Annotated in this window: 50 protein-coding genes (2 of these 50 cut by a window edge); 26 read left to right on the top strand and 24 right to left on the bottom strand. The window is 69.0% G+C overall.

Annotated features, from left to right (window positions below):
- Positions 1 to 1,075 carry the 5' portion of a glycosyltransferase family 9 protein gene (locus tag H490_RS19740; RefSeq protein WP_017883144.1) on the bottom strand. 110 nt of this gene lie to the left of the window's left edge, so only the first 1,075 of its 1,185 coding nucleotides appear in the window; the start codon lies at positions 1,073 to 1,075; its stop codon lies beyond the left edge, outside the window.
- A 116-nt stretch (positions 1,076 to 1,191) separates the two neighbouring features.
- Between H490_RS19740 and H490_RS19745 the strand changes: the two genes are divergently transcribed.
- From H490_RS19745 to H490_RS19755, 3 genes are read left to right on the top strand one after another with little or no spacing between them, the layout of a single operon-like run.
- The gene (locus tag H490_RS19745) at positions 1,192 to 2,193 is read left to right on the top strand and encodes a bifunctional heptose 7-phosphate kinase/heptose 1-phosphate adenyltransferase (protein WP_017883145.1); all 1,002 of its coding nucleotides are present in this window, start codon (positions 1,192 to 1,194) and stop codon (positions 2,191 to 2,193) included.
- A complete protein-coding gene (locus H490_RS19750; protein WP_051066150.1) occupies positions 2,190 to 3,113 on the top strand; it encodes a glycosyltransferase family A protein in 924 nt (307 codons plus the stop codon). The genes H490_RS19745 and H490_RS19750 overlap by 4 nt, the downstream gene beginning before the upstream one ends.
- Complete coding sequence (locus H490_RS19755) at positions 3,110 to 3,304, top strand: DUF2795 domain-containing protein (protein WP_017883147.1); 195 nt, start codon at positions 3,110 to 3,112, stop codon at positions 3,302 to 3,304. Before H490_RS19750 ends, H490_RS19755 begins: the two co-directional genes overlap by 4 nt.
- Here H490_RS19755 and H490_RS19760 read toward each other — a convergent pair.
- The 3 genes from H490_RS19760 to H490_RS19770 all read right to left on the bottom strand — a co-directional run bounded on the left by H490_RS19760 (position 3,291) and on the right by H490_RS19770 (position 5,400).
- Positions 3,291 to 4,295 (bottom strand): DNA topoisomerase IB, encoded by a 1,005-nt coding sequence (locus H490_RS19760; protein WP_017883148.1) that lies wholly within the window; start codon positions 4,293 to 4,295, stop codon positions 3,291 to 3,293. The genes H490_RS19755 and H490_RS19760 overlap by 14 nt on opposite strands.
- A gap of 106 nt (positions 4,296 to 4,401) precedes the next feature.
- Positions 4,402 to 4,833, bottom strand: coding sequence for an acyl-CoA thioesterase (locus H490_RS19765; RefSeq protein ID WP_017883149.1), 432 nt, complete (start codon positions 4,831 to 4,833; stop codon positions 4,402 to 4,404).
- Between the two features lie 81 nt (positions 4,834 to 4,914).
- A complete protein-coding gene (locus tag H490_RS19770) occupies positions 4,915 to 5,400 on the bottom strand; it encodes a ferritin-like domain-containing protein (RefSeq protein ID WP_017883150.1) in 486 nt (161 codons plus the stop codon).
- Positions 5,401 to 5,635: 235 nt separating this feature from the next.
- Between H490_RS19770 and H490_RS19775 the strand changes: the two genes are divergently transcribed.
- The 4 genes from H490_RS19775 (at position 5,636) to H490_RS31020 (ending at position 9,495) form a co-directional block, all read left to right on the top strand.
- Complete coding sequence (locus tag H490_RS19775) at positions 5,636 to 6,817, top strand: type III polyketide synthase (RefSeq protein ID WP_017883151.1); 1,182 nt, start codon at positions 5,636 to 5,638, stop codon at positions 6,815 to 6,817.
- Positions 6,814 to 7,521 carry a methyltransferase domain-containing protein gene (locus H490_RS19780; protein WP_017883152.1) on the top strand — a complete coding sequence of 236 codons (708 nt, stop codon included), beginning with the start codon at positions 6,814 to 6,816 and terminating at the stop codon, positions 7,519 to 7,521. Before H490_RS19775 ends, H490_RS19780 begins: the two co-directional genes overlap by 4 nt.
- Positions 7,521 to 8,702, top strand: a complete 1,182-nt coding sequence (locus H490_RS19785) for an FAD-dependent oxidoreductase (protein WP_017883153.1) — start codon at positions 7,521 to 7,523, stop codon at positions 8,700 to 8,702. The genes H490_RS19780 and H490_RS19785 overlap by 1 nt, the downstream gene beginning before the upstream one ends.
- A 118-nt stretch (positions 8,703 to 8,820) precedes the next feature.
- On the top strand, positions 8,821 to 9,495 hold the full coding sequence (locus tag H490_RS31020) for a VanZ family protein (RefSeq protein ID WP_017883154.1): 675 nt from the start codon (positions 8,821 to 8,823) through the stop codon (positions 9,493 to 9,495).
- On the opposite strand, the gene H490_RS19795 is transcribed toward H490_RS31020, so the two are convergent.
- Positions 9,467 to 10,552, bottom strand: a complete 1,086-nt coding sequence (locus H490_RS19795; RefSeq protein WP_017883155.1) for a sensor histidine kinase — start codon at positions 10,550 to 10,552, stop codon at positions 9,467 to 9,469. The genes H490_RS31020 and H490_RS19795 overlap by 29 nt on opposite strands.
- Positions 10,539 to 11,204, bottom strand: a complete 666-nt coding sequence (locus H490_RS19800; RefSeq protein WP_031289718.1) for a response regulator transcription factor — start codon at positions 11,202 to 11,204, stop codon at positions 10,539 to 10,541. Before H490_RS19800 ends, H490_RS19795 begins: the two co-directional genes overlap by 14 nt.
- An 87-nt stretch (positions 11,205 to 11,291) precedes the next feature.
- On the opposite strand from H490_RS19800, the gene H490_RS31630 reads away from it, so the two are divergent.
- The 4 genes from H490_RS31630 (at position 11,292) to H490_RS32610 (ending at position 16,434) form a co-directional block, all read left to right on the top strand.
- Positions 11,292 to 11,987: a M15 family metallopeptidase gene (locus H490_RS31630; RefSeq protein ID WP_017883157.1), complete on the top strand. Its 696-nt coding sequence runs from the start codon at positions 11,292 to 11,294 to the stop codon at positions 11,985 to 11,987.
- A gap of 130 nt (positions 11,988 to 12,117) precedes the next feature.
- Entirely contained in the window at positions 12,118 to 13,296 is a 1,179-nt protein-coding gene (locus H490_RS19810) for a zinc-dependent alcohol dehydrogenase (RefSeq protein ID WP_017883158.1), read from the top strand.
- A gap of 54 nt (positions 13,297 to 13,350) precedes the next feature.
- Entirely contained in the window at positions 13,351 to 14,259 is a 909-nt protein-coding gene (locus tag H490_RS19815; protein WP_017883159.1) for an SDR family oxidoreductase, read from the top strand.
- 78 nt (positions 14,260 to 14,337) lie between these two features.
- The gene (locus H490_RS32610) at positions 14,338 to 16,434 is read left to right on the top strand and encodes an NAD-dependent epimerase/dehydratase family protein (RefSeq protein WP_017883160.1); all 2,097 of its coding nucleotides are present in this window, start codon (positions 14,338 to 14,340) and stop codon (positions 16,432 to 16,434) included.
- 64 nt (positions 16,435 to 16,498) lie between these two features.
- Here H490_RS32610 and H490_RS19825 read toward each other — a convergent pair whose 3' ends face one another.
- Both H490_RS19825 and H490_RS19830 read right to left on the bottom strand, forming a co-directional pair.
- Positions 16,499 to 17,113 (bottom strand): HEAT repeat domain-containing protein, encoded by a 615-nt coding sequence (locus H490_RS19825; RefSeq protein WP_017883161.1) that lies wholly within the window; start codon positions 17,111 to 17,113, stop codon positions 16,499 to 16,501.
- 56 nt (positions 17,114 to 17,169) lie between these two features.
- Positions 17,170 to 17,499 (bottom strand): hypothetical protein, encoded by a 330-nt coding sequence (locus tag H490_RS19830; protein ID WP_017883162.1) that lies wholly within the window; start codon positions 17,497 to 17,499, stop codon positions 17,170 to 17,172.
- A gap of 175 nt (positions 17,500 to 17,674) precedes the next feature.
- Between H490_RS19830 and H490_RS19835 the strand changes: the two genes are divergently transcribed.
- Complete coding sequence (locus tag H490_RS19835; RefSeq protein WP_017883163.1) at positions 17,675 to 18,511, top strand: alpha/beta fold hydrolase; 837 nt, start codon at positions 17,675 to 17,677, stop codon at positions 18,509 to 18,511.
- Positions 18,512 to 18,633: 122 nt separating this feature from the next.
- Here H490_RS19835 and H490_RS19840 read toward each other — a convergent pair whose 3' ends face one another.
- Positions 18,634 to 19,473: an SDR family NAD(P)-dependent oxidoreductase gene (locus H490_RS19840; RefSeq protein ID WP_017883164.1), complete on the bottom strand. Its 840-nt coding sequence runs from the start codon at positions 19,471 to 19,473 to the stop codon at positions 18,634 to 18,636.
- Positions 19,474 to 19,655: 182 nt separating this feature from the next.
- Between H490_RS19840 and H490_RS19845 the strand changes: the two genes are divergently transcribed.
- Genes H490_RS19845 through H490_RS19855 form a run of 3 tightly spaced genes read left to right on the top strand, consistent with a single transcriptional unit; the run spans position 19,656 to position 21,156 of the window.
- Complete coding sequence (locus H490_RS19845) at positions 19,656 to 19,946, top strand: hypothetical protein (RefSeq protein WP_017883165.1); 291 nt, start codon at positions 19,656 to 19,658, stop codon at positions 19,944 to 19,946.
- Positions 19,946 to 20,128: a hypothetical protein gene (locus tag H490_RS19850; RefSeq protein WP_017883166.1), complete on the top strand. Its 183-nt coding sequence runs from the start codon at positions 19,946 to 19,948 to the stop codon at positions 20,126 to 20,128. The genes H490_RS19845 and H490_RS19850 overlap by 1 nt, the downstream gene beginning before the upstream one ends.
- 50 nt (positions 20,129 to 20,178) lie before the next feature.
- Entirely contained in the window at positions 20,179 to 21,156 is a 978-nt protein-coding gene (locus H490_RS19855; protein ID WP_017883167.1) for a DUF4031 domain-containing protein, read from the top strand.
- Between the two features lie 6 nt (positions 21,157 to 21,162).
- Here the strand turns inward: H490_RS19855 and H490_RS19860 are convergent, their stop codons facing one another.
- Together H490_RS19860 and H490_RS19865 are read right to left on the bottom strand one after the other, a co-directional pair.
- Positions 21,163 to 23,001 carry an ABC transporter ATP-binding protein gene (locus tag H490_RS19860; protein WP_017883168.1) on the bottom strand — a complete coding sequence of 613 codons (1,839 nt, stop codon included), beginning with the start codon at positions 22,999 to 23,001 and terminating at the stop codon, positions 21,163 to 21,165.
- Complete coding sequence (locus H490_RS19865) at positions 22,998 to 25,877, bottom strand: ABC transporter ATP-binding protein/permease (RefSeq protein WP_051066141.1); 2,880 nt, start codon at positions 25,875 to 25,877, stop codon at positions 22,998 to 23,000. Before H490_RS19865 ends, H490_RS19860 begins: the two co-directional genes overlap by 4 nt.
- Positions 25,878 to 26,454: 577 nt before the next feature.
- Between H490_RS19865 and H490_RS32275 the strand changes: the two genes are divergently transcribed.
- Both H490_RS32275 and H490_RS19875 read left to right on the top strand, forming a co-directional pair.
- A complete protein-coding gene (locus tag H490_RS32275; RefSeq protein WP_193743381.1) occupies positions 26,455 to 27,039 on the top strand; it encodes a type IV toxin-antitoxin system AbiEi family antitoxin domain-containing protein in 585 nt (194 codons plus the stop codon).
- On the top strand, positions 27,036 to 27,935 hold the full coding sequence (locus tag H490_RS19875) for a nucleotidyl transferase AbiEii/AbiGii toxin family protein (RefSeq protein ID WP_031289722.1): 900 nt from the start codon (positions 27,036 to 27,038) through the stop codon (positions 27,933 to 27,935). Before H490_RS32275 ends, H490_RS19875 begins: the two co-directional genes overlap by 4 nt.
- Before the next feature lie 165 nt (positions 27,936 to 28,100).
- On the opposite strand, the gene H490_RS19880 is transcribed toward H490_RS19875, so the two are convergent.
- The 11 genes from H490_RS19880 to H490_RS19925 all read right to left on the bottom strand — a co-directional run bounded on the left by H490_RS19880 (position 28,101) and on the right by H490_RS19925 (position 45,940).
- A complete protein-coding gene (locus H490_RS19880) occupies positions 28,101 to 29,465 on the bottom strand; it encodes a hypothetical protein (RefSeq protein ID WP_017883172.1) in 1,365 nt (454 codons plus the stop codon).
- A complete protein-coding gene (locus tag H490_RS19885) occupies positions 29,462 to 30,697 on the bottom strand; it encodes an ATP-binding protein (RefSeq protein ID WP_017883173.1) in 1,236 nt (411 codons plus the stop codon). The genes H490_RS19880 and H490_RS19885 overlap by 4 nt, the downstream gene beginning before the upstream one ends.
- On the bottom strand, positions 30,694 to 32,112 hold the full coding sequence (locus H490_RS19890) for a hypothetical protein (protein ID WP_017883174.1): 1,419 nt from the start codon (positions 32,110 to 32,112) through the stop codon (positions 30,694 to 30,696). The genes H490_RS19885 and H490_RS19890 overlap by 4 nt, the downstream gene beginning before the upstream one ends.
- Complete coding sequence (locus H490_RS19895) at positions 32,113 to 32,838, bottom strand: M48 family metallopeptidase (protein ID WP_017883175.1); 726 nt, start codon at positions 32,836 to 32,838, stop codon at positions 32,113 to 32,115.
- Positions 32,825 to 35,920, bottom strand: a complete 3,096-nt coding sequence (locus tag H490_RS19900; RefSeq protein WP_031289725.1) for a type I restriction endonuclease subunit R — start codon at positions 35,918 to 35,920, stop codon at positions 32,825 to 32,827. The genes H490_RS19895 and H490_RS19900 overlap by 14 nt, the downstream gene beginning before the upstream one ends.
- On the bottom strand, positions 35,917 to 37,131 hold the full coding sequence (locus tag H490_RS31980; RefSeq protein ID WP_031289728.1) for a restriction endonuclease subunit S: 1,215 nt from the start codon (positions 37,129 to 37,131) through the stop codon (positions 35,917 to 35,919). Before H490_RS31980 ends, H490_RS19900 begins: the two co-directional genes overlap by 4 nt.
- The gene (locus H490_RS19905; protein WP_017883178.1) at positions 37,128 to 39,575 is read right to left on the bottom strand and encodes a type I restriction-modification system subunit M; all 2,448 of its coding nucleotides are present in this window, start codon (positions 39,573 to 39,575) and stop codon (positions 37,128 to 37,130) included. The genes H490_RS31980 and H490_RS19905 overlap by 4 nt, the downstream gene beginning before the upstream one ends.
- Before the next feature lie 238 nt (positions 39,576 to 39,813).
- Positions 39,814 to 43,251: a MobF family relaxase gene (gene mobF / locus H490_RS19910; RefSeq protein ID WP_017883179.1), complete on the bottom strand. Its 3,438-nt coding sequence runs from the start codon at positions 43,249 to 43,251 to the stop codon at positions 39,814 to 39,816.
- Positions 43,252 to 43,812: 561 nt separating this feature from the next.
- Entirely contained in the window at positions 43,813 to 45,057 is a 1,245-nt protein-coding gene (locus H490_RS19915) for a tyrosine-type recombinase/integrase (RefSeq protein ID WP_017883181.1), read from the bottom strand.
- Positions 45,050 to 45,241 carry a helix-turn-helix domain-containing protein gene (locus H490_RS19920; protein ID WP_031289729.1) on the bottom strand — a complete coding sequence of 64 codons (192 nt, stop codon included), beginning with the start codon at positions 45,239 to 45,241 and terminating at the stop codon, positions 45,050 to 45,052. Before H490_RS19920 ends, H490_RS19915 begins: the two co-directional genes overlap by 8 nt.
- A gap of 228 nt (positions 45,242 to 45,469) precedes the next feature.
- A complete protein-coding gene (locus H490_RS19925; RefSeq protein WP_238560307.1) occupies positions 45,470 to 45,940 on the bottom strand; it encodes a hypothetical protein in 471 nt (156 codons plus the stop codon).
- Between the two features lie 64 nt (positions 45,941 to 46,004).
- Between H490_RS19925 and H490_RS19930 the strand changes: the two genes are divergently transcribed.
- Positions 46,005 to 46,457 (top strand): hypothetical protein, encoded by a 453-nt coding sequence (locus H490_RS19930; protein ID WP_017883184.1) that lies wholly within the window; start codon positions 46,005 to 46,007, stop codon positions 46,455 to 46,457.
- Between the two features lie 9 nt (positions 46,458 to 46,466).
- Here H490_RS19930 and H490_RS19935 read toward each other — a convergent pair whose 3' ends face one another.
- A complete protein-coding gene (locus H490_RS19935; protein WP_017883185.1) occupies positions 46,467 to 47,399 on the bottom strand; it encodes a Ku protein in 933 nt (310 codons plus the stop codon).
- A gap of 69 nt (positions 47,400 to 47,468) precedes the next feature.
- Between H490_RS19935 and H490_RS19940 the strand changes: the two genes are divergently transcribed.
- The 8 genes from H490_RS19940 to H490_RS19975 all read left to right on the top strand — a co-directional run bounded on the left by H490_RS19940 (position 47,469) and on the right by H490_RS19975 (position 56,371).
- The gene (locus tag H490_RS19940) at positions 47,469 to 50,021 is read left to right on the top strand and encodes an ATP-dependent DNA ligase (RefSeq protein WP_017883186.1); all 2,553 of its coding nucleotides are present in this window, start codon (positions 47,469 to 47,471) and stop codon (positions 50,019 to 50,021) included.
- Positions 50,018 to 50,791, top strand: coding sequence for an esterase/lipase family protein (locus tag H490_RS19945; protein WP_017883187.1), 774 nt, complete (start codon positions 50,018 to 50,020; stop codon positions 50,789 to 50,791). The genes H490_RS19940 and H490_RS19945 overlap by 4 nt, the downstream gene beginning before the upstream one ends.
- A 482-nt stretch (positions 50,792 to 51,273) precedes the next feature.
- A complete protein-coding gene (locus tag H490_RS19950; RefSeq protein ID WP_017883188.1) occupies positions 51,274 to 52,197 on the top strand; it encodes a phosphate/phosphite/phosphonate ABC transporter substrate-binding protein in 924 nt (307 codons plus the stop codon).
- On the top strand, positions 52,194 to 53,126 hold the full coding sequence (locus H490_RS19955; protein WP_017883189.1) for a phosphonate ABC transporter ATP-binding protein: 933 nt from the start codon (positions 52,194 to 52,196) through the stop codon (positions 53,124 to 53,126). The genes H490_RS19950 and H490_RS19955 overlap by 4 nt, the downstream gene beginning before the upstream one ends.
- Positions 53,123 to 53,971 carry a phosphonate ABC transporter, permease protein PhnE gene (gene phnE / locus H490_RS19960; RefSeq protein WP_017883190.1) on the top strand — a complete coding sequence of 283 codons (849 nt, stop codon included), beginning with the start codon at positions 53,123 to 53,125 and terminating at the stop codon, positions 53,969 to 53,971. The genes H490_RS19955 and phnE overlap by 4 nt, the downstream gene beginning before the upstream one ends.
- Positions 53,968 to 54,780, top strand: a complete 813-nt coding sequence (locus tag H490_RS19965; protein ID WP_017883191.1) for a tyrosine-protein phosphatase — start codon at positions 53,968 to 53,970, stop codon at positions 54,778 to 54,780. The genes phnE and H490_RS19965 overlap by 4 nt, the downstream gene beginning before the upstream one ends.
- Complete coding sequence (locus H490_RS19970; RefSeq protein WP_017883192.1) at positions 54,777 to 55,505, top strand: TetR/AcrR family transcriptional regulator; 729 nt, start codon at positions 54,777 to 54,779, stop codon at positions 55,503 to 55,505. Before H490_RS19965 ends, H490_RS19970 begins: the two co-directional genes overlap by 4 nt.
- Entirely contained in the window at positions 55,502 to 56,371 is an 870-nt protein-coding gene (locus H490_RS19975; protein ID WP_017883193.1) for a hypothetical protein, read from the top strand. The genes H490_RS19970 and H490_RS19975 overlap by 4 nt, the downstream gene beginning before the upstream one ends.
- An 8-nt stretch (positions 56,372 to 56,379) precedes the next feature.
- On the opposite strand, the gene H490_RS19980 is transcribed toward H490_RS19975, so the two are convergent.
- On the bottom strand, positions 56,380 to 57,028 hold the 3' portion of the coding sequence (locus H490_RS19980) for a class II glutamine amidotransferase (protein WP_017883194.1). The gene runs 233 nt beyond the window's last position; the window shows 649 of its 882 coding nt (coding positions 234–882); its start codon lies off the right edge, out of view; its stop codon occupies positions 56,380 to 56,382.

Genomic DNA, 57,028 nt, shown 5'->3' on the forward strand with positions numbered 1-57,028 from the left:
CGCAGCGCCACTCCGCGACGCGCTCGGGGGTGCAGTCGGCCCCGCAGACCGGGCAGCGGGTGGTCCAGGAGATCTGCGCCCGGTGGTGCTGCCTGCCGAGCGGCCCCGCGCTCAGCATGTTGCCGCACCAGAAGACGGAGGCGGTGCGCGTGCCGACGGCCTGCGCCAGGTGCCGCGGACCGCTGTCGTTGCCGACCATCACGTCGGCCGCGCTCAGCAGACCCACGAGCTCGGGCATCGGCAGCCGCCCGGAGGCGTCCTCGACGAGCCCCGCGACCGAGGCCTCCAGGCCGAGCGCGTCGACGATGCGCCCGCACAGACGGCGTTCGTCGTCGGCGCTGCCGAGCAGCACGACGCGCACGCCGTCGCACGCGAGCGCCGCGGCCAGCTCCGCGAAGCTCTCGATCGGCCAGCGGCGACGCGGATCGGTCGCGCCCGGGTGCATCGCGACCAGCGGCCGGTCGGCCTGGCCCCGGAAGGCGAGGCCCAGCTCGCGCTCGATCTCGGAGACGCCCACCTCGGGCTCGAGCTCGACGGGCGGCGCGCCCACCAGTCCCGCCACCTCGAGCCAGCGCATCACCTCGTGCTGAGCGGCGACGTAGTCGATGCCGCGGTCGAGCGGCGCGGCATCGGGGGTACGGGCTCCGATGGTGCAGCGCGCACCCAGCTCGAGCAGGAACGGGTTCGAGAAGCGCCCGCCGCCGTGCATCTGCGCGGCGAGATCGTACCCCTCCGCCCGCTGCTGCGCCAGGAACGACGCGATCGCCCGGTCGTCGACGCGTTCATCGGGGTCGGCGCCGACGCCCGGGACACGGGGCAGCTGCACGACCCGGTGGGGCGCGCCCCCGCGTCGCTGCAGCAGCTCGGCCGCGAGCCGGGTGCCGAGCAGGGTCACCTCTGCGTCGGGGTACGCGACGGCGAGCGCCCTGATCGCGGGCAACGCGAACAGCAGATCGCCGAGCCCGCCGGCGCGCAGCACCGCGATGCGGCGCACTCCCTCCAGGCGGCTGCCGAGCGGTGCGACCGCCGCCGGCGCCGTGCGGGGCCGCGCCCCCTCGCCGAGCCTCCAACGCATTCCTCTGCCTTCCTCCCCCGGGCGGAGAGCCGCCCCTGCTCCCCCTCATGCCCGCGACAGCCGATGCACAAACAGCGGGTGAGGGCGTTCGCGCCGACCGAAGGGGGGCGAGCGCCGTGACCCCCGAGGAGTGCATCGCCCGGGTGCACGAGGCCGGGCCGCGGGTGACCGTGATCGGCGACTACCTGCTCGACGGGTGGTGGAGCGGCAGCGCCGACCGAGTGGCGCGCGAGGCCCCGGCGCCGGTGGTGCACCTGTCGGAGCGCTCCGAGTCGCCGGGCGGTGCCGCCAACACGGCGCTGAACCTCGCGGCACTCGGAGCCCGGGTGCGCGCGGTGGGCGTGGTCGGCGACGACGACGCGGCCGACGAGCTGCGCGCCCAGCTGGCCGCCGCCGGGGTCGACGTCTCGGGACTCCGCAGCGTGACCGGAGCGAGCACCACGACCAAGGTGCGCGTCACCGTCGCCGACCACGTGCTGCTGCGCCTCGACCAGGATCGAGAGGAGGCGTGGCCGATCCACGTGCGAGAGGCGTTCTGCGAGCGCACCGAGGCTGCGATGATCGAGAGCGACGCGCTGCTCGTCTGCGACTACGGCTCGACGCTGCTCGACGATCTCGTGGTCGAGCGCCTCGCCGCCATGCGCCGCCCGCCCCTCGTGGTGGTCGACGCGCACCGCCCCGGGCGCTGGAGCGGGCTGAGACCGGACATCGTGACGCCCAACGCCTCCGAGGCCGAGACCCTGCCAGGCGTCTCCCTCGGGTCGGGCGAAGAGCGGGTGGAACGGGCGATCGCCGCGACCGACCGGCTGCTCGAGGCGACCGGCGCGGCCGCGATCGTGGTGACGCTCGATCGCACCGGCACCGTGCTGCTGCGCAGCGACCGGGAGCCCGCACGCACGCACGCCGTACCCGCTCCCGAGCGGCACGCATCGGGCGCCGGCGACGTCTTCGCCGCGGCGATCACCACGTCTCGAGCCGCCGGAGCGCCCATCGAGGACGCCGCGAGATTCGCTCAGGGCGCCGCGAACGTCGCGGTGCGCCGGGCCGGCACCTGCGTGTGCTCGCTCGAGCAGCTCGGAGAGTGGTTCTCGAGCGAGCGGGAGGCGGCCGGGCCATGAACAGCGGCACCCGCCGGGACTCGGCACGGTGGGCCGATCCGGAATCCGCCCCGGCCCCGGCCGTCGACGTGCTCATCCCCACCGCCGGGCGCGCGGCGGAGCTCGCCGTGACCCTCGCGGGGCTCGCCGCGCAGCAGGATCCGCCGTTCTCGGTGATCCTCAGCGATCAATCCGATGAGGGGATCGAGCGGGTGCCCGCCGTGCGCGCGATGATGCGGGTGCTCGAGGCTCAGGGAAGACGGGTCGTGCTGCGCCGTCACCTGCCCCGGCGGGGGATGGCGGAGCAGCGGCAATTCCTGCTCGACTGCGCCTCGGCCGAGCGCGTGCTCTTCCTCGACGACGACGTGTGGCTCGAGCCCGGCGCGCTCGGCCGACTCGACACCGCGATGACCGAGGCGGGCTGCGGTCTCGTGGGCTACGCCGTGCAGGGCCTCTCCCATCTCGGCGACGTGCGCCCCGGCGAGACCGCGCGCTTCGAGCCGTGGCCGCACGGACGCGTCGCCCCCGAGCGTGTGCGCCCCTGGTTGGAGTCGTTCGAGCGGTGGCCGCTGCACAACGCCGCCAACCCCGCGCACCTCGCCAGAGAGCAGCACCTCGGCGAGAACGAGCGCCTGCTCTACCGTGTCGCCTGGATCGGTGCGTGCGCGCTCTTCGACCGTCGCACCCTGAACGAGGCCGGTGGCTTCGACTTCTGGCGCCGACTGCCGCCCCAGCACGCCGGCGAGGATCGCGTGGCTCAGTGGCGCGTCATGGAGCGTGCAGGCGGCGCAGGCGTGCTGCCGAGCGGCGCCGTGCACCTCGAGGCCCCCACCACCGTGACCGACCGCCGCGTCGAGGCGAGCGACGTGGTCTACCCGCACGACGGCCCCAGCGCCGCACCAGACCCGAACCGCATCGGGAACGAAAGGAGAGGCTCATGACCGAGCAACCGAACCCCATCCAGATCCAGAAGCACCTCGGAGGCGTCGACTATCCGGCTACGAAGCAGGATCTGCTGCGGGCCGCGCGCGACGCGGGCGCCGACGACGACGTCTGCGACTCGCTCGACGGTCTGCCGGATCGCGAGTACGACTCGCCCACCGACGTGAGCGGCGAGATCAGCGGCTCGTAGCGCGGGATCCGTCGACGGCGGCGAGCAGGGCCAGAGCGCCCTGCTCGTCATCGTCGAGGAACGGGCGCTGCCGCATCCGCGCGCGTGATCGGCGCGCCCGCTCGATCGTCTCGGGGCGCTCTGCGGCGTCCATCACCCGGGGGTCCACGTACGAGGAGCGGGTGACGGCGGGCGTGTTGCCGAGCCGTTCCGCCGCCTCCCGCACTCCGGCGCGCAGTGCCGCGGTGCGCGCCTTCTCGGATGCCAGCTGCTCCTCCGAGAGTTCGAGCAGCGCCGTCGCGACGATCACCGTGCCGCCCCACGTGCGGAAATCCTTTGCGGTGAACTCCTCGCCCATGTGCCGTTTCACGTAGGCGTTCACGTGGCGGCTGCGCAGCCGGCGCACCACCCCGTCCTCGTCGAAGAAGCGGAACACCTCGGGCCCGGGCAGCTCCTCCAGCCGCGCGACGAGGCGCGCCACGCGCGCGTCGCGCACGCGGCCGCGCTGCCGCTGGCCGCTCTTGCCGACGAAGTCGTACTCGACCGACGTCGACGAGGCGTTCAGGTGCCTTGCCCGCAGGGTCGTGACGCCGTAGCTGCGGTGCTGCGCGGCATACCTCGAGCTGCCTACCCGGAAGAGCTGCTGGTCGATGAGGCGCACGGCGCAGGCCGTGACCCGATCGCGGCTCAGCCGGCGCCGGCGCAGATCGCGATCCACCGCGGCGCGCAGGCGCGGCAGCGCGGCGCCGAAGCGCTCGAGCCGCGCAAACTTGCGCCGATCCTGCCTGCGCCTGAACGCCGGATGGTAGATGGTCTGCGTGCGTCCGGCGGCGTCGAGGCCCCGCGCCTGCACCTTCGCGCGCGGCGAACGGGCGATCTCGACCCCCGTCCAGGCGGGAGGCACGACGAGCGCGTCGAGACGCTCGATCTCGGCGCGCTTCGTGATCCGGCGCCCGTTCAGCCGATAGACGAAGCCGCCGTCGACGACCTCCCGCGAGATCGGAAGGCGCAACCGCCCCGCACTCCCCCGACGTGCTCCCGCACCGCGAGCGGCCATGCGTCCCCCAGTCCTCGTCTCCCGACAGTGATGCCCTCATTGTGCCCGATCGGGTCCGGTCTCAATCCTCGCCGGGGCGCGACGTCGGCATGCGATCGCGGTCGTAGGTGATCGACGTGTACCCGTGCGGAGAGGCCTGACCGTACTCGTCGAGGTTCACGAACACGATGCGCTCGATGCTGAGGATCGTCTTGCGCGTGATCATGTTGCGCACCTGCGCCCGCATCGTGAGCGAGGTGCGGCCGAAATCGGTGGCGACGAGCCCCATCTCGATCAGGTCGCCCTGCCGCGCCGACGACTCGAAGTTGATCTCCGAGATGAACTTCGTCACCACGCGATGGTTTCCGAGCTGAATGATCGCGTAGATCGCGGCTTCCTCGTCGATCCACCTGAGCAGGCTGCCGCCGAAGAGGGTGCCGTTGGCGTTGAGATCCTCCGGGCGCACCCACTTGCGCGTGTAGAAGTTGATGCCCTGTGCTGCGTTTCCGTCCATGCGCGCGAGTATAGGGCGGCCGCGTTACGGCTCTGCGGCGGGCTCGTCACGTCTCGCGGGTGCCAGGCCCCGGCGAGCTCGTCACGCCCCGGCGAGCTCGCGCAACCGGGTGAGCAGCTCCTCGCTCGTGTGCGTCTCCTGGTCGAGGTTCTCCGACAGCAGCTTCGCCGCGTCGGCGGCGCCCTCGGCGTGAGTGGCGGTGATGAGCGACTGGTAGACCGAGATCTCGTAGTGCTCGTTGCCGAGCGCGCACGAGAGGGCGACCTGGTCGAGCAGCGAGCGATCGGACCGCGCGATGAGGCTCTGCGCCTGACGCGAGATCCCCTTCGTCGCGGGCGAGCCCGCGGTCGACTCGGGAAACCCGAGCAGGCCGAAGACCTTGCGCAGGTTCTCGATCTGTTCACGCGTCTCGTCGGAGTGGTGACGGAAGAGCTTCTGGATGTCCTTCGAGGGGGCCGCTTCGGCCAACTCCCCGAGCGCGGCCAGAGAGTCCTCCTCCATCGTCATCGCGGTGCGCAGCTGGAAGCGCAGCAGGTCGGTCGGGGTTTCGAGGTGCTGCTGAGACATGTGATGCTCCTTCGAAGGTCGGTGGCGGCCCGTCACGGCGTCGGGCTGCCTCTCGGCGATTGTAGGAACGCCCGCAGGAGCCACCACAGGGGCTTGCGCCGCCGCGGTCGGCGCGGTATCGCGCTCGCGATCCGTCCGGCGGACGATTCGCCCGCGGCTGCGCGACTCCCGCCACGCGGCTCCGGCGCCGTGTCAACCCCTCCCGCGAGCGACGCGCATGAGCTTGCATGGGGACATGTCCACGAAGATCCTCTCCATCGGCACCGCCGTGCCCGCAGCACGGCTCGACCAGCCCCGCGCGCGCGACTTCTTCGCGGCGCAGCCTGGCGTCAGCCGCCTCACCGCGCGGCTCATCGGGGCCGCGTTCGACCAGTCGGCCATCGACCACCGGTACTCCGTGATCGGCCAGATCGGCTCGGGCGGCACGCTCTTCTCCGAGGACGGCGAACTGCTGCGCGCCCCGAGCACGGGCGAGCGCAACGCCGTGTACCGTCGGGCGGCGCCGCCTCTCTCGGAAGCGGCCGCGCGCGACGCGCTCGAGCGCTCCGGCTTCGACGCCGCCGAGATCACGCACGTCGTCACCGCGTCGTGCACGGGCTTCTTCGCTCCGGGGCCCGACTACCTGCTGGTGAAACAACTCGGCATCCCGCGCACGGCGGAACGCACGCACATCGGCTTCATGGGGTGCGCCGCCGCCTTCCCGGCACTGCGCACGGCGCAGGCGATCGCCGACGCGCGACCGGGCGCCGTGGTGCTCGTGGTCTGCACCGAGCTGTGCTCGCTGCACATCAGGTCGTCGAGCGACCCCGAGCAGATCGTCGCATCAGCCGTGTTCGGAGACGGCGCCGGGGCGGCCATCGTGTCGTCGGCCGAGCCGAAACCCGGTCGCCCCTGGCTGGAGACGGGGGTCTTCTCGACCGCGATCACCGCGGAGGGCGAGCAGGACATGGACTGGACCATCGGCGACAGCGGCTTCGAGATGCGGCTCACGGCCGAGGTGCCGCGCATCATCGGCCGCGAGATCGCCGGGGTCGTCGAGGCGATGCTCGGCGGAGCCGACCCGCTCGGCGACGTCGACGCGTGGGCGGTGCATCCCGGCGGGCGCAGCGTGCTCGACCGCGTGCAGGGCGGGGTGGGACTGCCCGACGAGGCCATGGCCCACTCCCGGGCCGTGCTGCGAGACTTCGGCAACATGTCGAGCGCCACGATCCTGTTCATCCTGCAGCGCATCCTCGCCGACGAGACGCTCGCAGACGGCGCGCGCGTGGCGGGCCTCTGCTTCGGGCCGGGCCTCACGGTCGAGACCGCCCGGCTGACGCTGAGGACGGCGGACGCGGTGGGCGAGCCCGCCGGGACGGTCGCCGCGACCCCCGAGACCGTCGCCGAGGTCCCCGAGCCGCGACGGGAGCCCGTGTGATCCTGGACACGCGGGACACGCGGCTCACCGAGCTGATGGACGACCCCGACTGCGACCCTGCGAAGCTGCAGCGCACGCTGCAGCGCTTCTGGCTCGTGAACGGCGCGGTCTCCCGCTGGGGGCTGGTCTACCGCACCCACGTGAGGCCGGCCCTCGCTTCCGCACCCGGCGTCGCACGCCTCCTCGACGTCGGCTGCGGCGCCGGCGACGTGCTGCGACGGCTGCTGCGACTGGCGCGGCGGGACGGCTTCACCGTCGAGGGGCTCGGGATCGATCCGGATCCCCGAGCGATCGAGGTCGCCCTGAGCGGAGCGGAGCGCGCAGGCGGGGCGGGCGCCCGCTTTCGCCGGGCCGACAGCCGCGAACTCGCGCACGCGGGCGAGCGCTTCGACGTCGTCGTCTCGAACCACCTGCTGCACCACCTCGACGAGGCGGAGCTCGGCGGGGTGCTCGCCGACTCGGAGGTGCTCTCGACACGGCTGTGCGTGCACTCCGACATCGCCCGCGACCCGCGCGCCTACGCCGCGTTCTCCATCGGTGCCGCGCCCGTCGCCCCAGGCACCCTGCTGCGGGTCGACGGGCTGCGCAGCATCAGGCGCAGCTACACGCGGCCCGAGCTGGCCGAGCGGCTTCCCGCCGGGTGGCGGGCCGAGCAGCCGACCGCGTTCAGGCTGCTCGCCGTGCATGAGGGAGGGGGCGCGTGATGCGCACCGCCCAGCACGACGTGGTGGTGATCGGGGCCGGCCCCGCCGGTCTGTGCGCCGCCGCCGAGCTGCACGCCCTCGGCCTCGACGTCGCGCTCTTCGAACGGCGCCCGGACCCCGAACCGGGATCTCGCGCGATCGGCGTGCACCCGCCCACGCTCGCGGCGCTCGAGCCGTCGGGCGCGACCGAGCGCATTCTCGCCGAGGCGGCCCGCATCCCGCGCGGCGTCGCGCGCACGCGGGAGGGGCGCGTGCTGGGCGAGGTGCGATTCGACCGCGCGGGGCGCCGCTTCCCCTACGTGGCGGCCGTGCCGCAGGCGGCCACCGAGGCCGCGCTGGCGTTCGGCGTGCCCGCACCGGAGCGGGGCGCCGACGTGCAGCGGATCGTGCCCGATCCCGCGGGCGCGATCGTGCTGGCGCGGAGCAGGGCGAGGGAGATCGAGGTGCGCGCCCGAGCGGTCGTCGTGGCCGCCGGCGCGTCGGGCCGCGATCCGCTGCTGCGCGACGCCCGCGCCCGGGCCCGGGCGTACGAGGATCGCTACTTGATGACCGACCTGCCGCACGCTCCCGAGCAGCCAGACGGACTCGCGATCATCACACTCGATGTGGAGGGCGTCGTCGAGTCGTTCCCTCTGCCGGGAGGCGGCCGGAGGCTCGTCGTGTGGGACGGCCGCGCCGGCGATCGGAGCGACGGCGGCTCGGGCGAGGCGGAGCGCCTGCGCCGTGCGGTGGCCACGCGCACCGGGGAGCACGAGCTCGCAGCGCGCGTGACCTCGGCGACGGCGTTCGGGATCCGCCGCGTGCTGCTGCCGCGGCTGCGCCGGGGCCCGGTCTTCGTGATCGGGGATGCCGCGCACGAGGTGAGCCCGATCGGGGGCCAGGGCATGAACCTCGGCCTGCTCGACGCGGTGACGCTCGCCCCCGCCCTCGCGACCTGGCTGCAGCGCGGCTCGGGCTCTCCCGAGGCCGAGCTGCGCCTCGAGCGCTGGGAGCGGTACCGCCTCGCCTCGGCGCGCACCGCGGCGCGGCTCGCGGGGCTCAACACGAGCCTCGGACGCGCGCGGTCCCCGCGCATCCACCGGGCGCTGACCGTGTCGATCGGGGCGGTCGCGGCCGGCCCCGTCACGAGGATCGCGGCTCGCGCCTACACGATGGGCTTCGACCGCCACGCCGCGTCCTGAGAATCAGGGACGCCTTCTCACGAGGCGCGGACGGCCGCGCACGCCGGCGCACGACATATCGTCGACGTATCGAAAACCGCGAACGCGCTCGCAACACCGCGCCGTATTGACTGGCGGCATGCCAGAGCGCACCGTCACCCGACCCCCGCACCACCCGCGAGCCGCGGGCCCCGGCGTCGTCGCGCCCGTCGCGCCGCCCCCACCGGCCTCGCACCGCACCGCACCGACGCCGAAGCGTGCGCTCGTCGTCGCGATGCTGCTCTGCTATCTCGCGCTGCTCGTCTGGGTGGTGGTCTGGAAGCTCGAGGCGCCCCACGTCGGAGACGGGGGCCGCGGCCCGATCAAGCTCGTGCCCTTCGCCGCCACGGCGGAGTACGGGGCGAGCGCGCCGCGCGAGGTGCTCGCGAACCTGCTGCTCTTCGCACCCCTCGGCGTCTATCTCGGGCTGCTCTCGCCGCGGGGCGCCCTGCTGCGGGTGCTGCTCGTCGCGGCCGCGACGAGCCTCGCGCTCGAGACCGCCCAGTACGCGCTGGCGGTCGGCAGCGCCGACACGACCGACATCATCGTCAACACCGCGGGCGGAGTCGTCGGGCTCGCACTGGTCATCGTCGCTCGCAGAACGCTCGGTGCGCGAGCCGGGGCGGAGCTGACGAGGTGGTGCCTCGTCGGCACCGCGGTCGCCGCCGTCGCCTGCGTCGCCGTGTTCGTCTCACCGCTGCACTCCGCGCAGCGCGACGTGACGGTGCGCGCCGACACCCCGCTCGTCACCGGGCCAGACGAAATCGCGCGGTGACGCGCAAACCGCCCTCGGGGCGCGCCGCGAGCACGAGTTCGCCGTCGTGGGCGCGCACGATGCTCTTGACGATCGCGAGGCCGAGCCCCACGCCCGCGTGATCGCTGCGGATGCGTTCGCTGCCGCGCCGGAACGGCTCGGTGAGGGTCGCCACGAGCTGCGGGCTGAGCCGCTCCCCCGTGTTCTCGACGACGATCACCGCGTCCCCGGCCTCGACCGAGGTGACGAGTCGCACGCTACCGCCACCGGCGAGATGGTGCACGATCGCGTTGTGCAGCAGGTTGATCGTGGTCTGCAGCAGCAGCGCGTACGAGCCGTCGGCCTGCGCGACGTCGCCGCTCACCTCGACGCCGACGCCGTGCTTCTCGGCGAGCGGCAGCAGCGTCTCGGCCGCCTCCTCGGCCACGAGCGAGAGGTCGACCGCCTCGCGCGCGAACGAGCGCTGATCCGCGCGGCTCAGCAGCAGCAGAGCCTCGGTGAGGTCGATCGCCCGCCCGTTGACGGCGCGCAGACGCTCGAGCAGCTCGCGATGATCGTGATCCGGATCCCTGCGCGCCACGTCGATGAGCGTCTGCGTGACCGCCAGCGGCGTGCGCAGCTCGTGCGACGCATTGGCTGCGAAGCGCTGCTGCTCGGCGACGTGCGCCTCGAGCTGCGCGAGCATCGTGTCGAAGCTGTCGGCGAGCTCGCTGAACTCGTCGCGCCGCCCCTCCAGCTCGATGCGGTGCGAGAGCGAGCCGCCGCCGGCGCGACGGGCCGCCTCCGTGATGCGGCGCAGCGGCACGAGCATGCGCCCGGCGAGGAACCAGCCGCCCAGCAGGCCGAAGCCCAGCAGGAACAGCAGCGCCCAGGCCGCCGCGGGCAGGAACGCGCGAATCAGGTCGCCCCGTCCGGGGAAGAACCCGTCGGGGCCGGAGGTCGCGTTCGGCGGCACGTACCGCAGCAGGAACAGCCACACCACCGAGAGCAGCAGCGTTCCCGCCAGCATGAGGAAGCCGGCGTAGCTGAGCGCGAGCTTGAGCCGCGCGCTCGGACCGGACCGCCTAACCGCTGGCATCGATCCGATACCCCACGCCCGGCACCGTGGCGATCAGCCACGGCTCGCCGAGACGCTTGCGCAGCGCCGAGACCGTGATGCGCACGGCGTTCGTGAACGGGTCGGCGTTCTCGTCCCACGCCTTCTCGAGCAGGTCCTCGGCGCTGATCACACCGCCGTCGGCCGCGACGAGCACCTCGAGCACCGCGAACTGCTTGCGCGTGAGCGCGACGTAGCGCCCGTCGCGGTAGACCTCGCGCCGGAACGGATCGAGGCGCAGCCCCGCGATCTCGCGCACGGGCGGGCGGCTGTGGGCGCGGCGGCGATCGAGGGCGCGCAGGCGCATCACGAGCTCGGGCAGTTCGAAGGGCTTGGTGAGGTAGTCGTCGGCGCCGAGCTCGAAGCCCGAGGCCTTGTCATCGAGGCGGTCGGCGGCCGTGAGCATGAGGATCGGCATGCCGCTGCCCGACGCCACGATGCTGCGCGCGATCTCGTCGCCCGAGGGGCCCGGAATGTCGCGGTCGAGCACCGCGATGTCGTAGGAGTTGACGCTCAGCAGCTCGAGCGCGGTGTCGCCGTCGCCGGCGATGTCGGCGGCGATCGCCTCCAACCGCAGGCCGTCGCGCACCGCCTCGGCGAGATAGGGCTCATCCTCCACCACCAGCACACGCATGGTCACCATGCTACGAGCCGCCGTGTATCGCGAGCGTATCGAAAAACGCGTACGCACCGGCAACAGCCCGGGCCGTTGACTGGGGGCATGCAACGCACCCCCTCCGCCACCCGCGGCCGAACGGCGATCCTCATCGCCGTGCTCGGCCTCGTCCTCGCCACCGCCGGCACGATCACCGCCATCATCGCCCGCCCCGCCTCATCGGCGCACTCGCTGGAGCGGAACGGGGTGCCGGGCCCGGATCCCGCGCGCTCCAGCATCACCCGCGACCTCGACAGCCCCACTCCCGAAGCCCCGGCGTTCGCTTCGGCGGACGGCGACGGCCGGGTGACCGGTGACGACGGGCTGCTGCCGGCCGGGGCGACCGTGTTCGACGACGGCTACGCCGGCATCGCGGGACTGCGGCCGGAGCTGCTGGAGGCGCTGCGCACGGCAGCGGTCGACGCCGCCGACCACGGCGTGGAATTCGTGGTCAACAGCGGCTGGCGCTCGGCCGAGTACCAGCAGCAGCTGCTGCGGGAGGCCGTGTCCGACTACGGTTCGCTCGACGAGGCGGCCCGCTGGGTCGCCACCCCGCAGACCTCGGCCCACGTCTCCGGCGACGCCGTCGACATCGACGGCGCCGAGGCCGCAGCCTGGCTCTCGTCGTACGGCGCCGCCTACGGTCTCTGCCAGACCTACGGCAACGAGCCGTGGCACTACGAGCTGATCCCGCAGGCCGCCGCGAGCGGGTGCCCCGGCATGTACGCCGATCCGACCGAGGATCCCCGCATGCAGGGGTGAATCCGCCGTCGCTCCCGTCAGCCGCCGGAAGATACGGCAAGCGGGCTGTGATTACCAGGCCCTTGTCGCACCCGTCCGTCGCCGGAAGCATGGAACGCACCCCAGCACCCCACGCGGCGAAGGAGCGATCGTGCGAGCCCTCACCTGGCAAGGCAAACGGAACGTCTCCGTCGAGACGGTGCCCGATCCGTCCATCCGAGAACCCGACGACGCGATCATCGAGGTCACCTCGACGGCGATCTGCGGCTCCGACCTGCACCTCTACGAGGTGCTCGGGCCGTTCATGGACGCCGGCGACATCATCGGGCACGAGCCGATGGGGCGGGTCGTCGAGGCCGGCCCCGCGGCGGGCGTCGCGGTCGGCGACCGTGTCGTCGTACCGTTCACCATCTCGTGCGGCGCCTGCTGGATGTGCGGGCGAGGCCTCACGACGCAGTGCGAGCGCACGCAGGTGCGCGAGTACGGATCCGGCGCGGCGCTCTACGGCTACTCTCGGCTCTACGGCTCGGTGCCCGGCGGACAGGCCGAGTACCTGCGCGTTCCGTTCGCGGGCTTCAACCCGGTCCGCGTCGGCTCGGAGCTGCCCGATCACCGCTACCTCTTCCTGAGCGACATCCTGCCCACGGCCTGGCAGGGCGTGCAGTACGCGGGCATCGGGCCGGGCGACACCCTCACCGTGTACGGTCTCGGCCCCGTCGGCCAGTTCGCGGCGCGCATCGGCGCCCACCTCGGCGCGCGGGTCACCGCGATCGACCCCCTGCCCGAGCGCCGGGCGCTCGCCGAGCGCTACGGGGTGCAGGCCTTCGACCTCACCGACGACGTGAACGAGCAGATCCGCGACACGACCGACGGCCGCGGCCCCGACGCCGTGGTCGACGCGGTGGGCATGGAGGCGCACGGCTCCCCCGTCGCGAAGCTCGCGCAGCAGACCGTGGGGCTGCTGCCCGATCCGGTGGGCCGCAAGCTCATGGAGACGGGCGGCGTCGACCGCCTCGCGGCCCTGCACGGCGCGATCGACCTCGTGAGGCGCGGCGGCACGGTCTCGCTGAGCGGCGTCTACGGCGGGCAGGCGAGCCCCATGCCCCTGCTCACCCTCTTCGACAAGCAGATCCAGCTGCGCATGGGCCAGTGCAACGTGAAGGCCTGGGTCGAGGATCTGCTGCCACTCGTCGAGGATCCGCTCGACCCGCTGGGCACCGACGACCTCGTCACCCATCGCGTGCCGCTCGACGAGGCTCCCGCGGCGTACGAGATGTTCCAGAAGAAGACCGACGGCTGCATCAAGGTCGTGCTCGATCCGCGCACCTGAGCAGGGCCGTCACCGTTTCACCCGCACCATCTGCACCGACCGAAGGAGGCACCCGTGTCCGACCACTCGAACACCGACCAGCTCACGTTCCAGAACCCCGTGACCCGGTTTCCGCAGATCTCCCCGCCCGAGCAGCACCAGCCCGAGCCCGGGCTCGACCAGAAGCTGATCCCCCGCACCGACCGGGGGCAGCACAGCTATCGCGGCACCGGCCGTCTCGAGGGTCGCAAGGCGCTCATCACGGGCGCCGACTCGGGCATCGGCGCGGCCGTCGCGATCGCCTTCGCACGCGAGGGGGCCGATGTCGCACTGTCGTACCTGCCGGCGGAGGAGCCCGACGCGCAGGAGATCAAGGCCGTGATCGAGGAGACCGGCCGACGGGCGATCCTGCTGCCCGGCGACATCTCGGATCGCGGCTTCTGCGAGCAGCTCGTGGCCGACGCCGTCGAACAGCTCGGCGGCCTCGACGCACTCGTCAACAACGCCGGCCGGCAGATCGCGATCGAGGACATCGCCGATCTGAGCGACGAGCAGTGGACTCGCACCTACGAGACCAACATCCACGCGATCTACCGCATCACCCGGGCCGCCGTGCAGCACATGCCGCCCGGTTCGACCATCGTCAACACGACCTCGATCCAGGCCTACAAACCCTCCACCCACCTGCTCGACTACGCCTCGACCAAGGCCGCGATCAACAACTTCTCGAAGGGCCTCGGCCAGGCGCTCGCCCCGAAGGGCATCCGGGTGAACGCCGTCGCCCCGGGGCCGATCTGGACGCCGCTGCAGGTCTCCGACGGTCAGCCGAAGGAGGCGCTGCCCGAGTTCGGCAAGGACACCCCTCTCGGCCGCGCCGGCCAGCCGACCGAGCTCGCGCCGGCCTACGTGTTCCTCACGTCGCCCGAGTCGAGCTACGTGATCGGCGAGACGCTCAACGTGAACGGCGGCACCCCGTCACCCTGACCGCCTCGGCCCGCAGACGCCCAGCAGCGCGGGCCGCTCCACCCCCATCGAACCCGACCCCCACCCAGGAGGCCTCCCATGCGAGTAGCAGTCGTCGGCGCCACCGGCAACACCGGAACCGCCGTGCTCAGAGCCCTCGCCGACGCCCCCGAGGTCACCTCGGTGCTCGGCATCGCACGACGCATGCCCGACACCGACGTCGATCCCTACTCGGGGTGCGAGTGGGCCTCGATCGACATCGCCGCCGCAAGCTCGCCCGACGAGGCGGGTCGGGCGCTCGAGGCGGCGTTCGCGGGCGCCGACGCGGTGATCCACCTCGCCTGGCTGATCCAGCCCAACTCCCAGCGCAACCTGCTGCGGCGCGTGAACGTCGACGGTACCGAGCGGGTCGCGCGGGCCGCCGCGGCGGCCGGGGTGCGGCAGCTGGTGGTCGCCTCGTCCGTGGGAGCCTACTCGCCGGACGACGGGGCGGCAGCGGGGGCCGGCGCCGACCGAGGCGGGGATCGGGAGGCCGGGGCCGACCAGGGCCGCGGGGCGGGCCCGGATCACCGCGGCGAGACGGACGAGCTGAGCGGGCCCGACCTGCACCACGGCCTCGTTCGGCGCGACGAGAGCTGGCCCGTGCGGGGCGTGCGCACCTCGCACTACAGCGTCGACAAGGCGGCGCAGGAGCGCGTACTCGACGAATTCTCCGCCGCCCACCCCGAGGTGACGGTGACGCGACTGCGGCCGGCGCTCGTCTTCCAGGAGGACGCGGCTTCCGAGATCCAGCGCTACTTCCTCGGCGACTGGCTGCCGGTGCAGCTGCTCGACTCGGCGCAGCCGCCCGCGCTGCCCCTGCCTCGCGGGCTGCGCGGCGTGCAGGCGGTGCACGCCGACGACCTGGCGCGCGCCTACGTGGCGGCCGTCGTGCGCGGGGTCGGCGGGGCGTTCAACATCTGCGCCGACGACGTGCTGCGCCCGCAGGACCTCGCCGACATCATCGACCACGGCAGGTACGTCGAGCTGCCCCCGCGGCTGGTGCGGGCGTTCCTGTTCGGCGGGCACAAGGCAGGGCTCATCGCGGCCGACGAGGGCTGGATCGACATGGCGATGGCCGTTCCCGTCATGGACAGCACGCGGGCCAGGACCGAACTCGACTGGCGGCCCCGGCACACCGCCGCCGATGCACTGCGGAGCCTGCTGCGCGGCATGGTCGAGGGTCGAGGCGCCGGTTCGATCCCGCTGCGCCCCCGCGATCCCGAGGACACGCGGCTTCCCGCGTCGGGTGAAACGGTCGGCCGCGGGGCCGACGACGATGCGGGAGTGAAGAACGGGCCCCGGATCCCGGACCGCGTCTCGCGCGAGCTGCTGGGGCTCTACCTCTCGGATCACCTCACCGGAGCGACCGCCGGAGCCGATCGCGCCGAACGCATGGCGGCCTCGGCGATCGACACCCCCGTCTACGCGCGGCTGTCGGAGACGGCCGAGGAGATCCGCCTGGAGCGCACGTTCCTGCAGCAGCTCATCGACGACCTGGGGCTGCGGCAGCGCGGCTACCGCCAGGCCGTGGCCTGGGCCGGCGAACACCTGGGACGGCTGAAGGGCAACGGGCGGACGTTCTCGCGCTCGCCCCTCACCCTGGTGCTCGAGGCCGAGCTGATGCGCAGCGCCGTCGTCGGCAAGCTCGGGGTGTGGCAGACGCTCGGCGAACTCGCCGCGGAGCTGGGGCTGGATCCCGACACCTTCGCAGATCTGGCCGAGCAGGCACGGCAGCAGGCGGCCGTGTTCGACGAGGTGCACGAGTACGCGCGCGAACACGCGTTCCAGGAGGACCGGGAGACCTTCGGGCCGCAGCACACACGAGCAGGAGCCCCGATGCACGCGCAGAGCGCCGATCCCGAGCACCCGGGCGCCGACGCCGAACCCTCGAGCACCGATCCCTCGCCGTCCGATCCCGATCCCTCGCCGACCGATCCCGACACCTCGCCGACCGATCCCGACGCCTCGCCGTCGGGTTCCGGCTCGCGACCCGGGCCCGACTCCGCGCAACCCGAGGAGGCCGAGCGCGCAGCCCCGGCCGACATCGCCGAGAAGCCGGGCACCTCGCAGGTCTCGCACGAGCACGAGGACGAACTCGTCGACGAGTGGGGCCGCGAGTCGTTCCCGGGCAGCGACCCGCCCGCGCACTACTAGCGCGGCGCCCTCGAGCGCCCGGACGCGTCGAAGACGCGGCGCCGGCTCAGACCGCCGAGCGCCCTCAGGCCCCGTCGAGCGTGAAGCTCGCTTCGGGATCCTCGATCAGCCGCAGGGTGGCGCGGGCGTGGCGGGCGCGCGGCGACCCCGACCCGTCGTCGGCAGCCCGCACCGCGGCCTCAGCCGCGTCGCCCAGCTCGACGAGGGCGCGGCTCAGGCTGCGCATCACCTCGATGTCGCCCCGGCCGAGTTCGAGCGCGAGTTCCCGCGCGAGGTCGGGGTGCGCATCGAAGGGCGCCAGACCCGCGGCGGTGCGCCAGGCCGCACGGGCCGCCTCGACATCGGCGTCGTGCAGGTGGGAGGCGCGGATCGCCGGCCAGGCCCTCGCGTCGCCGAGCTTCGAGAGCGTGTGCAGCGCCTGGCCGCGCGCCTGCGGACGCGAGGCGTCGACCTCGACGAGCAGGCGGTCGAGCACCGGCTCGCGCGGCAACCGCGTCAGCGCCCACGTCAGCATGTCGCGCACGTAGAAGCCGGGTTCGACCGCGCACCGCTCGACGAGGGGTTCGAGGTAGGCGTCGTGGGGATGCGTGCCGGCGGTGAGTGCGGCCTGCAGACGCTCCGATGCGTCTTCGGCCTGCAGCGCGCGTTCCAGCGCCGCGGCCCTCGTGTGTGCGGGCAATCCTGTCCCTCCCGGCTGCGATTGCATCTCTTCAGCCGGCCCGGCGAAGCGGTCGGTCACAGCGGCGCGGGGTGCTTCGCCGCGTACGTCTCTGCCTCCTGCTCGCCCATCACGATCATGCCGCGGCCGCCGTGCGAGGTGCCCGAGAGCACCGAGAGCCACACCTTGTTGATCTGGGGCGCTCGGCTGCCCGCGAAACGAAAGGTGAGCGGGCAAGAGGGCGAGAGCCAGATCGAGTTGCGGCCCGACCCCTCCTCCGGTGAGCAGGTCCAGCTCAGAAAGAACGACTCCTGCTTGCGCAGTCGTGCACCGACCGCCGATTTCAGATGCGCGAGCAGGCGGTCTTCGAACGCGTACCTGCTCCCGTCGTAGATGAGGTGTCCCATGTGCCCATGGTCGCACCGATCCTCCGAGAAAGACAGAGCGGGCGGACTCCGCTTCCGGCCGCGCCCGGGCCAAGACGCGCGGCCGATCACGCATCGGGGCCGAGCGCAACCCCCTGCGCGCACGGCGCACCCTCCGTAGCGTGGAAACGGACGACACGAGGAGGAGGCGGACCCGATGACCGAGATCACCGCGCATCACGGACTGTTCAAGAACACGAATCTGCACGTCGACGACCCCGGGGGCAGCGGCCGCCCGGTCGTGCTGATCCACGGCTGGCCGCTCTCGGGCGAGTCGTTCGCGGCTCAGGTCCCGGCGCTCACGGAGGCCGGATATCGCGCGATCACCTACGATCGTCGCGGCTTCGGCCGCAGCGACAAGCCTCTCACCGGCTACACCTACGACACGCTCGCCGAAGACCTGCACACCCTGCTCGAGCAGCTCGACCTGCGCGACGCGACCCTCGTCGGGTTCTCGATGGGCGGCGGCGAGGTCGCCCGGTACTTCGCGAAGTACGGGCCCGAGCGCGTGCGCAGCGCCGTCTTCGCGTCGGCCGTGCCGCCCTACCTGCTCAAGACCGGCGACAACCCCGACGGCCCGCTCGAGAAGTCGCAGGCCGCGAAGATGACGGCCGAACTCACCGCGAACGAGGACAGGTTCTACGACGGGTTCCTCACCGAGTTCTTCTCGGTCGACGGCGTGCTGCAGGTCGGCGAGGAGCAGCGGCTGCGCGCCTTCGAGATGGCCAAGCAGGCGAACAAGGCGGCGGCGCTCGCGTGCATGGCCGCGTTCGCCACGACCGATTTCCGCGACGACCTGCCGGCCATCACCGTGCCCACGCTCGTGCTGCACGGCGACGGCGACGCGACCGTGCCTTTCGAGGGATCCGGCGCCCGCACGCACGCCGCGATCCCGGGCAGCGAACTCGTGATCCTCAGGGGTGCGCCTCACGGGGCCAACGTGAGCCACGCCGGCGAGTGGAACGAGGCGCTGCTCGACTTCCTCGAGCGGTGAGGGCGAGGGCCGCGCTGCGGTCGAGACGCCGGAGCCGGGAGACGACCGGCTCGCGGTGAGCGGGGCGCGATGAGCGCCGTGCCGTGGAGCCCGCTCCGACGCGCGCGATCCGAGGCGCGCGGTCAGCGCCCCGTGAAGCGGTCCATCGACGAGTAGACGTGGAAGACCCGATCCGCGATCAGATCCCACACGCGGGTCGGCAGTGCGCCTCGCAGCGCCATGGCGAGTTTCACCGTCCACGGCTTCGACACGAGCGGCCGGCCGGCGAGCATGCCCTCCCACGCGGCGCGTGCCGCGCGGGCCGGCGTCATGATCGGGGTGAGCAGCGGGCCGCGGGCTCCCTCGAACATGCCCGTGGAGATGTAGCTGGGGCAGAAGGTGGTGACGGCGATGTGCGCGTGTCCGTCGCGGGCGAGCTCGAGGCGCAGCGACTCGCTCCAGCCGATCATCGCCCACTTCGAGGCGGCGTAGACGCTCATGCGCGGGTTGGCGAGGGTGCCCGCGGCCGAGGCGATGTTGAGGATGCGCTTCGGGCGGGAGCGGTCGGCGAGCATCGCGGGCAGCAGTTCGCGGGTGAGCCACATGGGCGCGAGCGAGTTGACGCGCATGGTGAGCTCGATGTCGCGCTCGGGATCGTGCTCCCAGAACAGCGCCCCGCGCACGATGCCGGCATTGTTGACCAGCACGTCCGCAGCGCCGAGCTCATCGACGGTGCGCTTCGCGGCCTCGCGGATCGCCTCGCGGTCCGACACGTCGACGGCGTAGGCGCGCACGCGGCTGCGCGGTCCGTCGAGCTCGGCGGCGAGCGCCTCGGCGCGATCCCGATCGACGTCCCAGAGGGCGACCGCGGCCGCGCCCTCCTTCACCGCGCGGCGCGCGTAGAGCTCGCCCATGCCGCGGGCGGCCCCCGTGATGAGCACGGTGGCGCCGGTGACGAGGGTGCTGGTCGACTTCGCTGTCATGCGATCACCGTATCCCGCAGGCTCGGCGGCTCGGGCTCCCGCCGGACCGGGCCGTCTCGCGCGCCGAGATCCGGCGCCCCGCTCTCCGTTCTCCACCCCCGGGCACCCGACGCCCCTTGCGCGCCGGGCGCGATTTGTACAGGGGGTGGTTCTGCGCGCGCACCGGTGCGTACCGTGGGGGCATGGATGACCTCATCGAACTCGTTTCTCCCGAGCAACTGCCCGAGGAGACCGCGACGCGGTTCCTGCTCGAGGGTGTCGTGGTCGCGGTGGAGCCCGAGGGCGGGCGCTCGTGGTGGTTCCCGCAGCTGGAGGTGAGTCTCGTGCAGCAGGAGCTGTCGGCGGACGGATCGTTCGCGGTGAGCGGCCACCGCGACGCCGGATCGTTCGCCGAGGCGCTCGCGGTGCTGCGGCAGCTCGCGCAGCATCCGCCCGGCACCCGCGGCGCGGGGCACTCGGAAGGGGGCGCGTGATGACCCGTTATGTGTGCCGGGAGTGCGGCGCCGACGCCGTGACCGTGTCGCCCGACGGCAACACGCTGCCGTCGGGCGCCGAGACCGTGGTCGAGCACGTGACGCACTGCTCCAATCCGGCGTGCGACCGGGCAGACCCGGCCCGCGCGACCGCGGCCGACTTCGTCGCCGCCGACGAGTAGCGCGGCAGGCAGCGCTGCCTCGCGCGCCGCGGCAGGACTACCCTGAAGAGATGGCGATCCTCATCGACCCGCCCGCCTGGCCGGCGCACGGCATCCTCTGGAGCCACCTCGTCTCCGACTCCGGCTACGACGAGCTGCACGCGTTCGCGAGGCGTCTCAGCGTTCCGCGCCGCGGCTTCGACCTCGACCACTACGACGTGCCCGCCTCGCTGCACGACCGGGCGATCGCGCTCGGCGCGCTGCCCGTCACCGCGAGGGACGTCGTCTTCGCGCTTCGCAATGCGGGCCTGCGCGTGCGGCAGGCCGAGCGCGAGGCCGTCACGCCCCTGCGCCGCAGGCAGTTCCTCGTCTCGGAGTGGGCGAGCCTCGGCGACCTCATCGGGGCGGGCGCGGCGCGCAGCGCGCAGCACGACTGGCTCGCCGTCGGTGAGACGCTCATCGCCCGCTGGAACGAGGCGCACCGCAGCTATCACGACGAGCGCCACCTCGAAGACGTGCTGCTCGCCCTCGACCAGCTCGCCACCCGCGGGGAGCGCGTGTCGGCGGACACGCTGCTGGCGGCCTGGTTCCACGACGCGGTCTACACGGGCACCGGCGACGACGAGCTCGCCTCCGCCGAGCTCGCCACGAGCATGCTCGCGCAGCTGCCCCTCGATGCCGCGCTGGTGAGCCGGGTGGGCGAGTTCATCGTCGCGACGACCCCGGCCAGGGAGGTTCGGGATCCCGCAACCCCGCTCGCCCACCTGCTCGACGCGGACCTGTCGATCTTCGCCGCCGCGCCCCACCGCTACCAGCAGTACTCGGAGTCGGTGCGGCTCGAGTACGCCCACGTGCCCGAGCCGGACTTCGCGTCGGGCCGATCCCGCATCCTCAGCACCTACCTGGAGCAGCCCGCGATCTACCGCACCGGTACCGCGCAGCAGCTCTGGGAGCAGCGCGCCCGCCGCAACGTGGAGCTCGAGATCGAGCGGCTGCGGGGCGGCGCCGCGGGCGCGGCGCAGCTCGGCCCGACAGCACCGACTCGGTAGTCGGGTTCACCCCCCGATGCGCCACCCCGCGGCGGCGTGCTGCTGGGCGTGGAACTCGGCGAAGCGACCGCCCGCCGCGAGCAGCTCGTCGTAGGAGCCCTGCTCGACCACGCGCCCGCCGTCGATGAACACGACACGGTCGGCGGCGCGGATGCTGCTCAGACGGTGCGCCACGATCACGCGGGTGCGCGGGATCGGATCGCCGCTGAGCGCCGCGGCGACGGCCGCCTCGTTCTCGGTGTCGAGCGCACTCGTCGCTTCGTCGACGAGCAGCACCGGAGCGGGCTTCAGCAGCGCACGTGCGATCGACACGCGCTGGCGCTCACCGCCCGAGAGGGCCGAGCCCGCCTCGCCCACCCGACTGTTCCACCCGTCGGGCAGGCGATCCACGATCCCGTCGACGCGGGCGAGCGCGGCGGCGGCCTCCAGGCGGCGACCGTCGGCACCGGCATCGCCGACCAGCACGTTGTCGCGCACACTCGTGTCGAAGAGGTACGGCTGCTGGAAGACGAAGGTCGAGAGCGAGCGCCGGGCGTCCACGTCGAGCTGGGCGGCATCGATCCCGGCGATCTCGACGGCTCCGGCGACGGGCTGGTGCAGGCCCGCGATGAGGGTGAGGATCGTGCTCTTGCCCGATCCGGAGGGCCCCACGATCGCGGTCGTGCTGCCCGGCTCGAACACCAGGTCGAGACCGTCGAGCACCGGCTCGGCTCCGTCGCCGTACCCGAAGCGCACCCCGCGCAACTCGATGCGCGGAGGCGCGATCGCCGATGCCGGCTCGGAGGCACCGGCGACGCCGGAGGCATCCGCGGCACCCCCGGCGCCGACGGCGACACCAGCGCCGACAGCGCTCTCGGGCGCGATGCCCGCCGCCTCCGCGGTCGTCGCGCCCGCCGGCACGACCGGGGCTTCGAGCACCGCGCGCACGCGGCGCAGCATCGCGAGCGAGCCCTCCATGCCTGCGGCGATACCCGCGAGCGCCGTGAACGGTTCGAGGTACCGGGCGATGACCGCGATCAGCGCGACGGCTTCGGGGGCACCGATGTCTCCGCGCACCGAGAGCCAGACCGTGACGCCCGCGAGCAGCACCAGGGCGAGCTGGCTCGCGAAGCTGAAGACGAGCTGCCCCGGGATCTGCATCGCGAGCAGGCGCATCGTGGCGCCGTGCTGGGCTTCGAGTGCGGCGCCGACGTGGCTGCGCTCGGGCTCGACGCGGCGCGCAGCGCGCAGCGCCTGCTGCGTGCGGGCGAACTCGAGCACACGCTCGGCGAGGGCGCTGTTCGCCTCGTCGGCGGCGCGATCCGCGGCGCGGCTCAGGCGGCCCGCCAGCCAGAATGCGCCGAGCAGCACCGGCACGCCAGCGAGCGCCGCGAGCCCGAGGGGCAGCGAGATCGGCATCAGTGCGATGGCGATCGCGACGGGCAGCAGGATCGCGGCGAGCATCGGCGTCGCGAGGTACACGAAGAGGCCCACGAGTTCGGGGCCGATCGCGGCGATCGCCTGACGCGCCGTCGACGTGTGGTCGCCGTCGAACCAGGTGAGGCGAATACGGTTCACCTGCTCGGCGAGATCGCGCTGACCGCGCTGCAGCACCTCGAAGCCGAGACCGAAGGCGATGCGCGCGACGAGCCAGTCGACCGCCCAGCCGCCGACGACCGCGGCGATGAGCCAGCCGGTCCAGTGCCAGGCGTCGGCGGGCTGCGAGCTGAACAGCGCTGCGACGAGCGGCACGAGCAGCACGGCGCTGAGCGCGCGCAGCACGACGCTCAGCAGCGTGAGCGCGAGGTGGGCGGCGATGCGGCCGCGGCTGCGGGCGGGCAGCAGGGCGAGGACGGCGCGGATCATCGGGCGGCCTCCTGCTCGGTCGTGGTTGTGACGGCCGCGGGCTCCGGGTCTGCGGTGGCGCCGGCGCCGGCGCCACGCGCTGCTGCGCTCTTCCCGGCGTCCCAGAGCTTCCGATATCGTCCGTCGCGCCCCAGCAGTTCGGCGTGCGTTCCGCTCTCGGCGATCCTGCCGTGGTCGAGCACCACGATGCGGTGGACATCGGCGATGGTGTGCAGCCGGTGCGCGATCACGAGCACCGTGCGGTCGCGGGTGAGGCGACCGAGGGCCTGCTGCACGAGGAACTCCGATTCGGGATCGGCGAAGGCCGTCGCCTCGTCGAGCACGAGCACCGGCGTGTCGGAGAGGATCGCACGGGCGATCGTGAGCCGCTGCCGCTCGCCTCCCGAGAGCGCCGCGTCGGGGCCGAGCCGCGTGTCGTAGCCCTGGGGCATGCGCAGGATGCGGTCGTGGATATTGGCCGCGCGAGCCGCCGCCTCCACCCGCTCGTCGCTCGCGTCGGGCGCGGCGAGCGCGATGTTCTCGCGCACCGAGCCCTGCACGAGCTGCGTCTCCTGGAACACGAAACCCACCCTCGCGTAGAGCTCGTCGGCGTCGAGCTCTCGGATGTCGGTACCGTCGATCCGGATCGCCCCCTCCCCCACGTCGTGGAAACGGGCGAGCAGCGCGGCGAGCGTCGACTTACCCGATCCCGACGGTCCGACGAGAGCCGTCACCGTGCCGGGCTGCAGCGTCAGCGAGACGTCCTCGAGCACCGGCGCGCCGGGCCGGTAGGCGAAGCCCACGCCCTCGAAGCGCACCTCGCCGCGCGGCCGCGCCGATCCCGAACCGCCGTAACCCGCGCCCGACGGGGCCGCGAGCTCCTGCTCCTCCAGCACGTTCTGCACGCGCCGAGCCGCGAGCAGCCCGTCGCGCAAGCCGGACATGCCGTAACCGATCCCCAGCAGGCGCGACCCGAAAGTCGTGCCGAGCAGCAGGAACGGCAGCAGGTCGAGCGGATCCATCGCGCCGCTCGTCACCCAGAGCGTGCCGAACACGCAGATGAGCAGCAGGAACGTCGACGGGCGCGTCGCGAGATCCATGAACGTCTTGAGCCCCGTGAAGGGTCGCTGCCAGCCGTCGAGGAACTCGACGTACTCCCCCAGACGCGCGCGGAACGTCGACGCCGCCGCACCCCCGAAGACGCGCACCACCGGCTGCCCCTCGAGGTAGGCGCCCGCCTCGGTCTGCATGCGCTCGGCCCACTTCAGCGCCTTCGGCGTCGTGTCGTACGAGCGCAGGATCATCAGGTACATCGTGACCACGTACACCAGCACCGGCACGAACATGAGCAGCGCCATGCGCCAATCGACCACGAACAGGTACACCAGCACCGCGACCGGCGCGACCGCGGCCGCCACCGCGTCGCCGACCGCGTGCGTGACCAGGTAGTGCAGGGCGAGCGTGTCGTCCTGCACGACCTGCTTCACCTGAGCCGAGCCCCGAGCACTGAACCAGCCGAGCGGCAGTCGTGAGAGCTTCGCGAGCAGGCGGCTGCGCAACTCGCGCTCGAAACGGGCGTCGACCGCGTGCAGCCAGAGCACGAGCGCCGCCCCGAGCAGAGCCCCCAGGCCGACCAGCACCACCGTCCAGATGCCGATCGCCCAGAGCTCCCGCGGCGTGGAATCGCCCGACAGCAGTCGGCGCGACAGCTCCACCAGCAGGAAGAACGGCGCCAGCTCGATCAGCGTGACGATCGCCTGCAGCACAGCCGTCGCGACGAAGACCGGCTTCAGCGGAGCGAGCAGGCGGGAGCCCGCCGAGGCGCGCCACTTGCCGCGCACCGGGGCGGCCTGGTCGGGCGGGGCGCTCGGCGAGTTCGTCGTCTCGTGTGGTGAGCCGGCGGCCTGGTTGGCTGAGCTCTTGGTCTCGCTCACCGGGTTGGTGGCCTCGTTCGCTGAGTTGGTGATCGCGCTCGCTGAGTTGGTGGTCGCGCTCGCTGAGCTTGTCGAGGCGGGCGAGGGATCCGGCACTCCGGTCGCCGAGCCCGAGGCCTCGTTCACCGAGCCTGTCGAAGCGAGCGCAGGCTCCTTCGCCGCGGCCCCGGAGCCTGTCGAGGTACCGGGGGCCGAGGCGGTGCCGCCGCCGTCTCCCCCGCGCTGCTTACCCATCGCCTTGCCTTCGACCCAGTAGGCCTGGGAGTGGATCTCGCTGCGGGGGAATCCGAAATCGTCGCGCAGGCGCGAGCGCAGCTGCTTGAGCGAGGCGCTCTCGGGGGTGGCCCAGACGTGCCAGTTCGACCAGTCGCGCGCCTCGATCGCCTGCGCGAGCGACTGGGGGCCGGTGCGCGGCGTCCAGTGCGTGAGCAGCCGCGGGTGGCTCGGGATCGGGATCAGCCGGTCGTCGGGGTGGTGCTCTTCGAGGTAGAGCTCGATGGGCACGTCGTGCGGCAGCGCGGTGATGATGCCGGCGAGGCCCGGGATCGCGGCGGCGTCGCCGACGAGCAGGTAGCCGGCGGGGCGTTCCTCGGGCAGCTCGAACTTGGAGGAGCCGAGGGTGTTCACCTGCAGGGTGTCGCCGGGCCGGCAGTTCTGGGCCCAGGCCGAGGCGGGGCCGGCGGGCTCGTGCAGCACGAAGTCGAGCGAGAAGCGGCCGGTCTCGGTGTCGCCGGAGCTGATGGTGTAGCCGCGCTGGTGCTCGGTCTCCTTGCCCTCGTGGTCGGGGAACCAGCCGCGCAGCCACGCGGTGGGCGCGAGCTCGGCGTCTTCGAAGAAGGTGTCGGAGTGCAGGTGCACGCGGATGAAGCTCGGCGTGATCTCCTCTTTCGAGAGGACGGTCACGGTGTGATCGCGTGCCTGCGTGGCGCGCATCATCACGCCTTGGATACCGCGTTTCGCCATCGGGCGCCCCTTGCACTCTGGATCGTCGGGTTGGTTCCCCGACCACCCAAACTACCATTCATCAGATGAAGTGGGCGAGTGCGGATCTCCTCGATGCCGGGGGCGGCCGCCGAAAGCGCGTCAGCCTAGCGAGATCGCTCCGTCCGAGCGATGCGGCGGCTCCGAGAAGGGCGCAGATTCTCGACTCGAACCAAGAACAACTGACGGGCTCTGGCTCTCCGGGCTGACCCGTGCAAACCTGCTCGATCCGCGTATTCATGCGGTTCTTACGACACCAGTCTACGGGTTGTCGCGGGTTGATACGGCCTCATTCGGACCCCGGGGAGGGGTTTAGGACCCCGTTTCGGACCCCGCTGGAAGCGTCGTCATAACGTCATGAGTAGCGTTGTCGACTGCATCGCCACGGATGCGATCCACTCACACGCGCCCATGCTGTGCGAGGTCTTTATCCTGAGCTGGCCGACTGGTCATCATCCTCTCCGGCGGACAGCACCACGACTTCGTTCGAAACAACACCGCCCAACAGAAACCATAACAGGTATGCTGTATCTGTGACGGATTCTGCTGATGAGAGGTGGTGAGGGACATCGCGACGCTACCCGATCTACTGAGCTACGACGATCTGGGCTCACAGGGTCTCACTCGGCACGGACTCGATCGATTGATCGAGTCCGGCGAGTTCGAGCGCATCGCTCCTGGGCTCTTCCTCAGATCAGGACTCACGGACGACACGACGGCGGCCTGGATCGCCATCGCAGCCAAGAGACCCGACGCCACGCTGTGTCTGCTGACAGCGCTTTCTCTGCACGATCTGACCGACGAGATTCCCACCCGGAGCGACATCGCCATCCCGCGCGGCACACAACCGGTCACCGTTCACCACGCGCCCATCGCCTGGCACCGCTTCGACGCGGACACGTTCCGCATCGGCCACACCGAGCATGCGCTGCCGGACGGATCATCCATCGGCCTCTACTCTGCTGAGCGTACCCTCATCGATCTGTTCCGCCTGCGTCACGCCTGGGGCAGTGACCTCGCCCTCGGCGCACTCAAGCAGTGGTTGCGTGGGCGCGGCAACAGTCCCGGTTCGCTGCTCACGATGGCCGAGGAGTTCCCGAAGGCACGCTCCGCGATCCAGCACGCCTTGGAGGTCCTGCTATGAGCCCAAACCCGCAGCACGGAACTCCCGCGGGCGACGCCACCATCGCCCTCCGAAAACTTGCCCGGCAAACCGGCGGAGACGTGCAGGAGCTGATGACCCTGTACGCGCTCGAAGGGCTGCTGGCGCGGATCGCGCTCTCTGAGTATCGCAATGACTTTGTTCTGAAGGGCGGTGTGCTGCTCGCCGCTTTCGCCGCACGCCGCCCGACGAAAGACATCGATCTGCAGGCAACCCGGCTCACCGATGATCCTGACGAGGTCGCCGAACGTGTCCGCGCCATCGCGAGGCTAGAGCTTGCCGACGGCCTCGTGTTCGATCCCGCGAGCGTCACTGCGACAACGATTCGCGACGAGGACGAGTACGCCGGGGTACGGGTCAAGCTCATCGCAACGCTCGGCACTGCCCGGCTGACCGTCGGAATGGATGTGAACTTCGGCGACCCCATCTGGCCAGAACCCCAGTTCATCGAGCTGCCTCGTGTCACCGATCTCGGTCTCCCGCCAGTGGCGCTACTGGGATACCCGCTGACAATGGTGCTCGCCGAGAAGATCGTCACCGCAATCGACCGCGGCGTCGCCAACACTCGCTGGCGCGACTTCGCTGACGTCTACACCCTCATCCGCCTCCATTCGGTCGACGCAGACGAACTCCGCACCTCGATCGAGGCTGTCGCTGAGTACCGCAAGGTCACACTTGCACCGCTGCTGCCTGGGCTCGCGCCGATGAACGAGCGAGCGCAGGAAAAGTACCGCGCGTGGCGCACCCGATCCCACCGCGAAGTCGAACTTCCCGCGGCGTTCGCCGACATCCTTACCGCAGTCGCGAGCTTTGCCGATCCGGCGCTGTCCTCTACAGCAAGAGAGCGGTGGAATCCCCATCTCTATACCTGGGAGTGAGGGGTCAGCGGAAAGCTAGGACGACTCGCCACTCAGCGGCTTCCTGCTCTCCAACGAGCTCTCTCCGTAGCGCCTGATCCACCACAGCTTCCCATCGGTTCTGCACAATCTACGTCACTCACATTCGGTACGCATACTCCTGAATAGTTCGGATCGCCTGACGTCTTACCAGTAGATCGCAATCACGTCGACATCCAGTAAACGCTCGTCTGGGATATCAGGCACAGCTGTCGATGCCTGAGCCTGAACGATCGATGAAGTTTGAAGCGGCAACAGAGGTAGTCCGCTTGCCTGACGAGCCTGCTCGCGAAGCTCCAGATCCGTCGACGCTTCGACATCGACACCCGACATGGAGCGGATCTTCTCCCTGAGCAGCGCGAATGCCGTCCGCTGTTCGTAAGCTGAGCCGGCCCGCTCCTGCAGTGCGGCGATCTCGAGCTCAATCTCGGCAGATTGCTCTGCGTTGAGTTGGGCGTCCGATTCGCCTAGTAGCGCCGTCTTGTAGTTCGAAAGAGCCTCCACCATCTTCTCGTTGACGGGTGCAGCCGCAGCCGATGTTTGCCGCGAGACGAAGGGTACGCGTCCCGCTGCATTGATCTGGTCGACCAGCTTCGGAACCAACGGACGAAACAGATCGGCAAGCTTCACCGGTGTCCACGTACGCTGAAGCCCGTCACGGGAGACTCGGCAAAGCACCGTGAACTCGGCGTCGGAGAATAGAACTCTCCGCAAATCCTTCCAGTAGGCCAGATGCTCGGTCACCCCAACAATCACGAGAGGCTTGCGGTCGAGTTCAAGATCAGTGAGCAGATCGTTGTGGACGACAAACTCCTCCCCATCAATCTCGACTACAGAGTAGTCGATTGCCTCCGCTCGAATTGGGATCAGGCCAGCAAGGAGACGCTGGAGGATCTTGTTGATCGGCTGGACTTCTCGAAGAGTAGCGAGACCGTTGTCCGCCGCGAACATCTCCGGGTAGTCCTCGGCCATGCCGGTGAACTCTGAGACCATTGTTCCGAGGTGGAATACGGGGTCTGCAGATAGCTTCACCCGGAACTCGACGACGGATCCCCTCTGGAAGTCCAGCGATCGGGACGCTCGCGACTGATTCCCTTCCTGCTTGATCTTGGCTGGATCGTCCACGGGCGAGTCGATCTTGACCGGCTGGATGAAACGCAAGTCAGGTATCGCGAGTAGTTCACGGAACCAAGACTGCACAGTCGCCTTGCGGGAAGTCTGAACGGTGCTACTGTTGCTCGTCTGATAACGGGAGGTTACTTCGGCCTTGGTAAGAAAACCGGGCTCTACGGAGACAGATCCTTCGATCTCCGCCTGACGCCCAGAGGTCTTCTGCTCGGAAGTCGAGTCCGTAACACCACCCTTTTGCGATGACAGCAGACTGCGGACGCTCACCTCATCGAGGTAGACGAACTCACGCAGGACGTCACCAGTGAGGTCGCTTTTCGTGCCCGTGCTGACGTCGCGACGCTTCCAGTGGAACAGCGACTTCATCTTGTTCCAGACGCTCATCGACTTGCCTCCTCTGACTGCTGGCGACGAGGGCGGCTGGCCACTCGCTCGTATGCCTGGGCGACGTCCTCAGCCGCGATCGCCTCTCGGCTGTCTCCAGCAGCAACGAGTGCCGCCTCGGTCCAGATAGATGTCAGTTCTGCCGCTGACCATCCCTCTGCGAGTACCGCCAAGTCTTCGAGAGGGAGCTCTCCGGTGATAGAAAGGTGCTTCGCTCGTACGGCCAGAATCTCGAGGCGATCTTGAAGTGTCGGCATCTCAAATTCGATCTCCCAGTCGAATCGGCCTGGGCGCGTGAGGGCAGGGTCGAGTACCTCGATGCGGTTGGTCGCCGCGATCACGATCACGCTCGCGTTCTGGTTCTTGTCGTCGAAGCCGTCCATCTCGGTAAGCAGCTGAGCTACCAGGCGCTTCGATGCCTCGTGCGAGTCGCTGCTTCGGCGCTCGGCGATGCTGTCGATCTCATCGAAGAAGACGATGGCTTTGCCGTTCTTGCTCGTTGCGGCAGCCTGAAAGATCTTTCGCAAGGTGTCTTCGGTATCGCCGAGGTACTTGCTGACAATTGACGGTCCACTGACCAGGTAGAAGTCGGCCTCTGACTCTTGCGCGATGATGCGCGCCAAGTGGGTCTTGCCAGTACCAGGAGGCCCGGTGAAGATGATGCCCTTGACCGGCTTGGCCTTGATCTTCTTGAGTTGCTCCCGACGGTCGAGTTGCGTCTCGATCAGTTCGAGTGCGCGCTCTTTCACTTGCGGGTAGCCGCCGAAATCGTCAAAGGTCAGTTCGTTCTCAGAGTTCTCGATCAGGTACTGCTTGCGTACCTGCTCTAGATCGATGTCGAGTCCACCACTGCGTATCGGCGTCTCCGAGATGACCCTCTGGATGCCGTCGGTGTCGTTGTACTCGACCGTGTATCCGACCTTGACGTCGATTTCGCTGGGATTACTGACAAGCCTGGTCAAGCTGCCAAGCTCGACGAGCACTGAGTTCTCAAGAACTCGCAGAACAACCGCGACCGAATTGGTCTCCTGCCAGACCTCACTCGGCGTCTCCTCCCACCTGTCCTTGCCCAGGATGATGGTCGCTCCAACCTTCGGCAGGGCAGTGAAGCCCGATGCGCGTCCTGTCTGGCCGTCAGGAAGCTTGAAGTGGATCGCTTGGTTCTCTTCGTCAATGTGCACCACCTTCATCAAGGTGCCGATATGTACGCCAACTGGGTCGAGTTCGCTCATTCCTGATTACCCTCTGTCGCAACTTCTGGGATGCCCTGCGTTCCGCGGACAAACTCGCCCTCATCGGTTACCGTGAGCTTGGCGTGTTCAAAGATCCCAACTGCGTTCCGCACGTCGTTGCCGGTGGTGAACTGCTGGCGAAGTTTGTCGTCGACGCCGAGCAGATCGAATAGCTGGGCTCGCGCGATCACCTCGGCAAGTTCTTTGACCCCGGCCAAGACGTCAGCGTCGGGGTAGGATTCTCGGTCGGGGTGCTTCAGGTCGTTGTTGACGTTCGAGATCGCTTTTGCGATGCCGATGCGACTGCCGATCTCAGGCCAGTCGAGATTCGCCGCCTCTAGGCACTTGACGATGTGGTCGCGCATCGAGCGCCGTCTCTTGTCGTTGAAGCGGTAGTAGCCGAAACGGTCGAGCGAGATAGCGAGCATCATCAGCTGCGGCTCGAGGAAGCGACTTGCTCCGTTGATCACTTCGGCCGCTGGCTGAACTGCTTGCTTAAAAACTTCGTCGGCGTACAGCTCGATCCACTTACGCATACCGTCCGCCCCGATATCATCCAGCCGGAACAGACCGAAGACGAAGGTGTTCTCTTTCGGAACAGGATCGCGATGCTGTGCGACGGTGCCGTACATCTGCACCTCCACTGAGTGAGCACCGCGGTCGCTGCCGTCCATCATCCAGAGAGGGAACGCGTCATCTCGCAACTTATGGGATCGCCACGCGAGCTTGTGCCCGAACACCAGGCTCAGAAGTACTCGCACCGCCCAGTGCGCCGAGAAGTGATCGGCGATCGCCGCCCCACTCTCGCTGACCGTGCTGATGTACGGATTACTGTCATCGATCACGAAGCTTCGCCCCGGCGTACCGTGCCAGGCAACGTTCGATTGGATCGCGTACTTGAATCCGCCGCTCTCCCAATCAACGCACTCGTTGGCGTCGAGAACCACGGTCGTCCGGTAGCGACCGTTCTCGCCTCGCTCTTGCTCGTGCTGGACCGGACTGAAGCGCGCGAACTCTCGCAAGCCATCGATGTTTGAGATGAACTCTCTGACGAGGTACTCGTCCTTGTAGCTCCGCGGACGCTCGAAAATGGCCGCCTGAGCCTTCACCTTTCCGACGATGCGATCAATCCCTGAGTAGCCGCCAGACATCGTCCCGGTGAGGGTGACGTAGCCCTTGTTGTCCTCGAACAGAAGCGTCTTTGGCAGAGTGCCGTTGTTCATGTCGAACCACTCGCGAGTCTTGACGTATTGAGGGTTCGGACCGCTGTCCTGTTCGTAGTAGTACGGGATGGCGAGTTCAGCACCATGCTTCTCATCGAAGGTCAGCACGGCTGCCTGGTCGGGAACAGTGTCATCAACGCCATCAAACAGACGTCCGACGCGCACGTCTCCAGGGCCAAGCGTGTTCGCCATCTACAGCCCCCACTCCTCGTCGGCCAGCGGAGCGTCGTTCAACTCGTCGCGGCGTGCGCGCCAGTCCGGCAGGAACTGATCCATCAAGTCTGTGAAGCGCCGGTTGTGGCTGCGTTCGTGCAGGTGCGTCAGCTCGTGCACGACGATGTACTCGAGGCAACGCGGGTTCTTCTTGGCCAGCTCCGGATTGATCCAGATCGTGCGGGAGTGAGTCATGCAAGTGCCCCACTTGGTCTTCATCCGCCGCACGACGATCTTGTCGGCATCGACTCCTACGATTGGCTGCCACTTAGCGAGCAGGGCAGGCAAGGCCGCCTTGAGTTCGCGGCGGTACCAGCGATCCAGGGCGGCGAGCTTGGACTCGCTATCGGCATCGGCGGGTGTCACTACCCAGAGCGTCTGCCCCTTGGTCTCGACGTGGAAGTTGCCCGAGGTGCGCGAAGCATCGAGCCGGTATCGCTGGCCCCATACATAGTGGGTTTCGCCAGACTGCATCTCGCGCTTGGTCTGGCGATTTGCCTTCTGCAGCTGCTCTCGTTGACTCTTGATCCACGGCAGACGTTGGACGATCGCAAGGCGGATGGTATCCTCGTCGATGGTGTCCGGGGCGGCAACACGAATTCGCCCGACCGGCGGGTAGACCGAGATGTGCAGGTTCTTGATGTCCTTGTAGACGACATCAATCCCAAGGCCGGCGACGGTGAGGTAGGCGTTAGCGGTACTCATCGTGCTCTTTCAGAAGCTTCACGAGTGCCTCCAGGCGTTCCGCGTCGAAGCCATCCGGCAGCTCGCGGCGAAGCGTGCGAGCCAGGGCACGCTCCTTAATAGGGTTGCCCGCCCAGGCGTGTTCCTTGTTGTTCTGGATGACGTCGCTCAGGTACTTGAGTTCGATGACTATGTCGCTTGGCCAGCTGAAATCGACCAGCGCCCGACGAGCCGGAGTTGATGCCCAAGCAGGGTAGGCAGTGTCCGACTCCTTCTTGCCGACCTGAGCAGTCAGGGAAAGCAGGTCGTTGAGGAAGTCTGCGTAGGCCTCGGCTTCCTCATGACGACGCTCGATAATGGCGTCGAGCAATGAAGACATCCGGTCGTAATACTTCGGGTTCAGCGCCCGTTCGTCGACGATGGTTTTGCGGACGTTGTTGATGATGGTCTCAGCCACCGCCTCGGGATTCTTGCGAATACCTTCCGGCAGGGTGTCGATGGCACCGGCACCGCGTTCGACGATCAACTGCACCAAGCCCTGGTCCAGGATCGCCACCGTCTCGGACGGCTCGGCCAGGATGTAGGTATCGAGCAGCGAACGCATGCCTGCTTCGAACTGCTTCATGTCGATGTTCTCGCCAGCACCACGTTCGACCTCATTGCGGACGGCGACGAAGTGGGCGACCTCGCTCTTGATGAACGCCGCTTCGGCAGCCGTATAGTCGGCCGATTCCATGTCGTTCGCCAGGGTGCCGTAAGCACGAACCAGCGAAGCGACCGACTTGTATAGCTCGACACGCTTCGGCTCGTTGAGCTTGATCTGCGCCGCGTCGCCCGGCTCGAACGAGACGAAGTAGTGCTGGTACTCCAGCGTTCCCTTCGGCGGAGCCACAGGTTCGCAGAGGGCACGAACTCGCTCCAGGGCCTCGTCCAGATCCTGTCGATCCTGCTCGGTGCGATCCTTGAGCAGCCCCTCGATGTCTTCCTTGGCGTAGCCGTCGAGAGCACCCGAGGTGTAGTCCGAGATAGCTTGATCCAGCGACTTGAACAGGTCGCGGTAGTCGATGACGTAGCCGTAGGTCTTATCGTCACCATCGAGCCGGTTGACGCGGCAGATCGCCTGAAACAGGCCGTGGTCCCGCATCTTCTTGTCAATGTAGAGGTAGGTGGCGCTTGGGGCATCGAAGCCGGTCAGGAGCTTGTCGACCACGATCAGCAGCCGCATCTGGCCAGGCTCTTCGATGAAGCGACGCTTGACGTCCTTCTCGAACTCCTTGATTCGCAGCACCGCCTGGTCTGCCGACTCATGGAAGTAGTCCGCCAGCATCTGACGATAGATGTCATACTTGATCAGCTCTTCGTTGTCGCCCGCACCAGCGTCCTCTTTCGAGATTGAGGTAGCGGTCGGGACATAGCTCGACACGATGGCGACCCTGTCCTTGAAGCCCGCCTGGACGAACATCTCGTAGAATTTGCAGGCCTGGTAGACGCTCTCGCTCACCAACATCGCGTTGCCGCGCCCAGACAGCAGACGAGGCTCACGCTCGAAGTCCATCAAGATGTCCTGCACGATCATGGCGGCACGCGAACGAGCCGACACGACCTTCTGCATGGTGCCCCACTTCTTCTTAAGGCGTGCCTTGCTGAGGTCAGTCAGCCCCTTGGTCTTGATGTCGAACCACTTATCGACTTGCTCCGGGCCGATCAGGTCCTGATCGATGTTGCGAGCCGTGTAGCGCAGGTCGAGCACCACGCCGTCGCGGACGGCTTCATCGAACTTGTAGGTGTGGATGAACGAGCCGAAGGTCTCGATGCTCGTCATCTTGTCGGCCTTGAGCAGCGGCGTGCCAGTGAAGCCGATGAACATCGCTTCCGGCAGCAGGGCGGTCATCGCCTTGTGCAGCTTGCCGCTCTGAGTACGGTGCGCCTCGTCGACGAAGACGAACAGGTTGCCCTTGGCCTTGAAGTCGGCCGGGATGCGGGAGCCCAGCTCCTTAATGAACTCGTCGCTGTCGGTCTCCTCCGCGTCGTCGGCCTGGTCACCAGAGCGGAACTTGTGGACGAGCGAGCAGAGCAGCCATGGCTGGCTCTGGTTGAGCTTGCCGATCAGGTCAGCGCCCGAAGTCGAGCGATAGATCGACTCGTTGACGCCACCGAAGACCTTCTCGATCTGCTCATCGAGTTCGGTGCGGTCAGTGATGATCAGCACGCGGGCATCCGTCTGATGCTCACGAATCCACTTCGCTAGCCAGACCATCGTCAGGCTCTTGCCCGAGCCCTGCGTGTGCCAGATGATGCCGCCCTCGCGGCTGCGGACGCGCTCTTGAGCCGCCTTGACGCCGAAGAACTGGTTGTGTCGGGCGGTCTTCTTGACCCCCGAGTCGAACACGATGAAGTCGTGGATGATCTCCAGGAACCGATCCTTGGAACACATCTGGAGCAGGGAACGGTCGAGCGGGCTCGGCTCCTCGCCGGACTCCTTCCACTCGAGCCAGTACTTCTCGGGCGTATCGATCACGCCGTAGCGCAAGCCCTCTACGTCGTTGCCCGCGAACAGCAGCTGGACGGTCGTGAAGAACGGCCGTACGAAGTGCTGCTTCTGGTTGCCGATGTTTTGGCGGATGCCCTCGCTGACGCTGACCCACGAGCGCTTCAGCTCGATCACGCCCAGCGCGATGCCATTGACGTAGAGCACGATGTCGGGGCGCTTGGTGTGCTCGCCCTTGATGGTGACTTCTTCGGCCACCACAAAGTGATTGGCCTGCGGATTCTCCCAGTTGATCGGCCAAACCGTCTCGGTGGTCTCGCCGACGTCGCGCTTCACCTTGACGCCGTAGCGAAGCAGCTCGTAGAACTTGCGGTTCAAGTCGTAGAGCTTCTGACCATCTGCCAGAGAGGCGGCGGTCAGGAGCGGTGAGGCCGCACGACGAATCAACTCGTCGTCGTAGCCTCGAGCCTTCAGGTTCTGGATCAGCAGAGCCTCGTCGATGTTGTGGTTATCGAGATCCTCGCGGTTGCCGCCGTACTCGTAGCCGAGCCGATCACGGAAGAGAGCCACCACACGGCTTTGCGTCTTGCGTTCGATCTGACCTACGGCGTTCATGTTGCGCCCTCCTCAGTGAGACGTGTCCGGCCAGTCAGCAGCTCCTGCATCATGCCGTGCTTGATAGCCCGAGCAGATGCGAGGCGACGTTCTAGGGCGGCGATCTCGTTGTCGGCATCACGGAGCACACGAGAGATGGCATACTGCTCATCCAAATCTGGTACCTGCACTTCGATCTGCGAGAACTCTTTCCAGCGAAGACTTCCTCGACGATCTACGGAGGCATTCATGACGCGGGCAAACTTTTGTCGGAAGGATTCGAGCTTCATCTGTCGCTGAAGGAAGAAGCTGTCGTTGCCCCCGATGGGATACATGACCACGTAGATCGGGCTGACGACTGCGCGATCGTAGATCTCCTGCACGCCAATCGAGCCCTCTTCGATGTGGTTTGCGGGGTAACCGATATCGCCTCGACGGATCACTCGGTAGGAACTGAGGTCACGGCTGAACACCTGATTCTTGAAGTAGTCGAGCGACCTCACAAAGCCCTCATGCTTCGTGCAACTCAGAACCTCAAGACTCTCGCCAGAGACATTCAACTCGGATCTCGGAGCAAGAACTTCGTGAATTCGGCGAACCGACCATGGTGTCCCGAAGCCAGCGAGTCGCGTTGCTCCCGTCAGCATTGTCTGCATTAGGCCTTGATTAATCTCTTTCTTCTTCGCGATGAGACGTTCGAGAGACGCGATCAGACCGTCAACATCGACGAGCACGCTCGAGATCGCCCGCTGCTCTTCCGGGCTCGGTACTAGCAACGAAAATTCCAGCAATCGCGCCTTAGGGATGTTCTTCATGCTGTTGCTGGTCCCGGTTGCCAGCTCTCGGACGCTAGTCGCGACATCACCGAATCCCAGTGCGTAATTCAGCCATCGCATGTCCATCGATGCCGTCCGCCTGCCGCGCGCGAGCCAAAGACGATCAGGCAAGAACACGCCCGGCTCGTCGGTTTCCACGTACCCAACGGCGCCCACGAGCGCTGGCGTGTTCATGCGGCTAATAACGATGGAGCCGCGAACCGGCGCGCACTTCGCCCTCGATACATCAGCGGCGACGATCGCCTTGGTTTCTCGGAAGTCGACTCTTCCGTTTGCGACGGCGGAAGTCTTGAGCACTGCGGGGCGGGAGAGGTCCCCATCGCGAGAGCGAACACTGACGCCAGCGGTGAGACCGTCGATCAGATCACCGACCTTCTTCTCTGCCCAGGGCGTCATGACAAGACCCCCATCGCAGCAAGGTGGCCCGCGACCTTCGCGCTCAATGTCTCGATCTCGGCGTCGAGCTGACTGGCCGTGGCCTCGTACCGTTCGGCGAGCACACGCAGGCGAGCGGTGAACTTCTGAACAACTGCCACAAGTTCGCTCTCGATGCCCGCCTCGATGGTGGCGCCCCACTTGTCGTCGACGACCAGCTTCTTGATGTCGTCGGTGGAGAGCTTGCCGTATTGAGCCAGCGCCTGCTCCTCAAGCTTGGAGGTCGCTCCCTTGACTGCCTTCTTGGCGGCTGCCTCAGTGGCGAACAGACTGGCAACGTGGTTCAGCGCCTTGATCTCGTCGGGATCGGCTCCCTCGGCCTTGGCAGCGCGCAGCCGGTTCTTGACCGTGGTCGCGGTGATCTTGTCGTCCTCGACAGCCTCCCAGAGCAGACCTTCCTCGACGGCGTGCTCTTCGGTGTACTCCTCGATCGCCTGCGTCGCAGCTTCGAAGTCGGCGGTCAGCTGGCCGAGCTGAGCCTGCTCATCGGCAAAGAACCGTCCGATGATGTAGCTCGGCGGGATAAGGTCCATGACCCAGCGCTTGGCGTTGGCTCCGGTGCCGAAGGTCAGATGAGCGTCTTCGTACTTGGTCTTGTTGTTCTTGTCTTTCCAGCTACGGGCGGCACGAGGCTTGGCTGCGGCGTCCCAGCCTTCGCCAACGATCAAGGCGACGTCGTCGTGCATCGATGCGTTCCAGTAGCTCATCAGCTGCTCGTACACGGCGTACTCGTCGAGCAGTCGGTGCGAGCGGAAGCTCTCTAAGAGCGATTCGCCGAGATCAAACGACAGGTCGTTCGGTCGGGTCGAGGACTCGATCCCCTCGAGGACCGCCCGGTTCGCTTGCGACCACGACTTGACGAGATCCGTCGTACCTGAGCTGATCACCGGGTACTGGTCGAAGCCGAGCACCGTCGACTCTATGTCGGCCTTGCTGATCTTCAACTCCGAGTAGCCATCGCGCAGAGGCGAGAATAGCTCTTCGCGCAGGCCGGGGAAGGCGTCCCAGTAAAGCTGCAAGTCGTCGAGGTCGCGGTTCGGTATGCCACCCTGCAGATGGGCGCGCAGGTCCTGGATGTCATCCGGTTCGGACGAGTCGATGTAGCGAGGGATGTTGAGGTTGTAGTCGTTCTTCGGGTCCTCGATCTCACTGTTCGACACGAAGCGAGAGAAGCGATCGATGTCCGTCTGGCGAACGTAGGCATCGACGATCTTGTGCATGTCGCGTGGTCGCAGGCGGTTCTTCGGGCCGTCCTTCTCGTAGCCTTTGGAGGCGTCGATCATGAAGATGCCCGTGCGGCTGGCAGCATCCTTCTTGTCGAGAACTAAGACGCAGGCAGGGATTCCGGTGCCGTAGAAGAGGTTCGCCGGCAGGCCGATGATGGCCTTTATGCAGCCGCGCTTGATCAGCTCTTTGCGGATCTGCGCCTCGGCGTTTCCACGGAAAAGCACACCGTGCGGCAGGATGACCGCGCCGCTTCCAGTCGACTTGAGCGACTTGACCATGTGGAGCAAGAAGGCGTAGTCACCGTTCTTGTCCGGTGGCGTCGCGAAGCCGTCGAAGCGGCCGTAGTCCTTCTCAACGCCGTTCTTCCAGGTCTTGACCGAGAACGGAGGGTTGGCCACCAAGTAGTCGAAGGTGGTGAGCTTGTCGCCCTCGCGGAACTTCGGATCGGCCAGAGTGTTGCCCTGCACGATCTCGTGGGTCTCGTTGCCGTGAAGGATCATGTTCATCCGAGCCAGAGCCCAGGTGGCGTTGTCATTTTCCTGGCCGTAGATCGTCAGGCCGTTCGGCGCCGCATCTGCCACCTTGATCAGCAGCGAGCCAGAGCCACAGGTCGGGTCGTAGACCGTCGTCGACTTCGGCGTTCCAGTCGGGATCTGCAGCAGCTGAGCCATCACGCGAGAGACCTCAGCAGGCGTGTAGAACTGGCCCTTGCTCTTGCCGGACTGTGTGGCGAAATGCCGCATCAGGTACTCGTAGGCGTCCCCGAGCAGGTCATCGCCCTCGGCCCGAGAGCCGGTAAAGTCGATGTCCTGGAAGATGCCGATCAGGTTTGAGACGCGATCCTGGAGGTCCTTGCCAGACCCGAGCTTGGTCGGGTCATCGAAGTCGGCGTTGTTGATGACGCCCTGCAGGCTGTTCGCCTCCGCCAGCTTGCGGATGGCGACGTTGACCTTCTCACCAACGTCCGGCTTGCCCTTGAGGGTGATGAGGTAGTCGAAGGAGCCGTCCTCGGGCACCTCGATCAGGGCGTAGGGGTCAGCCTTGGCTTTGTCCGAGACATACTTCACGAAGAGCAGCGTCAGGACGTAGTCCTTGTACTGGCTAGCGTCCATCGAGCCGCGAAGCTCGTCAGCGCTGCTCCACAGGGAGCTGTACAGGTCTGACTTCTTGAGGGCCACTACCAGCTCACCGCCCTCGACCAGGGGTCTGCTCGAGTGTCTTCGTTGGTTTCGGCTTCGCGGCGCGTCGTGCCATGCTGTGGGTCTCCTCCGCGCCGCACGGCGCGTTTTAAGTTGTGCTCTTAGTGCCGTGTCCTACGCTACCGTCGGTCACCGACACCGATAGAGTGCCGCGCCGCTTGGGCGGAGTCGTGGCACCCGAGCAGCGACGCCACCGATACCCAAGGTCGTTTATTTGCTACAAGCCAAGGCGTGGCGGCGTCCGGTGCGGGTCGCTGTGTCGGTGCCGAGTCCTGGCAAGGCAGCTTTCGTGCGCCTCTGCGGCACGGCGGTCCTCCTCACCGGCGAGGCGCTGAGCTTCGTCCTTGGCGGCACGCTCACGGATGACCTGCACCGCTTCATCTGGCGGAAGTCCCCCGAGCTGAGCAAGGTAGCGGCGATCCTTCGCCGCCTGCTCGCGCAGGGACTCCACGCGAGCGGCGACTGCACTGGGACGCCGGTTCCCGAGCACGCGCTCGTACAGGCCCATATACTCCCGCGACTGCCGCTCGGCGATCTCGCTGGCGATCTGGTGGGCATGCTGGGCTTTCGCGCGTGCTTCGATGATCTCGGGTGCGTGGTCGGCCTGACGCTGTGCGACGGCCTCGGCCCACGCGGACAGTCCGCTCTCGCTGCGCGGAATGCTCTGCCACCGGTCTAGCACGGCCCGCTCTGCAGCCTCGCGGCGGATGTCTACATCGTTCGCGGTTCGCGTAGTAGAGCGCCTGCGGAAGCGGGACGCGTTCTCCTTGGTGCGGTGTGCCGTGTATGCGGCCTGCTGCGCGGCCAGGAGCTCGGCACCGTCCGTCGAAGCTTCCTGTGCCAGCGATTCCGTAACGTTCGCGAGAAGTGCGGCAACCTTCGCACCGGCGGCTTCCGCCAGCTCGCGCTGCGGCTCGTACTCGGCCTTGTGCCGCTCGGACTGGGCACGCAACGTGGCGGCTGCCGATACCCAGTGCTCTCGCTCCGCCTCAGCCTTCGCGATCCGCTCGACGATCCGGTCACGCTCTGCGCTCACGATCGACACAGGCCCGTCCGCAACGAGGCCCACGATGGCCTCGCGGGCGCGTTCGGTGGCGTCTTCCAGGCCGCGGTCAGCGCGGTCTCGGGCGAGTGCGTCGACGAACTGCTGCTTCGCGTCGTCGAGGTCGGTGGTGACGATATGCAGGGAGTTCGTCTCGCGACCGCGCGTCATGCCCACGTAGACGCCAGCGGCGTCAAGCCCGTCGGTGAGCACCGTGTGCGAAGCGTTCACGGTCGCGCCCTGGACGCCGTAGGCGGTGACCGCATACGCCAGGTGCGCATCCTCGGTGACGTACTCCGCGGGCAGTGTCACGGTGCGCTGCTGCTTCCGGCTGCTGACGGTCTCCACGACGCTCAGCGCACCGTCGGCGCCTACGTGCTGAACCGCCCAGGTCTGCCGGTTCGCGACGCCGAGTGTGCTCACATTGCGGCGAGTCTGGATCACATCGCCCTTTCCGATTGGGAGCCCGTCGCTGCCGAATACCGTTCGCACGTCATCGACCTCGCCGCGATCGACGCGCTCGGCGCGGATGCGTTCGTTCAGCATCCGAGCTTCGTCGTTCGTGGCGGCAGTGATCGCGTCCTCCAGGCGCGCAGTCTTCGCGATGGTCTCCTGCATGTCGTCGTCGCCCTCGTGCAGTTTGATGAGTCCGAGCGCGTTGATCTGGTCGAAGATCATGGCGGGGTTGCGGCCGTGCCGCAGCTCGAGAGTAAGCGCGGCGTATGCGTCGTCGGTGAAGCGGTGCAGGCTGGTCATGTCCACGACAGTGGGAGTGAGACGGGTGGCGAAGTCGAGCACACCGCCGCGTCCGACCGCGGGGAGTTGCGCGCGGTCGCCAACGAGGGCTATGGTCGCGTCAGCCGCGTCGGCGATGCGCAACAGTGCGAGCGCGCTGTCCTGGTCGAGCATTCCAGCTTCGTCGACGACGATCCGCTCACCCTTCGCGAGCCGGGCTTTCGTCACTGGCCCGCGGTACGTGCCGCCGGTGTCGGGATCGGTGTCGCCGAGCCGAAGGCGCGTCCACACGCCGTCGCTATTCCACCGGAACCCGTGTGCGTAGACGAGCGCGGCGACGGAGTCGGTGAGGATGCCGAGTTCTTGGGCTGCAACGTCAGCGGCCTTCTTCGTCGGCGTGACGACTCGCGTCGAGCGGCCCTCCGACGCTGTAGCGGCGATGGCAGTCTTGAGCATCGTGGTCTTGCCCGATCCGGCCGCGCCTTCGATCACGACAAGTGGGTTGACGGATGCGACGATGGATGCTGCGCGTTCCTGATCGTCATCCAGCCCCGCCCGCGCAGCGAGCTGTCGGACATCCGGGGCAGGCTCGATGGACCTCTCCGCGCGTGCGGTGAGCAAGTCGCGCAGCTCCGTCTCTACCGCAACTACTCGTAGCGATGTGAGATGCGCGACGTGTTCCGGCGTCGGTGCCTCGGGCGGGAGCACCGAGAAGCAATTCTCGGCCGCAAGCTGAGTCGCGAGTTGCACGAACTCGCGCAAGTCCGTTGGCTCGGCTTGCACGCCATGCTCGGTCGTGATCCTCGTGACGTGCTCGCGCACCGTGTGCATCGTCCACGTCGAGGCTCCTGCGGCGCAGCGGTCGAGCGCACGCGAGGCTATTTCCTCGATGTGCAGCTCGTCCAGCGCGACGGGTGCAGTGCGCGGTGCGCGGGGCAAGTTCGGGGTGTAGCCGGCGTCTTCGAGTTGGGCGCGCCAGCCGGCTTCGCTGCCGAGCGTCGTGGGCTTCTTTCCCGGCCGCTCGTGTTCCCACGCCTTCGCCTTCAATCTCGCCCGCACGACAGGGCCGGGTTCCTCGCCCGGATGGGCTGTTTCCCACTCGGCTTCGAAGCGGGCAAGATTGCGCTCGACCTGAGCGCCCCGCTTCGACATGACCGCGTTGAGGGGCTCCAGCTCTGCCACCTCAGCGGTCGCCGAATCGAGGGTGAGGCCGTGCTGATCGAGCACTGCAGCAAGCTGCGGGTGCGCGGCGATGACCGCGGTGCCGAGGGCACGGATCGCCCCTTGCTGCTTGAACAGTGCGGCAGTGTCGAGTCCGCGCCATTTGCCTGCGGTGTAGACGCGAGTGCCGATCTGGAAGTGAATGTGCCGGTGCGGGTCACCGGTCCGGCTGGTCTTGTGCGCGACGGTGACCGTCTGCAACTGATGCACCGGCACGATCTCGCGTGCGTTCCGCGAGCCGATCCGGGTCACTGAGTGCTCCGCGAGCCAGCGGCGAATCTCCTCTGCCGCGTCCCGCTGCGCCGCATCAAGCACGTCAGAGACTTCCGGATGCAAAGCAGCGGCAATCGAGAGCGACTTCGGTGCGTTGATGACCATCTCCGCAAAGCGTGGCGACTCCTTCGATCTGTCGCTTGCCGCTCGGGGCGTTCCCATCGACGTGCCGGTGATCGGATCGGTCCAGTCGACCCAGGCCGCGTAGCTCTCCGGATCGAACGTTCTCGTTTCGGTGACTTCGCCGTCGTGGCCGCTCACGGCGAACTCGGCGAGCGCGGTACCGCCCTCCAAGTAGTACTCGTCGGCGGTCGACCTGTCCGACTCCAGGTAGCGGCGCGCTGCAGCACCGGTGCCGCGGAACAGGATCACACCGCCCTTCATCTCGAGCCTCCTCACGAGTCGTCTCATGAGAGAGGTGCGCACGCCCCACCATCGGTGGCATACGTCCATGAATCAGTTGTCGGGCAGCAGGGGAATCGAGTGGCGGCGTTTCACAGGCGTGAGATTCGCGGAGCCGCAGAGCGTGATGAGGATCGCGCTGGGCATCGCAGCAGCTTCTGCGGTTGACGACGCTGAGTGCTGGTCAGGATGAGACGAAGCGGAGGGTCAACTCCCAGAGAAGAGCTTCACAGTCCGGGAAAATTTCCACCACCGCCACGAGTGCCTCGGCCTCCCAACAGTTGGGAGGCCAGCAGCGGATACTTCCAGCGCAGGAACCACGGTGGCGGCAATTTGCCGGGACCGTGGGGGGTGCCGATTCGGCACGCCCACGCCGGGGCCTCTTGCGGTGGTGTCGAATCGACACCACCGTGGCTTTCGACCTTGCGGGGAGCAGAAAAACTGATCGCTATCCCGCTCGAACATGACCGCGGTGCAAGTACCGTAGCTCACTCTGACAGGTACGGCAAGCGATCGGCCGACACATACGGCGCACTCCCAGCCTCACAGCAGATCGCTTTCGTAGCTGCTGCCCGCGGTGCCGAGCATCGCCGTGAACGCATCGTCCATGATGTCGGCAGTAACGGGGTCGACCATCTCGGCGGTGACGACGTAGTTGCTGCGGGTGACCTGCTCGTTCGCGTGACCGAGCAGGCGCGAGGCGAGGGTGATGCCGGCTGCGGCGTCAATGATCGTCGCGGTGGTGCGGCGGAAGATGTGCGTCGAGAACTCGGTCGGATCGATACCCGCCTGCTGCAGGGCTTCCGCGTTGTCGTCCACGAAGGTGCGCAGCAGACGCTCGTAGTTGCTGACGCTGAGCGGTCGGCCCGTCTTCGTCGAGAACAGGAACGCTTCCGGGTCGCGATCAGCGGTCGCGAGTTGACGGCGGATCGCGGTGGCGGAGAAGCTCGGCAGCGCGACGCGGCGCTTCTGCCGCGAGCGTTTCGGGGTGTTCTTCCGATACAGCCCGTTCGCTTTGCTCTGCTTGATGGTGCCGGCGATGAGCACCGTCGCGGGGCGTGAGGTCACGTCCACATCGCAGCGGCGTAGGCCGAGCACTTCGCCGATGCGGGCGCTGGTGCCGATCATGATCCACATCACGTGCTCCAGCACCGCGACGTTCGGGCGCGGCCCGTAGCCGTCACCGTCTTTGCGCCAGTCGTGGATGAGGCTCTGCACCACCATCACCTGCGCGGGGTTCAGCACCGATTCCTTCTTCTCTGGCAGCGGCAGCCGTCTCGCGTCGCGGATCGGGTTCGCGGCGAGCACCTCGTGCTCGATCCCGGTCTGGCACACCTGCGAGAGCACGCTCCTGGCACGCCTGGCGGCAGACAGCGACTTCTGCTCGCGGATCGACTGGAGGACGCGGTTGCAGCGCAGCACGCTGAGATCCTTCAGCGGTAGGTTGCCGCAGGCGGGGTTCACGACGTGCTTGATCGTCGAGCGGTAGGACTCCATCGTGGTGTCCTCGACGGTCTGCGACTGCTCCTTCTCGTAGACGAACACCTCGCAGGCCTGGGCGATCGTGGCGTCTAGGGCGAGCACGGGGCCGACGGTGCGGTAGCGGATGTCCTCGGCCTGCTTCGCGAGACCTGTCCGCGCCTCACCCTCAGTGTCGCCGGTGGCTTTCAGTCGGCGCAGCTCGCCGACTTCGTCGCGCATCTTCGCGGTGGCCTGCACACGGCCAGAGGCGAGGGTGCGGATCTGGATCGCACCGATCTCGCCGGGTTCCAGTCTCGGCCTAGCCATGGCGCACCAACTCCTGGAACCACGCGAGCACCTCGGAGCGCAGATAGCGCACGTGGCGTCCGACGCGACGGAAGGGCGGGCCGCTGTGCGTCTGCCGCCATTCCTCGATCGTGCGCGGCGAGACCTGCAGTAGCTCGGCGACCTGCTCGCCGGTCATAATCAGGGGCTCGTCTCGGGTGTCCATACCCAGTAGGTGCGCACGCCCCACCACAGACGTTGCGGCCAGTGCGCGGGCGATACGGAACAACCCGTACCGCGTCTCGGCGAGCACCCTCCGAAAGGGGTTTTGGACCCCGTTTAGGACCCCGCGGCCGGATTTCGAGTGACCGGGAACCATGAAACTCCTCCGATTCCCGCGGAATCTAAGGAGTTTTGCGCTGGGGTACCTGGACTCGAACCAAGAACAACTGAGTCAGCCGGCGCCACCCGATCCCTCATCGCCATCGCGCTTCGCATCGCGGCGCCAGAAGGGGCGCGGCCACGCGCCGAGGGCCAGCACCGCGAGCACCGTCTGCAGCAGGCCCGTCACGAAGTAGATGCCGTGCAGCGGCGACCACACGAGCATGATCGCGATCTCCACGAAGATCCAGATCATCATCACGAGTCCCGCCGCCGCGTGCAGGCCCCACGCCAGCCGGTACCGGCCGTACTGCGCGACCAACGGAAACACCTGCACACCGCCGACCACCACTCCCAGGATCACGCCGGGCCAGAAGTACGAGTCGAAGACGCTCCCCTCGATCCACTCCAGCGGAATGCCGAGCCCGCCGCCGAGCGTCAGGCCCGCCATGCCGACGAGCGCCGAGACGAGGTTGAACCACGCCACCGCGGCCAGCGCCACACGCAGGAAACGGGAGGGAGAAGACGGCTGCACAGGGCTCACGCTCTCACACTAGGGGCACCCAACCGCCAGACCAAGAGCCCGCGACCCGCGATACGCTTCGACCATGGGATTCTCGCCGTTGGGCCTGCTCGTCAGCCTCGCGGTGCTCGCACCCAACCCGCTGCTCATCCCGTTCCGGCCCCGCACACCGCTGCCCCGGATAGCACCGCCGAAGATCCTCTCCCTCCTCGAGCGGGCCGGGCAGGCGCTCTGCCTGGTCGTTCCCACCGTCACCCTCCCGGGCGAGGTCGCCGCGGGGTGGCTCGCACCGCTGCTGCTCGCGCTCGCCGGCTACTACGCGCTATGGATCCGCTACCTCGCCACCGGACGCGACGCGGCCGCGCTCTACCGCCCGTGGTGGGGCGTGCCGGTGCCGATGGCGATCCTGCCGGTCATCGCGTTCCTCGCCGCAGCGGGCGGCCTCGGCAATCCGTGGATCGCCGCTGCGGCCGGGGTGCTCGCGGCCGGCCACATCCCGGTGTCGCTCCTCGCCGCGCGGTCGCTCGAGGACGACTAGAACGCGCCGCTACGCGCCTTTCTTGCGGCGCCGCGACGACCCGGACCCGGATCGAGATCCGGATCCGCCCGACTTCGCCGAGCCGGCCCCTGAGCCCGAGCGAGACCCCGATCCCGCCCCGTCCCGCCCCTTGCCGCGCTTCTTCGCGGCGCGCGACTTCTGCACGCTCTGCTTGAGCGCCTCCATGAGGTCGATCACCTCGGCGTCGCCTGAGCCGGAACCAGCCTCGGCATCGGCCCCGAACGTCTCCTCCGTGTCGAGCGCCTCCCCCGCCCGCCGCTTCGCCTCGATCAGCGAGCGCAGCTCCTCCTGGTACTCGTCGCGGAACGCCGACGGGTCGAAGTCGCCCGAGAAGCTCTTCACGAGCGAGGCCGAGAGCTGCAGCTCCTTCGCCGAGATGCGCACCCGCTTGTCGAGCGCGGGGAACGACGCCGAACGGATCTCGTCGGGCCACAGCAGCGTCTGCAGCAGCAGCACGTCGCCGCGCACGCGGAGCGCGGCGAGCCGCGTCTTCTGCCGCAGCGCGAACTCGACGATCGCGGTGCGGTCGGTCTTCTCGAGGGTGCGCCGCAGCAGCACGTACGCCTTCGTGGTCTTGCCGGTGGGCTCGAGGTAGTAGCTGCGCTCGAACAGCATGGGGTCGACCTGATCCGAGGGCACGAACTCCACCACCGAGATCTCGCGATCCTGCTCCTGCGGGATCGACGCGAGATCTTCCTTGGTGAGCACGATCGTGTCGTCCTCGTCGGCGTAGGCCTTGTCGATGTGTTCGTATTCGACGATCTCGCCGCAGATCTCGCAGCGCCGCTGGTATCGGATCCGCCCGCCGTCCTTGTCGTGCACCTGGTGCAGTTCGACGTCGTGGTCTTCGGTGGCGCTGTAGAGCTTCACGGGCACGTTGACGAGCCCGAAGGTGATCGCTCCGCTCCAGATCGCTCTCATGCGTACAGTACAGCGCGCAGCGGTGTCAAAGGTCTACTGCTTGCGCGATCCACCGACGATCATGTAGGCATGGCCCGCAGAGAGCAGACGGTCGAGGTGGGCGGGCGCCGCATCCGGGTCTCGAATCTGGAGAAGGTGCTCTACCCCTCCACCGGCACCACCAAGGGAGACGTGATCGGCTACTACAGCGCGATCGCTCCGACGATGCTGCCGCACTGCCGCGACCGCCCGGCGACGCGCAAGCGCTGGCCCGACGGGGTGGGCGACGACGGCCGCGGCGACTTCTTCTTCCAGAAGGACATCGGCGATTCCGCGCCCGACTGGGTGCGCACGGGCCGTATCCAGCACAAGGATCACGTGAACCACTACCCGCTCGTCGACGACGAGGCGACGCTCGTGTGGCTCGCCCAGCTCGCCGCGCTCGAGATCCACGTGCCGCAGTGGCGCTTCGACGCCTCGGGCGAGCCGGGGAATCCGGATCGCCTCGTGTTCGACCTCGACCCCGGCGAGGGCGTGACGCTGCGCGAGTGCGCGCAGGTCGCATTCCTGGTGCGCGACATCCTGCGCGACATGGGGCTGCCGTCGATCCCGGTGACGAGCGGCAGCAAGGGCATCCACCTCTACGCCGCGCTCGACGGCTCGCAGACCTCCGACCAGGCGTCGGCGGTCGCCCGCGAGCTGGCTCGCTCGCTCGAGGCCGACCACCCCGACGACATCACGAGCTCGATGAAGCGGGCCCTGCGCCCCGGTCACGTGTTCATCGACTGGAGCCAGAACAACGCGTCGAAGACCACGGTCGCCCCGTACTCGCTGAGGGGCAGGATCGCGCCCACCGTGGCCGCGCCGCGCTCCTGGCGCGAGCTCGCGTCGCCGCACCTGCAGCAGCTCGAGTTCCGGGAGGTGCTGCAGCGGGTCGCGAAGCGGGGCGACCCGCTCGCCGAACTTACGGAGTTATCGGCCGCGCACGCGGTGTCGGATCGCCTGAGCCTCTACCGGTCGAAGCGCGATGCGGCGCGCACCCCGGAGCCGGTGCCCCCGGCGGGAGCGCCGCGCGACGCCGGCTCCGCCCCCGGGAACCGCGCCGGCTCCCGCTCCGGCAACGCCGACGCCGACGCGGAGGGCGAGCGGCGGGGCGGCCCCGTCTTCGTGATCCAGCGCCATGAGGCACGACGGCTGCACTTCGACTTCCGGCTCGAGCACGACGGCGTGCTCGTCAGCTGGGCGCTGCCGAAGGGCGTGCCGACCGACCCCGCGGTCAATCACCTCGCGGTACCCACCGAGGATCACCCGATGTCGTACCGCCACTTCGAGGGGGTCATCCCGAAGGGCGAGTACGGAGCCGGGAACGTCGAGATCTGGGACGCCGGCACCTACGAGCTCGAGAAGTGGCGCGACGACGAGGTGATCGTGCGGCTCACCGGCCGCCCGGACGGCGGTCTCGGCGGCTCGCGGCGCTACGCGCTGTTCCGAGCGGGCGAGGCCGACGGGAAGCCGCGGTGGATGATCCACCTGATGAGCGACGACGCGGCGGCGGCGCGAGCAGGGGCGCTTCGCGGAGGCGAGCGGGTTCGGGGCGCGGGTCGCGCGAACCGCCGGCCGGCGGCTCGGGATCGGGCTGCAGCGGATCCGGATCCCGGCGCCTCGGCACCCGATCCCGATCTGCGGCCGATGCTCTCCGAGCGCGGCTCCCCCGCCGAGTTCGAGCGCCTCGACGAGCAGGAGTGGGCGTTCGAGATGAAGTGGGACGGCATCCGAGCGCTCGCTTTCGTCGACGGCGAGCGCTGCGCCCTCCGCAGCCGCTCGGGCGGCGATCTCACGGCCGCGTACCCGGAGTTCGCCGCGCTCCCCGCGGTCGTGAACGGCGATCGAGCGGTGCTCGACGGCGAGATCATCGCGTTCGGCACGAACGGGGCGCCGAGTTTCAGCCGGCTGCAGCGCCGTTTCGGGCTGACCGACCGTGCCGAGGTCGAGCGGGCCCGCCGCGAGGCACCCGCCTCGTACCTCGTGTTCGACGTGCTGAGCGTCAACGGTCGAGACTGCCGCTCGCTCCCCTACCGGCAGCGCCGAGAGCTGCTCGACGCCCTCGTCGAACCGATGCCCGGCGTGCCGGCGGCGCTACCCGAGGTATTCGCCGGGTCTGCGCGCGACGCCGCCGCCGCGAGTCTCCGCCTGCATCTGGAGGGGGTCATGGCGAAGCGCTGGACGAGCAGGTACCGCTCGGGGGTGCGCTCATCGGACTGGCGCAAGTTCCCGCTGATCCTCGCGGAGGAGGCGGTCGTGATCGGCTGGCGCGACAGCCCGTCGGACTCGCAGGGCTTCGCGTCGCTGCTGCTCGCGGACTGGCAGGACGGAGCCTGGCGCTATGCGGGCCGCGTGGGCACCGGCTTCTCCTCGGCCGAGCGCCGCACGATCCGCACCCGCCTCGCCCCGCTCGAGCATGCAGAGCCCGCGGCCGAGGTGCCCGCCGAGATCAGTCGCGACGCGCACTGGGTGCGGCCCGAGCTCGTGGGCGAGGTCGTCTCGAAGGGCCGCACGGCGGGCGGCAGCTTCCGGCAGGCGGTGTGGCGCGGCTGGCGGCCCGACAAGCGTCCGGCCGATCTCATGACGGGCGCTCGCGGATGAACGCGCACCGCGACCGGGGGCCGAGGCTCGCACAGCGGGCCCTCTGGTGGATCGCCGACTATCTCTACGCGGGGTGGCGGCAGGTGCGCGCGTTCTTCTCGCGGGCGGACCCTCGCGACTTCGCCGAGGGCGACGGCTCGCGGGCGCCCGTGCTGATCATCCCCGGCGTATATGAGCCGTGGCGCTTCATGCTGCCGCTGATCCGCGACCTGCACGGGCGCGGCCACCCCGTGCACGTCGTGGATCCGCTGCGCGACAACCGCGTGCCCGTCGCCGCGGGGGCGCGACTCGTCGACGAGTACCTGGCCGCCCGGGGCCTGGACGGGGTGGTGATCGTCGCCCACAGCAAGGGCGGCCTGATCGGCAAGCATGTCATGTCGTTCGGGGATTCGGCGCCGCGCGTGCGCGCGATGGTGGCGATCTCGACCCCGTTCGGCGGGTCGCGGTACGCGCGCTTCCTGCTGGGCTCGACGCTGCGCTCATTCTCGCCGCGCGATGCGACGCTGTCGCTCCTCGCCCGGTCGCTCGACGTGAACGCGCGCATCGTCTCGGTGTTCCCGCGCTTCGATCCGCACATCCCCGAGGGCAGCGAACTGGCGGGGGCGCGGAACGTGCGCGTCGAGACGGGCGGGCACTTCCGCGTCCTCGCCCACCCGCGCGCGATCGCCGAGGTGCGCCGCGCGGCATCGCTGGCGCGGGCGGGAGACGAGGCCGCGGCGGGTCCGGGGCTCGACCCCGGCCGCGATCCCGGGCGCGATCCACACCCCTGACCCGCAGCCCGCCCAGCAGCCCCGACCCCGGGCGCGATCCACACCTCTTACTCGCATCCCGACTCGGCCCCACCCCGCAGCACGACCCACCGCCCTGACTGGCCGCCGAGAGGCGGGTTTTGCACGTGATCTGCGGCCCGGAGGTGCGACATCCGCCTTTCGACGGGGGTTCGGGATCACGCGAGCCTAGGATCACGCGGGCCCGGGATCACGCAGGCTCGGGACCACGCGAGCCCGGGATCACGCAGGCTCGGGACCACGCGAGCGCGGGATCGCGCGGGCCCGGATCACGCAGGCGCGGGATCACGCAGGCCTGGGATCGCGCGGGCCCGAGCGCGCGACGGGAGGCTTCACCCGCTGTTCAGATTCCGTTCCTTTACCAGTACGCCGGTCTCGTAATTCCCGGCTACCTTCGCGCGTTTGAATACCGGTGTTCTCGGAGTTCCGAGGGCACGGATTCACCTCGAAAGGTCTCTCCCCCAATGCGCAAGCCCGCTCTCCCGAAGGCACTGCCCACCACCCTCTCCGCCATCGCGCTCACCGGCATCGCCGCACTCGCCCTCACCGGCTGCAGCGCCGGAGCGGAGGCCGCTCCGGCCGATGCCGATGCCCCCATCACCATCGCCACGCTGCCGCTCGGCGACGACCCCACCGCCGAGAACCCGATCGACGTGTTCGCCGAACTCTTCGAGGAGGCGACGGGCCGCGAGGTCGAGGTCACCGACGTGCCCGACTACCTCAGCGTCGTCGAGGCCATCCGCGCCGACCACGTCGACATCGGCATCATGAGCGGCTTCCCCTCGGCCCTCGCGGTGAACACGGGCGAGGTCGACGCCCTGGTCGCCTTCGAGGGCATCGACGAGCCCGTCTCCACCTGCGTGGTGCTGAACGACTCCCCGATCACCGAGGTCGCCGACTTCAAGGGCAAGACCGTCGCATTCGCCGACCAGGCGTCGAGCTCGGGCTTCTTCATGCCGAACTACATGCTGCACGAGGCCGGCCTCGAACGCGACGTCGACTACGAGGCCATCTTCGCAGGCGGCCACGAGGGCAGCTTCGCCGCGCTGCAGCAGGGCCAGGTCGACGGCGCCTGCACCGCGTTCATGCTGACCGAGATGGGCGAGCCGATGTTCCCGTTCAAGGACGGCGAGTGGCGCGCCGTGGGCGAGAGCCCGTCGATGGCGGTGCAGGGCACCGTGCTCGGCCGCAAGTCGCTCGACCCCGAGACCCGCAAGGTGATCGAGGAGGGCATCGCCGCCGTGTTCGCCGCGGAGAACGCCGAAGCGCTCGGCGCCATGGGCTCGTTCGCCGGGCTCACGCAGACCGTCGCCCCCGCACCGGCGAGCTTCGCGCCGTTCGCCGAGATCGCCGAGGTCGCCGGCGTGAAGCTCGAGGATCTCAAGTGAGCAGCGCGATCCCGAGCGCGGCGGGTGCCGCGACCGCGCCGCGCGTCGCGGGCACCGCGGTCCCGAGCATCGAGCGAGCACCGGTCGAGACCGCCGCGGGCGCAGCCGCGTCAGCCCTCGCCCCGCACCCCGCTCCCCTCGTCTCCGTGCGCGACCTGCGGGTGCGCTACACCGACGACGGTCCGCTGATCCTCGACGGCGCGAGCCTCGAGCTGTTCCCCGGCGAGACCGTCGCCCTGCTCGGCTCGTCCGGATCGGGCAAGTCGACGCTCATGAAGAGCCTCACCGGTTTCGCCCCCATCAGCGGCGGATCGGTGACCGTGTCCGGCACCGACATGACGCGGGTGCGCCGAGGTCGGCTGCGCGAGGTGCGCGCCTCGGTGGGCCAGGTCTTCCAGCAGTTCAACCTCGTCGGCCGCCTGAGCGTGCTCACGAACGTGCTGGCCGGCGCACTGCACGGCGCCGGGCCGATCAACCTGGTCGGAGGCTTCTCGTCGGCGCACCGGCGCCGCGCGCTCGCGCTGCTCGACCGCGTGGGCATCGCCCACAAGGCGGGCGCGCAGGCCCGGGAGCTGTCGGGAGGTCAGCAGCAGCGCGTGGCGATCGCTCGCGCCCTGATGCAGTCTCCGCAGCTGATCCTCGCCGACGAGCCCGTGGCCTCGCTCGACCCGAAGATGTCGCACTCGGTGCTCGATCTGCTGCAGCAGATCGCGCGCGAGGACGGCATCCCGGTGCTCGTCAGCCTGCACGTGCTCCCGCTCGCCCTGCAGCACTCCGACCGCATCGTCGGCCTGCGCCACGGCCAGATGGTGATCTCGGATCGCACCGAGGATCTCGACGCCGACCAGCTCGCGCTGCTGTACGACGCGCACGACGAGCACCTCGAGGGCGGCGCCGGCACGAGCGGTCGAGCGGAGGTCGCAGCGTGAGCGCCGTCACCGAACAGCGCGAGCGTCGCGACGTCTCGACCGCGCAGGAGCTCCCCGCCGAGGAGCGCGCACGCATGGAGCGCGCGTTCTCGGTGCCGCGCGCCCGATTCCTGATCGCGATCCCGATCGCGATCCTGCTGCTGCTCTGGTCGTTCGACGGCGCCCAGTTCAACTTCGCGAAGCTCGGCGAGGGCTCCGCGAACATGGTCGAGTTCGTGGGGCGGCTCTTCCCGCCCGACTTCTCGAAGATCGGCACCATCCTCGCGCTGCTGCTCGAAACCTTCCAGATGGCCGTCGTGGGCACCGTGCTCGGCGCCGTGCTGTCGCTGTTCGTGGCGTTCGCGGCGGCGTCGAACATCGCCCCGAAGTGGCTGTACTACCCGGCGCGCTGGGTGATGAACATCATCCGCGCCGTACCCGACCTCGTGTTCGCGCTCATGTTCGTGTCGGCGGTGGGCCTCGGCCCCTTCGCGGGCATCCTCGCGATGACCCTCGGATCGATCGGCTCGATCGGCAAGATCTTCGCCGAGGCGATGGAGTCGGTCGACCGCGGCCCGATGACCGCGATGGAGGCGGTGGGCGCCTCGAAGCGTCAGGTCGTGCAGTACGGGGTGCTGCCGCAGGCGGCCCCGCTGCTCGTGTCGTACACGCTGCTGCTGTTCGAGGGCAACGTGCGGGGCGCGACGATCCTCGGCCTCGTCGGCGCCGGCGGCATCGGCCTCGAACTCACCACGGCGATGCGCATGTACGACTACGGCCACCTCTCGGCCATCATCATCTGCATCATCGTGCTCGTCACCCTCATCGACCAGGGGTCGGCCCTCATCAGAAAGCGAATCACATGACCACCACCATCCTCACCCGCGAACTCGTGCTCAGCGCCCCCGTGAACCTGCGCGACCTCGGCGGCATCCCCGTCTCGGGCGGCGTGCTGCGCAGCGGGGTGGCGATCCGCACCGACGACCTCGCGCTCGTCACCGACGACGTGGCCGCCTCGCTCGAGCGCGACGGCCTCACCGCGATCGTGGATCTGCGCTCCCCCGCCGAGGTCGGCATCACCGGCCGCGGTCCGTTCGGCTCCCGCGCGGTCTCCTACCACCACCTGCCGCTCATGGCCGACATCGGCCGCGACATGCGGCGTCAGCACTCGCTCACCCACGAGGCGATGGGCGAGTCGTACGTGTCGATGTTCGAGAGCTGCGGATCGCAGCTCGTGACCGCGCTCAACGTGATCGCATACACGCCGGGCGCGACCGCGTTCCACTGCGCCGCGGGCCGGGATCGCACGGGGGTGCTCGCGGCCGCGCTGCTGCTCGCACTCGGCGCCCACGATGACGACATCGTGACCGACTACGCGAAGACGGGCGCGAACATGCCGGCGATCGTGGATCGCATCTCGTGCGTCATGGGTCCGATGCTCGCGCAGCTCGGCTTCGACGAGAGCCGTCTGCGCATGGGCGGGCTCGCGGAGGGCGACATGTCGGTCTCGATGCGGCGCCTGCTGGGGCATCTGCGCGGCAGCTACGACGAGCCGCTGGAGCCGCTGCGGCGCGCGGGGCTCTCCGACGACACCGTGGCCCGGCTGCGGGCGCGGGCGGTCGACGCCCGCGCGGGAGCGGGAGCGGCCGCTCCGACGGGGGCGAACGCGGCGTGACCCTCGCACCGGATCGGGATCCCGGGCCCCGCGCTCCCGGCCGCGGCGTCGCCGGCCGCGGCGACGCTGCACGCGGCGACGCCGCGGCCGGGAGCGCGGGGCCCGGGCGCCCGCGCGTCGCGAGACTCGACGACGCGATCCTGCGGGCCGCGATCGAACTGCTCGACGCGGGCGAGGACGTGTCGGTCTCGAAGGTGGTCGAGCGCAGCGGGGTGAGCCGAGCAGCGCTCTACCGCCGGTGGCCCTCGATCACGCACCTCATCGCCGCGGCGCTCGACGTGGGGCGCACGGCCTACCCGCCGATCGCGCCCGACGACGATCTGCGGGTCGCGCTCCTGCGCAACTTCATCCCGTCTCAGGAGCCGGGGGTCTACCCGGAGACCCGGTTCAGGCAGCGACTGAAACTCGTGGTCGCGAACCCGGAACTGCAGCAGGCGTACTGGAAGTCGCACGTGGAGCGACGGCGCACGCCGCTCGAGGGCTCTCTGCGCGCCGCGGTCGACGACGGGCGGCTGCGCGCCGATCTCGACGTGTCCGCCGCGATCGATGCGATGGCGGGCATCGTCTACTACCAGTTCGTGGTGCGCGGCGCCGACCTGTCAGCGGCTGAGACGCAGCGGCGCATGGCCGCCGCGCTCGATGTCGTGTGGCGCGGCATGGTCTCGGCCGAGGCGGGCCCGCACGGGCGCGACCGCGGGGCTCCCTCGATACACTCGAGTCCATGAGTCTCACCGACCCCGTGGAGTCCGAACGCCGCACCGCCGCCGCTCTCCGGGGATCGCCCGCCGCACTCACTGCGGCCCTGCTCTTCGGTGCGGGCGGGCTGCTCGCGGCCGCGGTGCTGGGGCTCGGCGTGGGCGGCGTCTTCGACCAGCTGCGCGTCGTCACCCTCAACAGCGTGTTCGGCAACTGGGATGCGGGGGTGCCGATCGCCGTGCGGGCGGCCGCGATCCCGGTCGGCGTGCTCGCGTGCATCCTGCTCTTCGGCCAGTATTCGAAGTGGAACCACCGCTACACGGGCCGCACCACCTTCTTCGCCTTCGTCGGTCCGCTCACCCTCGTGCTGCTGGGCCTCGCGCTCGGAACGTGGGTCGCGACGACCATGTGGGCGGCGCCGGACGCCATCGGCGTGGCGGTCGATCCCACGTTCCACGACGACGAGCCCTGGGGCCTCGGCGCGTGGATCATGTATGCGGCGCAGTGGTGGCTGCCGGGCCTGCTCGCGCTGCTCGGGATCGCGAGCCTGCTCGGCCGCATCGCGTCGGGCAGATACCGGGCGCGCAACTCCGAGCTCGCGGCCGAGATGCTGCGCAGCGGATCGCTCGTCGACGCGGAGGTCGTGCGGTCGCCGGACGGCCCCACCGAGGCCGCACGCGTGGCCGCGACGATCACGCTCAGGTTCGAGGACGCCGAGGGCCGCAGCCGGTGGGTGAAGTGCCAGGTGCTGCTCCCGCCGAGCGAGGTGCCCGGCATCGGCGCGCGCCGCCCGCTGGTGTTCGACCCCTGCGACCCGGGTGACGCGACGCGCATCTTCGTGTCACCGACCGGACGTTCGGATGCGTCCGACTTCCTCCCGGCGCGGACCGCCTGAGGCCGGACTCAGGCGGTCGGCTCGATCCGCGTGAAGGCGGGCTCCTCTCCCCTGCGGAAGACACCGACCGTCCCCGCCTCGACCTCGTGCCAGGTGCGGCTGCTCCAGTGCAGCTCGAGGGGCTCCGAGACGACGAGCTGAGCGTCTCGCGGCAGCCGATCCTCGGTTCCGTCGACGGTGCGCAGGGCCGTGGCCCCCGCCGAGTGGAACAGCGTCGGCGCCTCGGCGCGGGGCGCGTCGGGGCTCGTCCACCGCAGCACGACCAGCTGCGAGCCGTCGGAGGCGCAGACCGTCGCTCGGAAGGGCTCGGCGATCGCCCGCTCGCGTCGCGCGCGCTCGACCCGGCCGACCATGCGCGTGAGCGCCTTCACGGGCTCCTCGGCGAGACCGTAGCCGAGGGCCAGGTAGAAGCAGACCTCGGAGTCGGAGTTGCCGAGGATCGACGGGTACAGCGCGGGGTCGACGTCGAGGGCCAGCTCGCGCTTCACCCTCGGGAAGCCGTGGATCTCGCCGTTGTGCTGGAACATCCACCCGCCGTGCACGAACGGGTGGCAGTTCTGCTCGGCGATCGTGCCGCCGGGGGCCGCGCGAACGTGCGCCAGAAAGCAGTCCGACTCGATCTGCGCGGCGAGGTGCCGCAGGTTCTGGCTGTCCCAG

The sequence above is a fragment of the Leucobacter sp. UCD-THU genome, assembly GCF_000349545.1.
GTDB lineage: Bacteria > Actinomycetota > Actinomycetes > Actinomycetales > Microbacteriaceae > Leucobacter > Leucobacter muris.

Excerpts from the sequence above, each read along its gene's own strand:
- H490_RS19750 (WP_051066150.1), top strand. The coding sequence starts at position 2,190 with ATGAACAGCGGCACCCGCCGGGACTCGGCACGGTGGGCCGATCCGGAA.
- H490_RS19755 (WP_017883147.1), top strand. The coding sequence starts at position 3,110 with ATGACCGAGCAACCGAACCCCATCCAGATCCAGAAGCACCTCGGAGGC.
- H490_RS19765 (WP_017883149.1), bottom strand. The coding sequence starts at position 4,833 with ATGGACGGAAACGCAGCACAGGGCATCAACTTCTACACGCGCAAGTGG.
- H490_RS19770 (WP_017883150.1), bottom strand. The coding sequence starts at position 5,400 with ATGTCTCAGCAGCACCTCGAAACCCCGACCGACCTGCTGCGCTTCCAG.
- H490_RS19775 (WP_017883151.1), top strand. The coding sequence starts at position 5,636 with ATGTCCACGAAGATCCTCTCCATCGGCACCGCCGTGCCCGCAGCACGG.
- H490_RS19785 (WP_017883153.1), top strand. The coding sequence starts at position 7,521 with ATGCGCACCGCCCAGCACGACGTGGTGGTGATCGGGGCCGGCCCCGCC.
- H490_RS31020 (WP_017883154.1), top strand. The coding sequence starts at position 8,821 with ATGCCAGAGCGCACCGTCACCCGACCCCCGCACCACCCGCGAGCCGCG.
- H490_RS19795 (WP_017883155.1), bottom strand. The coding sequence starts at position 10,552 with ATGCCAGCGGTTAGGCGGTCCGGTCCGAGCGCGCGGCTCAAGCTCGCG.
- H490_RS19800 (WP_031289718.1), bottom strand. The coding sequence starts at position 11,204 with ATGCGTGTGCTGGTGGTGGAGGATGAGCCCTATCTCGCCGAGGCGGTG.
- H490_RS31630 (WP_017883157.1), top strand. The coding sequence starts at position 11,292 with ATGCAACGCACCCCCTCCGCCACCCGCGGCCGAACGGCGATCCTCATC.
- H490_RS32610 (WP_017883160.1), top strand. The coding sequence starts at position 14,338 with ATGCGAGTAGCAGTCGTCGGCGCCACCGGCAACACCGGAACCGCCGTG.
- H490_RS19830 (WP_017883162.1), bottom strand. The coding sequence starts at position 17,499 with ATGGGACACCTCATCTACGACGGGAGCAGGTACGCGTTCGAAGACCGC.
- H490_RS19835 (WP_017883163.1), top strand. The coding sequence starts at position 17,675 with ATGACCGAGATCACCGCGCATCACGGACTGTTCAAGAACACGAATCTG.
- H490_RS19840 (WP_017883164.1), bottom strand. The coding sequence starts at position 19,473 with ATGACAGCGAAGTCGACCAGCACCCTCGTCACCGGCGCCACCGTGCTC.
- H490_RS19845 (WP_017883165.1), top strand. The coding sequence starts at position 19,656 with ATGGATGACCTCATCGAACTCGTTTCTCCCGAGCAACTGCCCGAGGAG.
- H490_RS19850 (WP_017883166.1), top strand. The coding sequence starts at position 19,946 with ATGACCCGTTATGTGTGCCGGGAGTGCGGCGCCGACGCCGTGACCGTG.
- H490_RS19855 (WP_017883167.1), top strand. The coding sequence starts at position 20,179 with ATGGCGATCCTCATCGACCCGCCCGCCTGGCCGGCGCACGGCATCCTC.
- H490_RS19860 (WP_017883168.1), bottom strand. The coding sequence starts at position 23,001 with ATGATCCGCGCCGTCCTCGCCCTGCTGCCCGCCCGCAGCCGCGGCCGC.
- H490_RS19865 (WP_051066141.1), bottom strand. The coding sequence starts at position 25,877 with ATGGCGAAACGCGGTATCCAAGGCGTGATGATGCGCGCCACGCAGGCA.
- H490_RS19875 (WP_031289722.1), top strand. The coding sequence starts at position 27,036 with ATGAGCCCAAACCCGCAGCACGGAACTCCCGCGGGCGACGCCACCATC.
- H490_RS19880 (WP_017883172.1), bottom strand. The coding sequence starts at position 29,465 with ATGAGCGTCTGGAACAAGATGAAGTCGCTGTTCCACTGGAAGCGTCGC.
- H490_RS19885 (WP_017883173.1), bottom strand. The coding sequence starts at position 30,697 with ATGAGCGAACTCGACCCAGTTGGCGTACATATCGGCACCTTGATGAAG.
- H490_RS19890 (WP_017883174.1), bottom strand. The coding sequence starts at position 32,112 with ATGGCGAACACGCTTGGCCCTGGAGACGTGCGCGTCGGACGTCTGTTT.
- H490_RS19895 (WP_017883175.1), bottom strand. The coding sequence starts at position 32,838 with ATGAGTACCGCTAACGCCTACCTCACCGTCGCCGGCCTTGGGATTGAT.
- H490_RS19900 (WP_031289725.1), bottom strand. The coding sequence starts at position 35,920 with ATGAACGCCGTAGGTCAGATCGAACGCAAGACGCAAAGCCGTGTGGTG.
- H490_RS31980 (WP_031289728.1), bottom strand. The coding sequence starts at position 37,131 with ATGACGCCCTGGGCAGAGAAGAAGGTCGGTGATCTGATCGACGGTCTC.
- mobF (WP_017883179.1), bottom strand. The coding sequence starts at position 43,251 with ATGAAGGGCGGTGTGATCCTGTTCCGCGGCACCGGTGCTGCAGCGCGC.
- H490_RS19915 (WP_017883181.1), bottom strand. The coding sequence starts at position 45,057 with ATGGCTAGGCCGAGACTGGAACCCGGCGAGATCGGTGCGATCCAGATC.
- H490_RS19920 (WP_031289729.1), bottom strand. The coding sequence starts at position 45,241 with ATGGACACCCGAGACGAGCCCCTGATTATGACCGGCGAGCAGGTCGCC.
- H490_RS19930 (WP_017883184.1), top strand. The coding sequence starts at position 46,005 with ATGGGATTCTCGCCGTTGGGCCTGCTCGTCAGCCTCGCGGTGCTCGCA.
- H490_RS19935 (WP_017883185.1), bottom strand. The coding sequence starts at position 47,399 with ATGAGAGCGATCTGGAGCGGAGCGATCACCTTCGGGCTCGTCAACGTG.
- H490_RS19940 (WP_017883186.1), top strand. The coding sequence starts at position 47,469 with ATGGCCCGCAGAGAGCAGACGGTCGAGGTGGGCGGGCGCCGCATCCGG.
- H490_RS19945 (WP_017883187.1), top strand. The coding sequence starts at position 50,018 with ATGAACGCGCACCGCGACCGGGGGCCGAGGCTCGCACAGCGGGCCCTC.
- H490_RS19950 (WP_017883188.1), top strand. The coding sequence starts at position 51,274 with ATGCGCAAGCCCGCTCTCCCGAAGGCACTGCCCACCACCCTCTCCGCC.
- H490_RS19965 (WP_017883191.1), top strand. The coding sequence starts at position 53,968 with ATGACCACCACCATCCTCACCCGCGAACTCGTGCTCAGCGCCCCCGTG.
- H490_RS19975 (WP_017883193.1), top strand. The coding sequence starts at position 55,502 with ATGAGTCTCACCGACCCCGTGGAGTCCGAACGCCGCACCGCCGCCGCT.